Source organism: Marinomonas sp. SBI8L, assembly GCF_001624705.1.
In the GTDB taxonomy this organism is placed as follows: domain Bacteria; phylum Pseudomonadota; class Gammaproteobacteria; order Pseudomonadales; family Marinomonadaceae; genus Marinomonas.
This window is the reverse complement of the sequence record NZ_JSEO01000013.1, coordinates 1-57,671: the sequence shown is the minus strand read 5'-3', so window position 1 is coordinate 57,671 and position 57,671 is coordinate 1. Positions and strand designations below refer to the sequence as shown.

At 41.7% G+C, this 57,671-nt stretch carries 46 protein-coding genes and 1 pseudogene; 19 read left to right on the top strand and 28 right to left on the bottom strand.

The annotated features are described in order from the left end of the window. Positions 1 to 85: 85 nt before the first annotated feature. Positions 86 to 1,447: an aminotransferase-like domain-containing protein gene (locus OA91_RS18210; protein ID WP_063339391.1), complete on the bottom strand. Its 1,362-nt coding sequence runs from the start codon at positions 1,445 to 1,447 to the stop codon at positions 86 to 88. Positions 1,448 to 1,650: 203 nt separating this feature from the next. Between OA91_RS18210 and OA91_RS18205 the strand changes: the two genes are divergently transcribed. Next, positions 1,651 to 2,532: an NAD(P)-dependent oxidoreductase gene (locus OA91_RS18205; RefSeq protein ID WP_063339390.1), complete on the top strand. Its 882-nt coding sequence runs from the start codon at positions 1,651 to 1,653 to the stop codon at positions 2,530 to 2,532. 14 nt (positions 2,533 to 2,546) lie between these two features. Here the strand turns inward: OA91_RS18205 and OA91_RS18200 are convergent, their stop codons facing one another. Continuing rightward, on the bottom strand, positions 2,547 to 3,218 hold the full coding sequence (locus OA91_RS18200) for a zinc metallopeptidase (protein ID WP_046015977.1): 672 nt from the start codon (positions 3,216 to 3,218) through the stop codon (positions 2,547 to 2,549). Between the two features lie 225 nt (positions 3,219 to 3,443). Between OA91_RS18200 and OA91_RS18195 the strand changes: the two genes are divergently transcribed. The 4 genes from OA91_RS18195 (at position 3,444) to OA91_RS18175 (ending at position 9,822) form a co-directional block, all read left to right on the top strand. Continuing rightward, on the top strand, positions 3,444 to 4,031 hold the full coding sequence (locus OA91_RS18195; protein WP_046015976.1) for a DNA-J related domain-containing protein: 588 nt from the start codon (positions 3,444 to 3,446) through the stop codon (positions 4,029 to 4,031). 176 nt (positions 4,032 to 4,207) lie between these two features. Continuing rightward, a complete protein-coding gene (locus OA91_RS18190) occupies positions 4,208 to 6,748 on the top strand; it encodes an EAL domain-containing protein (RefSeq protein ID WP_063339389.1) in 2,541 nt (846 codons plus the stop codon). Positions 6,749 to 6,885: 137 nt separating this feature from the next. Then, a complete protein-coding gene (gene mltA, locus OA91_RS18185; protein WP_063339388.1) occupies positions 6,886 to 8,013 on the top strand; it encodes a murein transglycosylase A in 1,128 nt (375 codons plus the stop codon). Positions 8,014 to 8,229: 216 nt separating this feature from the next. Then, positions 8,230 to 9,822, top strand: a complete 1,593-nt coding sequence (locus OA91_RS18175; protein ID WP_046015973.1) for a cation:proton antiporter family protein — start codon at positions 8,230 to 8,232, stop codon at positions 9,820 to 9,822. An 87-nt stretch (positions 9,823 to 9,909) separates the two neighbouring features. Here OA91_RS18175 and purU read toward each other — a convergent pair whose 3' ends face one another. The 10 genes from purU to OA91_RS18125 form a co-directional block, all read right to left on the bottom strand. Then, positions 9,910 to 10,782 (bottom strand): formyltetrahydrofolate deformylase, encoded by an 873-nt coding sequence (gene purU, locus OA91_RS18170; protein WP_063339386.1) that lies wholly within the window; start codon positions 10,780 to 10,782, stop codon positions 9,910 to 9,912. A gap of 159 nt (positions 10,783 to 10,941) precedes the next feature. After that, the gene (locus tag OA91_RS18165) at positions 10,942 to 11,175 is read right to left on the bottom strand and encodes an oxidoreductase-like domain-containing protein (RefSeq protein ID WP_231870405.1); all 234 of its coding nucleotides are present in this window, start codon (positions 11,173 to 11,175) and stop codon (positions 10,942 to 10,944) included. 101 nt (positions 11,176 to 11,276) lie between these two features. After that, complete coding sequence (locus tag OA91_RS18160) at positions 11,277 to 12,698, bottom strand: glutamate synthase subunit beta (RefSeq protein WP_046015970.1); 1,422 nt, start codon at positions 12,696 to 12,698, stop codon at positions 11,277 to 11,279. Positions 12,699 to 12,813: 115 nt separating this feature from the next. Then, positions 12,814 to 17,265 carry a glutamate synthase large subunit gene (gene gltB / locus OA91_RS18155; RefSeq protein ID WP_063339385.1) on the bottom strand — a complete coding sequence of 1,484 codons (4,452 nt, stop codon included), beginning with the start codon at positions 17,263 to 17,265 and terminating at the stop codon, positions 12,814 to 12,816. Positions 17,266 to 17,734: 469 nt separating this feature from the next. Then, positions 17,735 to 19,360, bottom strand: coding sequence for an AAA family ATPase (locus tag OA91_RS18150; protein WP_046015968.1), 1,626 nt, complete (start codon positions 19,358 to 19,360; stop codon positions 17,735 to 17,737). 43 nt (positions 19,361 to 19,403) lie between these two features. After that, positions 19,404 to 20,504, bottom strand: coding sequence for a 3-dehydroquinate synthase (gene aroB, locus OA91_RS18145; RefSeq protein ID WP_063339384.1), 1,101 nt, complete (start codon positions 20,502 to 20,504; stop codon positions 19,404 to 19,406). Continuing rightward, positions 20,504 to 21,049 carry a shikimate kinase AroK gene (aroK, locus tag OA91_RS18140; RefSeq protein ID WP_082828010.1) on the bottom strand — a complete coding sequence of 182 codons (546 nt, stop codon included), beginning with the start codon at positions 21,047 to 21,049 and terminating at the stop codon, positions 20,504 to 20,506. Before aroK ends, aroB begins: the two co-directional genes overlap by 1 nt. Positions 21,050 to 21,091: 42 nt before the next feature. After that, the gene (locus OA91_RS18135) at positions 21,092 to 22,279 is read right to left on the bottom strand and encodes a type II and III secretion system protein (protein ID WP_063339383.1); all 1,188 of its coding nucleotides are present in this window, start codon (positions 22,277 to 22,279) and stop codon (positions 21,092 to 21,094) included. Beyond that, positions 22,269 to 23,192: a hypothetical protein gene (locus OA91_RS18130; protein ID WP_063339382.1), complete on the bottom strand. Its 924-nt coding sequence runs from the start codon at positions 23,190 to 23,192 to the stop codon at positions 22,269 to 22,271. The genes OA91_RS18135 and OA91_RS18130 overlap by 11 nt, the downstream gene beginning before the upstream one ends. Next, positions 23,164 to 24,198 carry a hypothetical protein gene (locus OA91_RS18125; RefSeq protein ID WP_063339381.1) on the bottom strand — a complete coding sequence of 345 codons (1,035 nt, stop codon included), beginning with the start codon at positions 24,196 to 24,198 and terminating at the stop codon, positions 23,164 to 23,166. Before OA91_RS18125 ends, OA91_RS18130 begins: the two co-directional genes overlap by 29 nt. A 413-nt stretch (positions 24,199 to 24,611) precedes the next feature. Between OA91_RS18125 and OA91_RS18120 the strand changes: the two genes are divergently transcribed. After that, a complete protein-coding gene (locus tag OA91_RS18120) occupies positions 24,612 to 27,071 on the top strand; it encodes a penicillin-binding protein 1A (RefSeq protein ID WP_063339380.1) in 2,460 nt (819 codons plus the stop codon). A gap of 627 nt (positions 27,072 to 27,698) precedes the next feature. Here the strand turns inward: OA91_RS18120 and OA91_RS18115 are convergent. From OA91_RS18115 to rpmE, 3 genes are all read right to left on the bottom strand, one after another. Beyond that, positions 27,699 to 28,961: a malic enzyme-like NAD(P)-binding protein gene (locus tag OA91_RS18115; RefSeq protein ID WP_046015961.1), complete on the bottom strand. Its 1,263-nt coding sequence runs from the start codon at positions 28,959 to 28,961 to the stop codon at positions 27,699 to 27,701. 197 nt (positions 28,962 to 29,158) lie between these two features. Further along, on the bottom strand, positions 29,159 to 29,971 hold the full coding sequence (locus tag OA91_RS18110) for a thermonuclease family protein (RefSeq protein WP_063339379.1): 813 nt from the start codon (positions 29,969 to 29,971) through the stop codon (positions 29,159 to 29,161). Between the two features lie 22 nt (positions 29,972 to 29,993). Continuing rightward, the gene (gene rpmE / locus OA91_RS18105; RefSeq protein ID WP_046016066.1) at positions 29,994 to 30,209 is read right to left on the bottom strand and encodes a 50S ribosomal protein L31; all 216 of its coding nucleotides are present in this window, start codon (positions 30,207 to 30,209) and stop codon (positions 29,994 to 29,996) included. Between the two features lie 259 nt (positions 30,210 to 30,468). Here rpmE and OA91_RS18100 point away from each other — a divergent pair, with 259 nt between their 5' ends. The 6 genes from OA91_RS18100 to OA91_RS18075 all read left to right on the top strand — a co-directional run bounded on the left by OA91_RS18100 (position 30,469) and on the right by OA91_RS18075 (position 36,654). Continuing rightward, positions 30,469 to 32,700, top strand: a complete 2,232-nt coding sequence (locus tag OA91_RS18100; protein WP_063339378.1) for a primosomal protein N' — start codon at positions 30,469 to 30,471, stop codon at positions 32,698 to 32,700. Between the two features lie 46 nt (positions 32,701 to 32,746). Continuing rightward, positions 32,747 to 33,373 (top strand): SPOR domain-containing protein, encoded by a 627-nt coding sequence (locus OA91_RS18095; RefSeq protein ID WP_063339377.1) that lies wholly within the window; start codon positions 32,747 to 32,749, stop codon positions 33,371 to 33,373. Between the two features lie 204 nt (positions 33,374 to 33,577). Further along, a complete protein-coding gene (hslV, locus tag OA91_RS18090; protein ID WP_046015957.1) occupies positions 33,578 to 34,135 on the top strand; it encodes an ATP-dependent protease subunit HslV in 558 nt (185 codons plus the stop codon). 92 nt (positions 34,136 to 34,227) lie between these two features. Continuing rightward, positions 34,228 to 35,547, top strand: coding sequence for an ATP-dependent protease ATPase subunit HslU (hslU, locus tag OA91_RS18085; protein ID WP_063339376.1), 1,320 nt, complete (start codon positions 34,228 to 34,230; stop codon positions 35,545 to 35,547). 74 nt (positions 35,548 to 35,621) lie between these two features. Next, positions 35,622 to 36,005 carry a gamma-butyrobetaine hydroxylase-like domain-containing protein gene (locus OA91_RS18080; RefSeq protein ID WP_063339375.1) on the top strand — a complete coding sequence of 128 codons (384 nt, stop codon included), beginning with the start codon at positions 35,622 to 35,624 and terminating at the stop codon, positions 36,003 to 36,005. Positions 36,006 to 36,033: 28 nt separating this feature from the next. Then, positions 36,034 to 36,654: a ubiquinone biosynthesis accessory factor UbiJ gene (locus tag OA91_RS18075; protein WP_063339374.1), complete on the top strand. Its 621-nt coding sequence runs from the start codon at positions 36,034 to 36,036 to the stop codon at positions 36,652 to 36,654. An 11-nt stretch (positions 36,655 to 36,665) separates the two neighbouring features. On the opposite strand, the gene OA91_RS18070 is transcribed toward OA91_RS18075, so the two are convergent. The 5 genes from OA91_RS18070 to OA91_RS18050 all read right to left on the bottom strand — a co-directional run bounded on the left by OA91_RS18070 (position 36,666) and on the right by OA91_RS18050 (position 43,970). After that, the gene (locus tag OA91_RS18070; protein WP_063339373.1) at positions 36,666 to 37,820 is read right to left on the bottom strand and encodes a hypothetical protein; all 1,155 of its coding nucleotides are present in this window, start codon (positions 37,818 to 37,820) and stop codon (positions 36,666 to 36,668) included. Between the two features lie 39 nt (positions 37,821 to 37,859). Further along, positions 37,860 to 38,864: an asparaginase domain-containing protein gene (locus tag OA91_RS18065; protein WP_063339372.1), complete on the bottom strand. Its 1,005-nt coding sequence runs from the start codon at positions 38,862 to 38,864 to the stop codon at positions 37,860 to 37,862. A gap of 106 nt (positions 38,865 to 38,970) precedes the next feature. Continuing rightward, a complete protein-coding gene (locus OA91_RS18060; RefSeq protein ID WP_063339371.1) occupies positions 38,971 to 40,860 on the bottom strand; it encodes a methyl-accepting chemotaxis protein in 1,890 nt (629 codons plus the stop codon). A gap of 268 nt (positions 40,861 to 41,128) precedes the next feature. Next, the gene (gene argS, locus OA91_RS18055; RefSeq protein ID WP_063339370.1) at positions 41,129 to 42,862 is read right to left on the bottom strand and encodes an arginine--tRNA ligase; all 1,734 of its coding nucleotides are present in this window, start codon (positions 42,860 to 42,862) and stop codon (positions 41,129 to 41,131) included. Positions 42,863 to 43,043: 181 nt separating this feature from the next. Continuing rightward, complete coding sequence (locus OA91_RS18050) at positions 43,044 to 43,970, bottom strand: LysR substrate-binding domain-containing protein (protein WP_063339369.1); 927 nt, start codon at positions 43,968 to 43,970, stop codon at positions 43,044 to 43,046. A gap of 149 nt (positions 43,971 to 44,119) precedes the next feature. Between OA91_RS18050 and betC the strand changes: the two genes are divergently transcribed. After that, positions 44,120 to 45,640, top strand: coding sequence for a choline-sulfatase (betC, locus tag OA91_RS18045; RefSeq protein WP_063339368.1), 1,521 nt, complete (start codon positions 44,120 to 44,122; stop codon positions 45,638 to 45,640). 64 nt (positions 45,641 to 45,704) lie between these two features. Further along, complete coding sequence (locus OA91_RS18040) at positions 45,705 to 46,658, top strand: choline ABC transporter substrate-binding protein (protein WP_063339367.1); 954 nt, start codon at positions 45,705 to 45,707, stop codon at positions 46,656 to 46,658. 164 nt (positions 46,659 to 46,822) lie between these two features. Here OA91_RS18040 and ilvA read toward each other — a convergent pair whose 3' ends face one another. Then, entirely contained in the window at positions 46,823 to 48,328 is a 1,506-nt protein-coding gene (gene ilvA / locus OA91_RS18035) for a threonine ammonia-lyase, biosynthetic (RefSeq protein ID WP_063339366.1), read from the bottom strand. Positions 48,329 to 48,593: 265 nt separating this feature from the next. On the opposite strand from ilvA, the gene rpiA reads away from it, so the two are divergent. Together rpiA and OA91_RS18025 are read left to right on the top strand one after the other, a co-directional pair. Continuing rightward, entirely contained in the window at positions 48,594 to 49,265 is a 672-nt protein-coding gene (rpiA, locus tag OA91_RS18030; RefSeq protein WP_063339365.1) for a ribose-5-phosphate isomerase RpiA, read from the top strand. Between the two features lie 167 nt (positions 49,266 to 49,432). Further along, entirely contained in the window at positions 49,433 to 50,395 is a 963-nt protein-coding gene (locus OA91_RS18025) for a class 1 fructose-bisphosphatase (protein WP_063339364.1), read from the top strand. A 107-nt stretch (positions 50,396 to 50,502) separates the two neighbouring features. On the opposite strand, the gene OA91_RS18020 is transcribed toward OA91_RS18025, so the two are convergent. From OA91_RS18020 to OA91_RS17995, 5 genes are all read right to left on the bottom strand, one after another. Further along, entirely contained in the window at positions 50,503 to 51,012 is a 510-nt protein-coding gene (locus OA91_RS18020) for a GNAT family N-acetyltransferase (RefSeq protein ID WP_063339461.1), read from the bottom strand. 10 nt (positions 51,013 to 51,022) lie between these two features. After that, positions 51,023 to 51,625: a GNAT family N-acetyltransferase gene (locus OA91_RS18015; RefSeq protein ID WP_082827998.1), complete on the bottom strand. Its 603-nt coding sequence runs from the start codon at positions 51,623 to 51,625 to the stop codon at positions 51,023 to 51,025. Further along, a complete protein-coding gene (locus OA91_RS18010; RefSeq protein WP_046015943.1) occupies positions 51,606 to 52,025 on the bottom strand; it encodes a ketosteroid isomerase-related protein in 420 nt (139 codons plus the stop codon). The genes OA91_RS18015 and OA91_RS18010 overlap by 20 nt, the downstream gene beginning before the upstream one ends. A gap of 147 nt (positions 52,026 to 52,172) precedes the next feature. Then, complete coding sequence (locus tag OA91_RS18005) at positions 52,173 to 52,526, bottom strand: TfoX/Sxy family protein (protein WP_046015942.1); 354 nt, start codon at positions 52,524 to 52,526, stop codon at positions 52,173 to 52,175. A 206-nt stretch (positions 52,527 to 52,732) separates the two neighbouring features. Continuing rightward, positions 52,733 to 52,963 carry a DUF1127 domain-containing protein gene (locus OA91_RS17995; RefSeq protein WP_046015940.1) on the bottom strand — a complete coding sequence of 77 codons (231 nt, stop codon included), beginning with the start codon at positions 52,961 to 52,963 and terminating at the stop codon, positions 52,733 to 52,735. Positions 52,964 to 53,082: 119 nt separating this feature from the next. Here OA91_RS17995 and OA91_RS17990 point away from each other — a divergent pair, with 119 nt between their 5' ends. Next, on the top strand, positions 53,083 to 54,048 hold the full coding sequence (locus OA91_RS17990) for a LysR family transcriptional regulator (RefSeq protein WP_063339363.1): 966 nt from the start codon (positions 53,083 to 53,085) through the stop codon (positions 54,046 to 54,048). Positions 54,049 to 54,069: 21 nt separating this feature from the next. On the opposite strand, the pseudogene OA91_RS24855 reads toward OA91_RS17990, so the two are convergent. Then, positions 54,070 to 55,065 (bottom strand): annotated as a pseudogene (locus OA91_RS24855) (methyl-accepting chemotaxis protein); the annotation flags it as partial. Between the two features lie 881 nt (positions 55,066 to 55,946). Between OA91_RS24855 and OA91_RS17980 the strand changes: the two are divergent. After that, complete coding sequence (locus OA91_RS17980; RefSeq protein ID WP_046015938.1) at positions 55,947 to 56,198, top strand: RNA recognition motif domain-containing protein; 252 nt, start codon at positions 55,947 to 55,949, stop codon at positions 56,196 to 56,198. Positions 56,199 to 56,228: 30 nt separating this feature from the next. Here the strand turns inward: OA91_RS17980 and OA91_RS17975 are convergent, their stop codons facing one another. Then, on the bottom strand, positions 56,229 to 56,675 hold the full coding sequence (locus tag OA91_RS17975) for a GNAT family N-acetyltransferase (RefSeq protein WP_063339459.1): 447 nt from the start codon (positions 56,673 to 56,675) through the stop codon (positions 56,229 to 56,231). Positions 56,676 to 56,880: 205 nt separating this feature from the next. Here OA91_RS17975 and OA91_RS17970 point away from each other — a divergent pair. Continuing rightward, a partial coding sequence (locus OA91_RS17970; protein WP_197477840.1) for a transposase occupies positions 56,881 to 57,671 on the top strand: 791 nt, incomplete at its 3' end.

The following is a 57,671-nucleotide window of genomic DNA, read 5'->3' as shown; positions in this document are numbered from 1 at the left end:
TAACAGTAGAATTATCTAATGTGAACTCTTGTCATTACAAAAATCTGACAGAAGCATGAATTTTTTATGCTCACACTCAAATCGACTAAATAGGCATGACACTGAGGTTTTCACGCTTAATCAAACTAACAAGTTGCTTCAAACCAGATTGGAAAACAGCGTCATCGGCAATGGCCATCAAGGATATTCGAATACTATGGTTTGGCTGATTTTGAGCTTCAAAGAAGTGGCCGCTACTGACTAATACGCCATGCTCTTTAGCCGTTTGCACTAAGCTATTCACCTGCCAGCTTGGAGGCAAAGTCAGCCAAATATGGTAGCTTGATGCTTGGCATTGAAAAGTTAGGTCAGGTAGGGCTTGGCTTAGCATTTGTTTCGCAATTTCCTGCCTTTGTTCGGCGATCATCTTTTGCTCAGCAGCCATTTCAAAGGCCATGCCTGAATCAATTAACCTTTGTGCGCACTCGAACATAAAAGCAGAAGCATGCCAAACCATAGTACGGATATACTCACTCACATGAGACACCTGACTTTGCGGCGCTTTAATAAAGCCACACCTTAACCCTGGGCTAATCGCTTTTGACAAACTACTGATATAAAAGCTTTTTTCCGGTACCAAGTTAGTAATTGCCGGCACGGTTTCTTGGTTCAAAAAAGCATAGATATCATCTTCTAATAACCAGACGGGATGTTGCTGAATCACTTGTGCGATCGCCTGTCTTCGCGTCTTAGGCATGGTGACTGTGGTGGGATTTTGGTGAGAAGGTACAACAACAACGAGGCTAGGCTTAAATTGCTGACATACTTCATCTAACGCCTCAGCTTGCATTCCATGCTCATCCATAAAAACAGCAACGGGTTTACGACCCAAGCTTTTTATTATGGCAATCACACCTGGGTAAGTTTGCGCTTCTAGGGCGATATAATCCCCTTCCTTGCTATAGCATTCGATCAAGCTAGATAAGGCATGTTGCGCGCCATTACAGAGTAATATTTGTTCAGCACGACTTACCTCTAAACCATAGGCTTCACACCATAAACGACCCGCTTCTTTATGGACCATAGCGCCGGTATCTTCACGATAAGAAAAGAGTTGAGCGCTCATCTGCTGGGTAAAAATCTGGCTAAAAGTCGTTTGCAATTGGCTTAATTGTTCTTTAAAGCAGGGCTGTAAAATAGAGAAGTTTTTATCTTTTTCTTCTCGTTCTGATTGAATCACTTGCTTCAATTGAGGAAGTTTTTTGACGTAACTTCCTCGTCCGACAAAGGATTCCACCAACCCCATTTCTGTTAACAAACTATACGCTTTTGCCACGGTCACTGCTGTGGTTGAAAAGCTATCTGCCAATGACCTATGAGTCGGTAGTTTGCTTCCTTCTGGATATTGACCTATCTCAATTCTTGACTCTATTTTTCTAGCGATTTCGACATACTTTGCGGCTGTCACGGAATCTAAGCCCTCACACCTGGCAATTTCAATAAGAATTAGCGTATTTTGCTTGCACTATATGCAATTAAAACCTTTTCAAAATGCTATCTAAATACAAATGACATAAAAAATCTATGGCAATATAACAATTGACATAGGTTAATTTGAAAATTAATCTTTAAACATCATCTAGCCAGTCACTTTTAGTATAAGGAACTCACATGAAGACAATTAAAACTGCATTTATCGGCTTAGGCGTTATGGGCTACCCAATGGCAGGCCACCTTAGCAAACACGACTACCCTGTTACTGTCTTCAACCGTAGCCAAGGCAAAGCGGAAAAGTGGGCTACCGAATTTACAGGCGCATTTGCTAGCACACCAAAGGAAGCCGCTGCAGGGGCTGATATGGTCTTTGTCTGTGTGGGTAATGATAATGATGTTCGCAGTGTTATTTATGGTGAAGATGGGGTACTAGCAGGTCTTAAAGCAGGCAGTATATTAATCGATCACACCACCACATCTGCAGATCTTGCGATTGAATTACAACAAGCCTGTGAAAAGCAAAACGTTAGCTTTATTGATGCACCGGTTTCTGGTGGGCAAGCAGGGGCTGAAAATGGGGCTTTAACCATTATGTGTGGCGGCGCTCAAGCAAGCTTTGATCAAGCCTTACCTGTTATGAATAGCTTTGCCAAGCAAGCTCAGCTATTAGGCCCGAACGGCCAAGGCCAACGCTGCAAAATGGTAAACCAAATTTGTATCACTGGGGTGCTACAAGGTTTGAGTGAAGCCTTAATGCTGGCACAAAAAGCCGATCTTGATATTGCCCAAGTAGTTGATACCTTAAAACATGGTGCAGCGGGCTCTTGGCAAATGGCTAACCGCCTAGAAACCATGGCGAAAGATGAGTTTGATTTTGGCTTTGCCATTGATTGGATGCGAAAAGATTTAGCCATATGCCTTGAAGAAGCAGAGCGTCATAACATCACGCTACCTTTAACTGAAAAAGTAGACGCTAGCTATAAGAGCCTACAAGACCAAGGCTTGAATCGTATGGATACATCGGTATTAGTTAAAGCGGTAAAAACTGAAAATAGCTAATCAGATACTGCCAGCTAACGTCTAAACCAACGCCAGAAAAAGAGAACATTCAAAAGGGCTTGTGCCACATAAGTTAAGGCACAAGCCGTCAGAATCCGCTTAATTTTAGGGTAGTCTTTTGGCTCTAAGTAACGTCCTTCCAACAAGATAGGCAAGGCCTTATTAAAACTGGCATCCCACTCTTCTGGTAACATTGCAAAATATACAAATACTAAGCAAAAACCACTAATAAAGACCACCATGGCATGTAACGGCACGGCATAAGGAATATGGATAACCACAGAGATAACTGGCCATAACATCAAGAGAAATAGCGCTAAGCTTCTGACAAACTTAGCTAAAGGAGCATAACGTTTACTCAGTAAAGTAACCTTATCATTATTATGATAAGCCAGAGCATGTCCGACTTCATGTGCCGCTACTGCAACCGCTGTTAAAGATTTTGCTTGATAGGATTGCGGCCCTAAACGAACCGCTTTCGAATTAGGATCATAATGGTGCTTGTTCTTCTCTAAGGATTCTACCTTCACATTGTTAGCGCCATATTTGTCTAACAAGTGACGTGCAAGTTCGTCTCCTGTTCCCGCTAAATCAGGCCTCACATTACTATGTCGCTTTAATACATATCTCACCCACAAGGAAGGTGCGATAACCAACACCAATAGGACTATTATTAACAGTGGCACACAATCTCTCCGAGGTTTCTTCTATCATAGTTTATCTTGTTGTGCTTGGCTCAGCCTAAACCCGAGCCAAGAAAAAATTTAACAAGCTAACCTGTAAGATAAGTATAAAAAATCAGTTAACCTCTTCATACCTTACTTAACAAAGGCTAAACAAAATTCACTTTTATTAATCCTTTCCTGTCTTACACTTATATTAACTGCTTTATATTTATTTTAGGTGAATATGTGAATAACCCATTAATTCAGCCCATTCTTAGTATTCTCGAAGCCAGCAGCCAAGGCATTAGTGAGTTTGAATTATTACGTCTATTAGAACGAGAGACACCGATATTTGATGAATTAGGTGATGACCCAGATTTAAAGCTTTTCCGTAAGCACTTTTTAATTATGAATGCGCTTTATCAACTGCAAAGGAAACTTTGGCAGGAGGATGAAGTACGGCTCTATATCTCTCCATTACAAATTCACCTAGAGGCCGTCGCTCAAATTGAAATCAGCCAATCTAGTGAAATTGAAGATGGGGCTGAAGCCAAGTTAGCAGCTTATTACCTAGATTGGGATGAGTATGACAATACAGATGCTGAAGATGTGGCTGCCTTACTAAAAGGTTTTTATAACAAGCTGTTTAATCATGAAGATACAGAACAAGCTCTCGAAACCCTTGGCATTAAGAAAAACTCAACAAAATCAGAGATTAAGCAGGCTTATCGATTACTAGTAAAAAAAGCACACCCTGACAGAGGTGGTGATGCGAAAAAATTTATTAAACTACGAAAAGCTTATGAACACCTTATAAGTCAATCATATGCGTAAAAATCAGCTGCATTCTTACGAGTATTTCACGGCTTCTCCTACTTTAGTCCCTGTTGCATAAAAGATTATTAACTACACTTGAAATATGGTCCTTACAATTCTTTGACCAAGCTTAAGGGACAGCTAGCCCTTGATGAGGGCAGGCTTTAAATAAAGTTACCATTGGATGGTGTTAAATGTATAAGCTTCTCTTTCTACTCTTATTCGTTTTTTATGGACAAATAAAGGCGCAGGTTCAAACCTATCCAGAATTTGATGGTAACTATGCTAATCAAGATCTGCTCACAGCAAAAGAAGTTGAATATCAAAAAAGTCTAAGAGAGCTCAATCAAAATACTCAATTAAGTGGCAGACAAGCATTACAGCAACTCAGCTTTTCGACTGATATTTATACTGAATCACAAGGCTATTCTGATATTGCCTTCTGGCACCTGATTCCCCTCCCTAAGGCAAGCCGTACCAATCAGACAATCCACTTGAAGTTTGCCAACATCATGATTGATGAACTGAATTTTTATCTCATTAGAGATGGGCGCCAAATTAAAGCTTGGCAAAGAGGTGCTCAACAAGAGTGGCTACCAGGCAATGATAAGAATGCCATTTGGCTAGCCATCCCCCTATCCGATCAGATCGAATCTAGCTTATTAATTCGAAAAAAATCCAACTCCAGCTTACTCTCTCCTATCGCCTTTTATCAGGACAAAGGAGTAGAGACAGCCAAGCTGGAGCAAAAAGTCACTTGGACTGTTCTTACGTCAGCGCTTATCTTACTGCTCTTTTATAATATTGCGGTTTATTCCTTCTTTCGCGCACCCGCCTTCATTTATTACATACTGTTAAATTGCAGTTTAATTCTAGGCATAAGTGTGACTAACGGTATGGGCATATGGCTCTTCCCTGATTCAGTTTTCAGCTTTTTACACCAATTCAAAGCAACCATAAATGCGATTAGCCTATGGAGCGTTTATCGCTTTAGTATCTTGTTTTTTAACACTAAAAATAGCTTCCCCCTATTATGGAAAAAACGCTTTATTGGCGACACCGTTCTAATAAGTTACATCTGCGCTAGCCTAGTTTTTAGTTATCAAGAACTGATCACCAGTTTTTTAAGCCTGCAGCTAATTGTCAGCTTCATGTGTATTTTCGGTTTAGTACATACAGGCTCTCAAAAGAGCTGGGCCATAAAAAGCTACCTTGTCGCTTGGTCTTGTGTCATCTTTGGTGCAAGTGTGGAGACACTCATCTTCTTAAACGTTATTCCTTATACTCAATTTAGTTCTAATGTTTACCCTGTATGTACCATTATTGAGTTAATTGGGTTCTCCCTAGCTTTTGCTGAGAAGGCCCACAGCAATGAAATCAATCGCAAACATCAGCTCATCACTGATTTACATACAGGCCTACCGAATCGTCGCTTTTACTTCACTCAGTTAGAAACCAAATTAAAGGAACTAACACTAACCCAAGATTGTTTCGCATTAGTTACCATTCAATTTACTAGCCAACACTCAATGAACCATGTTTTTGGACCAGAAAAGGCAGATATTGCCATACGCCAAACAGCACTTGTCTTAAACCTCACCCTGTTACAAGACGAGAAAGCCATCACCTTTACCATGCCGAACAAAGACATGGCCTGCTTAATTAAGACAAGTACAAACACTTTGGCGTTTCTTTGTAAGGATAAGCATAAACTCGACGAGATAGTGCAGCAATTACAAGCAATACTCGATGGTGTCGTCACCATAGAACATTTTGATATGCAGCATCAGTACAGTATCGGTGCTGCGCTTTATCCTGAACATACCAATAATATTGATACGCTATTTCGCTATTCTTTAATTGCCGCAGATATTAACAACTTATGTAGTGACCCTTGGAGTCTGTTTAATCAGAATTACCAAATTAACCATATTTATCAGCACAAGTTGTTGGCACGTTTAAAAGAGGATGTAAGAGAAGAAAGGCTCACCTTTGAAGTACAACCACAAGTAGAGCTCAACAGCGGCCGAATTATCGGTGGTGAAGTACTCATTCGTTGGCACAATGAAGAAATGGGAAAAATTGGCCCAGATGAATTTATTCCGTTAGCGGAAAGTGCGGGCATAATTTACATGCTTACCCAGATGATCATTAACAAGGTGTTTGCTTGGGTCGCGAATAATCGCCATATTATCGAAAACAAACACCTCTCTATTAATATCTCTGCAAAAGACATACTCCGTAGCGACTTCTCCCTACAACTTATCAATGCCAGTATTTGCCATGGAGTACCACCAGAAAGCTTTATTTTAGAAGTCACAGAAAGCAGCTTCTTTGAACACAATAGTACGGTTGAAAACAATATTAAAACCTTAAAAGACGCTGGGTTTAGGCTTTCAATCGATGACTTTGGTGCAGGTTATAGCTCTATGCACAGTGTGATGATGCTATCTCCCGCGGAAATCAAAATTGATCGTATGTTTATTCAAAACCTACATAAGGACGAAACCAGTTTTACCCTGTGCAAAACCTTGGTTACCTTGATTACTGAGCTAGGTGCACAGACGGTTGCAGAAGGTGTTGAGGGCCAACAAACCATTAATCAACTACTTGAGTGGGGGTGTCAGGTAGGCCAAGGGTTTGGTTTGTATAAGCCTATGGCACCCAGTCAATACAGTGAGCTGCTAAACAAAAACAATAACTTAAGTTTCATACACCTGAAGCAGGAGACTTAAATTCTCTCGAAAAAATTGAACCCTTAACTAAAACTTTTCGCATAGAGCATAGTCCTAATTAGAAGCAGTCGTATGGAAAGGGCTTGTTCCTCCGTTGCCATAGGTCTATTCTATTTTTCTTTTTAGTATTATTTAATATGTCTCTTTCTAATCGTACATTTAAGTATCTCAGTGTTTTCACCTTGGCGATGTTTACCTTCGCTTGTAGTAAGCAAGAAATACATGACAGTAATGATTTTGCCAATAATGGCCGAGATACCGAAGCCCAAACTCGTCAAAGCCTTTATTTAGAAGAACGCCTACCACCGGCTCTTGCCTTCCCTGAAGCCAGTTTTTTAGAAGGCCTTAAACAGCAAGCTAGGTTTTTATCCCGTAAGTCGGATTCAGATAGCTACTTATTAGAAGACTTTGAAGTCGATAATAAGTCACTTAACCAATCTATTTCGCTCATTGCTGACTGGCTGGCGAACCCAACTCAGGCTCACAATATCAAGGCGTATCAATTACGTGGACAAGACGGCCGAGGCAATGTTCAAGTAACAGGTTATTACGTACCCGTAATTGAAGTACGTAAAGAAGCTCAAGGTGAGTTTATCTATCCCCTTTACCGTAAACCTCAAAGAAACAAAGGCGAGCAGTTACCCGATAGAGATTCAATAGATTTCGAAAACGTACTGGAAGGTCAAGGTCTTGAAATTGCTTACAGTAACAGCTTGATCGATAACTTCTTTCTCCAGGTGCAAGGGTCAGGCGTCGTACAGTATGAAGATGGCAGCCAAGCACTTTTATCTTGGGGTGGTGTTAATGGTCACGAGTACCGCAGCCTAGGCAAGGTACTGATAGAAAAAAATGAGATAGCCAAAGAAGATATGTCAGCTCAGGCTATCAAAGATTGGTTGATTGCCCACCCAGAAAGGCAAAGAGAAATACTCACGACGAACCCAAGCTACCTCTTCTTTAAAGAAGGTTTAAGCAAGCCTGTTGGTGCTGCCAATGTACCACTCACACCAAAATACTCGATTGCGGTGGACCCTAAGGTCATTCCACTTGGCTCAGTATTACTAGGCGAGCTTCCCATTCTAAATGATCATGGTGAGTTAGTTAGCCATGAGTACCGTTTGCTATTAGCTCAAGACAAAGGTGGGGCTATCAAGGGAGCAGGACATATAGATTGGTACCAAGGTATAGGGGAAGAAGCACACCACTACGCCAGTCAATTAAAGCACTATGGCCGTCTCTGGTTGTTATTACCAGATCACCTCTAGGGAACCTGCGAATAAGCCATTTGGTCTCTTGTCATCAGATTGAAAAAAACCTCGTTTAAACTCCTTCTCACATACTAAATCAGGCTTTTGATAAGCCTGATTTATCTTCTTAGTAAAACAAAGCCAAAACTCACAAAGCAATACCATTTCCCTATACGCCTTAACGCTGCTTTGCTTTATCATTGATTTATCAACCTTTATTAGTCATGGAATGTTATGGAATTTATTTGGATATTATTTGCTTTCGTTTGCGGCTTGTTGGTCAAGCTGATTAATCTGCCTCCACTTATTGGCTTTCTAATCGCTGGCTTTGCGCTTAACGCTTATGGTATCCAACCCAGTGACTCACTAAACACCATAGCAGATCTAGGCATCACCCTGATGCTCTTTACCATAGGGTTAAAGCTTCATGTAAAAGACCTGCTCAAGCGGGAAATATGGGCAGGTACCCTGTCTAATATGGTGCTCTGGTCAGGCCTCTTTGTTGCCATGTGCCTGTTTGGCTTTGCCTTAAGCCTGCCTTATTTCACATCTCTAGACTGGCAAACCTCTGCTCTTGTGGGCTTCGCCCTGAGCTTTAGTAGTACGGTTTGCATCATTAAGTTACTTGAAGAAAGTGGCGAGCTTAAAACGCGACACGGCCAAATATCCCTAGCGATTTTGGTTATGCAGGACATAGTCGCCGTCATCTTCTTAGTGGTCGCGACAGGTACCATTCCAAGTATTGGCGCACTTGCCCTATTTGGTTTGATCTTCGCTAAACCCTTATTTGGAATCGTACTGAATAAAGCAGGACACGGGGAAATGCTCCCCCTTGCAGGCATTTTCTTAGCACTCGCAGGTTATGAGCTATTTTATTTATTCAATGTAAAAGGCGACCTCGGCGCGCTAATTTTCGGTATATTATTAAGTTCACACCCGAAAGCGAGTGAGCTTACTAAATCTCTTATGAGCTTTAAGGATCTTTTCCTAATCGCCTTCTTCTTGTCGATTGGCTTTACCGCATTACCCACATTCGACATGCTAGTGTCTGCCTTCCTAGTTTCATTCGCACTCATTTTAAAGTTTGTTCTCTTCTTTGGTATTTTTATCCTATTAAGATTAAGAGGCAGGACGGCTTTCCTTACCGCTTTAGCACTGAGTAATTACAGTGAATTTGGTTTAATCGTGGCACAATTGAGTGTTGACTCTGGCTGGTTAGATAAAGAATTTCTTGTCATTCTAGCCCTAGCTGTTTCCATCTCTTTTGTGGTGACCAGTCTGCTTTATCGACGTGCTCATGATATTTACCATACTTACCAGCGCCTTATCCGCCGTTTCGAGAAAGTCGAGCCTTTGGCAGAAGATACTTTCATTCAGCCAGCAAAAGCAGATGTTCTCGTAGTAGGTTTAGGCCGAGTAGGTTGTGGTAGTTTTCACTCTCTCAATCGCGTCATGCCAAACAGCGTAGTAGGAATGGACGCTAATAGACTTAGAATCAATCGTCTCAAGTCAGAAGGTCACAATGTCTTCTTTGGTGATGGTGAAGATGCAGATTTATGGGAGAAGTTTGACGTCTCTGACTACAAGTTAGTCCTACTTGCACTCCCCTCTATTGAAGACTGTAGCAATATCACTATCCAATTACGTAAAGCGGGCTTTGAAGGCAAGGTAGCGGCTATCGCTCGTTATCAGGATGAAAGAGAACCGCTTATGGCCTCTGGTATTGATAATGTCTTTAACTTCTACACTGAGGCGGGTAATGGTTTTGCTGAGGAGAGTATGCAGCTACTCAAGGACTATAACCCTGCTAAACAAGTAAACGCCTAGGCGAACTAAAAAAACAGAACACAAAAAAGGCTGAACAATCATGATTGTTCAGCCTTTTTTCTAACAAGTATCAAACCATCTTAAGGATTATTTGAATACGACTGTCTTGTTACCGTCCAAGAAAACTCTATGTTCGATATGCAGTTTTAATGCGCGAGCCAAGGCCACAGTTTCAGTATCACGACCAACAGAAACTAGCATTTCTGGACTATAAGTGTGATCAACAGGTTGAACTGATTGCTCAATGATTGGACCTTCATCTAGATCAGAGGTTACATAGTGAGCGGTAGCACCAATCAACTTCACACCACGATGGAAGGCTTGGTGATAAGGTTTCGCGCCTTTAAAGCCAGGTAAGAATGAATGGTGGATATTGATCGCACGACCACTTAATTCTTTACATAGACTGTCTGACAAAATCTGCATGTAACGAGCTAATACCACAAGATCTGTGTTTGTCTCATTAACGATATCCATCAAGGCTAACTCTTGCTCACGCTTGTTCTCTTTATTAACAGGCAAGTGAACAAAGCGAATACCTTCACGCTCAGCCATAGGACGCAGATCCTTATGGTTAGATACGATAGCTGTGATTTCCATCGGCAGCTCGCCTTTACGATGGCGGTATAACAAGTCATCTAAACAGTGGTCAAATTTACTCACCATTAGAAGAACACGTGTTAGGGTCGACTTAGCATGTAGTTCCCATTTGATATCAAAAGGTTCTGCTACTGGGATAAAACCTTCACGAATTTCATCGACGGTTTTTTCGCCAGTTTCAATACGGCATACAGCTCGCATAAAGAACTGTTCACTGTCTTCATCTACATACTGATTGAGCTCTGAAATATAACAACCTTGTGAGGCGATATAAGAGGTCACTGCGGCTACTATACCGCTTTTAGCAGTACAAGATGCTTTCAATACAAATTCGTTAGAATCAGAATTTTGAATTGCCATATTTGAATAACCTTTAACTAATGCTGTTCATTGGATGCCTCAATATATTGAGGCGAGAAAAGTTTGGCAAATAAGCGAGGATGATTTGTCTATTTTGGACAACTAGGCAGGGCAATCAGATAAAAACAGGTCGTTTAAGACGTTTTTAGAAAGCTGTTTCTACAGCTTGTTTTCTGACTTGTCGCTATCTGATACGGTTTTCTGGGCCGCGGCTTTTTGAGCTGCTTTCCACTCACGCATCTCTTCATAGTAAGCATCCCACACACAAGGAGTGCAAGATGATTCACAACATTCCCATTCTTCCGGTCTAGTGGGTTTTTCAGCCATGACATCCTCTCTTGAATTCGCCATTTCTTGCTCACACATAGTAAAACAGCCGTTATTGAAAAACAAAAAAACCGCCCCTTATTTTGCTAAGAAAACGGTTTTTTTGTAAATATAATTTAGCCCTGTAAGTCAGGCTATTTGGGCGTTTAGCTTAACTAAACAAACCTCTATATATCTAGGTAATCCATGATTCCTTCAGCCGCTTTACGGCCTTCATCAATGGCAGTTACCACAAGATCAGAACCTCGAACCATATCACCACCAGCGAAGATTTTTTCGTTAGTTGTTTGGTACATGAACTTATTACATTTAGGAGCAATAACACGTCCACGAGCATCTGTATCTATGCCAAATTTCTCAAACCATGGCGCTGGGCTTGGCTGGAAACCAAAGGCAACCAATACCGCATCAGCAGGTAGAATTTCTTCACTACCTTCGACCACTTCAGCTGAACGACGACCGTTTTCGTCAGGTTCACCCATTTGAGTTTGAACAACCTTAATCCCTTCTACCTTACCATCACCAACAATTTCAACAGGCTGGCGATTGAAAAGAAAGTTCACACCTTCTTCCTTGGCGTTTTGTACTTCTTTACGTGAACCAGGCATATTCTCTTCATCACGACGATAAGCACAGTGAACTGACTTAGCACCTTGACGGATAGAAGTACGGTTACAGTCCATGGCAGTATCACCACCACCAAGCACGATAACCTTTTTGCCTTTCAAGTTAACAAAGTCTTCTTCGTTTTCTTGGAAGCCAAGGTTCTTATTCACATTGGATACTAGGAAGTCTAGTGCATCATGTACACCTGGTAGATCTTCACCCGGGAAGCCACCTTTCATGTACTTATAAGTACCCATACCAAGGAATACAGCATCGTATTCTTCAAGTACGTGCTCAAACGGCACATCATCACCAACAGAAGTACCTAAAACGAACTCTACGCCCATTTCTTCAAATACTTCACGACGACGCGTCATTACCGTCTTCTCAAGTTTAAACTCAGGAATACCAAAGGTTAACAAACCACCGATTTCTGGGTTCTTATCAAAAACGACTGGCTTAACACCGTTACGTACTAGGATATCAGCACAAGCAAGACCTGCAGGCCCTGCACCGACAATCGCTACTGTTTTATCAACAGGCACAACTTTCGACATGTCAGGTCGCCAGCCTAAGGCAAACGCCGTATCAGTAATATATTTTTCAACTGAACCGATTGTTACCGCACCAAAACCACCTTCACCTAAGGTACAAGCACCTTCACAAAGACGGTCTTGAGGACACACTCGACCACAGACTTCAGGCAAAGAGTTAGTCTGATGACTCAGCTCTGCCGCTTCTAAAATATTGCCTTCACTGACTAGCTTTAACCAGTTAGGAATATAGTTGTGAACGGGACATTTCCATTCGCAATATGGGTTACCACACTCAAGGCAACGGTGAGACTGTTCTTTTGCCGCTGGTTCTTCGAACGGCTTATAAATCTCAACAAACTGACCTTTACGCGTGATTAAAGGTTTTTTACTTGGATCTTCGCGATCCACTTCAACGAATTGAAATACGTTGTTTAAGCGCCCAGTCATAAGCGGCATCTCCTATGGTCCTTCTCTCTTACATGAAGAAAAGAAGTAACACTAAAAATATGTAGTTAAGTTAAACAAGGGGTAACACAATTTACCCCTTAGACGCTGTCAGCAATTACTCTGGACGCTGACGTGTGTTGTCTAATAAAGCACCTAAACTTGCTGCTTTAGGTTTAACTAACCAGAATTTACCAATGTAGTCATAGAAATTATCTAAGATTTCATGGCCCCACTCACTGCCACTTTCGGCAACATACTCTTCAATTACAGAGCGTAAATGCGAACGATATTCTTCCGTTAACTCAGTACCGATACGATGAATTTCTACCAATTCATGGTTGTACTTATCTACAAAAGTACGATCCATATCGAGAACATAAGCAAAACCACCTGTCATACCAGCACCAAAGTTATGGCCAGTATTACCCAGGATTGTGACAGAGCCACCTGTCATATATTCACAACAGTGATCACCCGCACCTTCAACTACCGCATGGGCACCTGAGTTACGAACAGCGAAACGCTCACCGGCGGTTCCGGCTGCAAACAACTTACCACCTGTTGCACCGTATAGGCAGGTATTACCTATGATGGCACTCTCTTGAGATTTAAATTCAGACGCTTTTGGTGGGCGTACTACAAGCTTACCACCTGTCATACCTTTACCTACGTAGTCGTTCGCATCACCTTCTAGGTACATGTTAAGACCACCCGCATTCCAAACACCAAAACTTTGACCTGCAGTACCAGTCAATTTAAGGGTAAGTGGCGCATCATTCATGCCCTGATTACCATAACGCTTAGCAATCTCACCAGATAAACGGCCACCGATAGAACGGTCACAGTTAGTCACGTTAAAGGCAAACTCACCGCCTTCTTTCTCTTCAACCACATCTTTAACCGCTTCCCACATTTTAAGAGCATGCTCACCCTTATCGTGTGGTGGGTTTAATGGGATTTCACAGTATTGTGGTTTATCCGCAGGAATCGCATCATTATTTAGAATCGGAGTGAGATCCAAGCCAGCTTGCTTGTCGTTCTCACCTTCTAAAATGGTTAATAAGTCAGTACGACCAATCAAGTCTTGTAGTGACGCAACACCTAACTTAGCCAACCACTGGCGTGTATCTTCTGCCATGAACAGGAAGAAGTTTTTGATCATGTCGACTGTACCCAAGAAGTAGTCATCACGTAGATGCTGATCTTGAGTTGCAACACCTGTCGCACAGTTATTTAGGTGACAGATACGTAGGAACTTACAACCCATGGCAACCATAGGTGTTGTGCCAAAACCAAAGCTTTCAGCTCCTAGGATGGCAGCTTTGACAACATCTAAACCTGTTTTCAGGCCGCCGTCTGTTTGTAGACGAATCTTGCCACGAAGATCGTTAGCACGAAGCGCTTGTTGTGCTTCGGCTAGACCAAGTTCCCATGGAGAACCCGCATGACGAATAGAAGTAAGCGGAGACGCAGCGGTACCACCGTCGTAACCCGAGATAGTAATTAGATCAGCATAGGCTTTTGCAACACCTGCGGCGATTGTACCCACGCCAGGCTCAGACACTAGCTTCACAGAAACAAGGGCCTCTGGGTTCACCTGCTTCAAGTCAAAGATCAGCTGAGCCAAATCTTCGATTGAGTAAATGTCATGGTGCGGCGGTGGTGAAATAAGTGTCACACCAGGAACCGCATAACGCAGACGTGCAATCAAACCATTTACTTTACCACCAGGTAGCTGACCACCTTCACCCGGTTTAGCACCCTGCGCTACTTTAATTTGTAGCACTTCAGCATTAACCAAGTATTCAGGAGTCACACCAAAACGACCTGATGCAATCTGTTTAATCTTAGAGCGACGTTCTGTGCCGTGACGGGATGCATCTTCACCACCTTCACCAGAGTTAGAACGACAGCCTAGTTCGTTCATCGCTTGCGCCAATGCTTCGTGAGCTTCTGGAGACAAGGCACCTAAAGACATACCGGCAGAGTCAAAACGCTGTAAAATCGCAGCAGCAGATTCAACTGTATCTAATTCAATTGGTTTAGCGTCTTCAGAGATAGCAAACAAGTCACGTAACATAGATGCAGGACGATTATTCACTAGGTCCGCATATTTCTCGAAGTCTTTAAACTCACCACTTTTCACCGCAGCTTGTAAGTTACGAACTACATCTGGGTTAAAGGCATGGTATTCGGCATCGTGAACATACTTAAGGTAACCACCTTGCTCGATCGGCTTACGCTGTTTCCAAGCATTCACAGCAATACGTGCTTGCTCAGCTTGGAAGTCGGCAAATTTCGCACCTTGAATTCGGCTGGCAACACCTTTAAAGCAAAGATCAATCACTTCTTGAGCTAAACCAACCGCTTCAAATAATTGCGCACCACGGTAAGAAGCAACGGTTGAGATCCCCATCTTAGATAGGATCTTCATCAAACCTTTGTTAATACCTTTACGATAGTTTGAGTGACAGCTAATTGGGTTGCCTAGCACTTCACCGTTATCAATCATGTCGTTGATCAAACGGAAACTTAGGTATGGATAAACCGCAGTGGCACCAAAACCTAACAAGACAGCAAATTGATGCGGGTCACGAGCAAAACCAGTATCACAAATGATATTAGTATCACAGCGTAAACCAGCTTGAGTTAGATGGTGATGTACTGCACCTGTCGCCATAGGCGCAGGAATTGGCAGCATACCTTTTTCGATATCACGGTCTGTTAGTACAACAATCACAGCACCATTCAATACCGCTTCTTCGGCACCTGCTTGCAAGTTTTTAATAGCTTGCTCTAGGCTAACTTCATCTGGATTATAGTTAGTATTTAAACGTACCAAACGGAATCTGTAATCATCCATCGCCAATAAACGGCTGAACTTGCGCGGTGACAATACCGGCGAAGACATGATGATACGGTTTGCGTGTTTTGGTGTTTCTTCAAACAGGTTACGCTCACGACCAATACAAGTTTCTAACGACATAACAATAGATTCACGTAGTGGATCGATTGGCGGGTTAGTTACCTGAGCAAACTTTTGTCTGAAGTAATCTGTAACAGGACGAGTACGGCTAGACATAACTGCCATAGGCGTATCATCACCCATAGAGCCTGTCGCTTCGTGCCCACTTTCTGCTAACGGACGGAAAATTTGTTCACGTTCTTCAAAGCTTACTTGGAACATTTTTTGATATTCCAGCATTTCTTCTGATGTGAAGTGTTCAAATTCTTGCTTAGATTCAACCAATAGAGATTCGATACGAATCGACTCTTGCTTCAACCATTTTTTGTAAGGATGAGCGACTTTCAAACGGCTATCTATATCAGCAGTATGCAGTACTTTACCTGTTTGAGTATCAACCACTAGCATTTGACCAGGGCCAACGCGTCCTTTAGCGACAACATCTTCAGGCTTGTAGTTATAAGTACCTATCTCAGAAGCCACTGTCATATAGCCATTTTTGGTCATAACCCAACGCGCTGGACGCAAGCCATTACGGTCAAGCATACATACAGCATGACGCCCATCAGACATTACCAAACCAGCTGGGCCATCCCAAGGTTCCATGTGCATTGAGTTGTACTCATAGAAAGCACGTAGGTCAGGGTCCATGTTTTCCACGTTCTGCCATGCAGGTGGAATAATCATGCGTGCTGCACGGAAGATATCCATGCCGCCAGTTACCAATAGCTCTAACATATTATCCATAGAAGAAGAGTCAGAACCCGTAGTGTTTACCAAAGGTTTTAGCTCTTCCATTTCAGGGATAAGCGGTGAAAGTAACTTGCTAGAACGTGCCAAGGCCCAGTTACGGTTACCATCAATCGTATTGATCTCACCATTATGGGCAACCATACGGAAAGGTTGCGCCAATGGCCATTTTGGCAAGGTGTTAGTGGAGAATCTTTGGTGGAATACACAGATAGCTGTCTGCATACGTGCATCACCTAGATCCTTATAGAAAGAAGGTAGGTCAACCGGCATCATCAGACCCTTATAAGACAAAACCTTGTCAGATAAAGAACAGATGTAAAAGTTTTCATATTGAGTTAATGCAATTTCAGCGCGGCGACGAGCAACAAACAAACGAGTTGCGAAGGTACGCGCGTCCATACGGTTACTATCAATAATAACCTGTTCAATTCGAGGTAAACAATCAATCGCAATCTCACCAAGGCAAGCAGGATCAGTTGGCACTTCACGCCAGCCCACTAGTTTCAAACCTTGATCTTGTAAGCTTTTACTTAAAACATCACGCTGCTCATTTGCCAGGGCTTCTTCCTGATCCAAGAACACCATACCCACACCATACAAATCAGATAAGGTGTGATTAAACAGCTTGTATGCTTCTTCACGTAAAAAACCATCAGGTTTTTGGATTAACAATCCGCAACCATCACCTGTTTTTCCATCTGCCGCGATACCACCACGGTGTGTCATACAAGTTAATGACTCAATGGCTGTTTTCAACAAATCGTGACTAGCATCGCCTTCCATATGAGCGATCAAACCAAAGCCACAGTTGTCTTTGAACTCACCAGGACGGTAAAGACCTGTATTCATACGCCAACTCCCACAAAATATAAACGTAAAAAACTAGATTAGAATTCTTTGAAGATATCGCTGACTGTATCGCAATATCTTTGTGTTGGCTGACTGACTCATTTTTAGGATGAGAATGACGGTCGATAAAAATTGCCAACTATAATTTGATGGCCATAGTACCCTGCAAATCTAGCTTGCTCAAATTAGCAAAATCAAAGTTTCTGTTATTTTATAGGGATTTAGGGGTGTTTTAATGACAGAAAGCAGCAAAAGAAAGCATTTTATCTGGTGAGCTTTTTACTCAGCAGAAAATTATTCTGTTCGAACAGAAATTTCAGTGGAAAATGGTTTTTTCTGCCTTTTAAAGCAGATTATTGCTTGTTTTTGGTAAATTAAGGACGTTTTTGATTAAAAATCATACAGTTTCGAAGAGATTATCAGTTGATAAGCCTGTTTAGAGCCAAGATTTAGAGATTTTAAGACAAGATTACTGAGCTTTACGTATATCCTGCTGAATTCCACGTAATCCTCTAGCCCATGGGGTTAAAGCACGTAAATCTCTTGGTAAAGCTTCAATTCCGGCAATAGCTTGGCTTCGATTACGGTATAAACCGTATACAACAACAAACCATTCTCGGCCATTATGCACAGTTTCAAAGTAGGAAAGACCATCTAAACTACCCTGATCCCGAATAAAATCCTTCACGGTCGATAGGGTATGTGTACCTAATAGCTGTAAAGTATAGCGGTTTGGGTTTTGCCCTAGTAACCAAGTCGTTTTATCAAACCTGTCGGCTTGTGCACTGGCAACAGCACTCTCTTGTTTTACCGGATTGTTAGCAACTCTTGGCTGAGTATTGCTAACAATCGGGGCAGCAACAACACTGGTGCTTCGTCCTTGGGTCGTCAACACACTAGGCTGGGTCACCTTAGGCTCAGCACTCTTAGGAGTAGTCACATTAGTATTTGCCAACGCTTGGGTTGCTAGCGTTTTCGCCGTAGAGGCAATACTTGTATCTGTTGTCTTTTCAGGCTCTGACTTAGGAGGCACTCTGGCATCCATAGGAATCGGCGGTAACGAGATAGCCTTATTGTTTTCTAGCCCTCTTTGTACCTGTTCAATTTTCGCTATAGTGGAGGAAGTACGATTCTGATTACTACTTAGCTGGGAGTTACTCGTTAAAGGAATAACCTTACCCGTGGTTTTTGTGCTGCTTTTAGATTCTGAATCATTAAAAATAACTGTAATTAAGATCGCCAGCATAACAACAGATAAAAGCGCCATATGCACAAGCGGGAAACCTAAACCAAGGCCAAGACTCAAGTTAAATTTACTTTTTTCAGCACCTTTGCCCATTAGGCGTCGAGCAACCTGATTGATCGCACCAGGGTAACCTGCGGACTCTTGGAAAATAGTTTTTAGCTGGCGCTCATTAAAAGGCAGATTAATTTCACCGCCTATACTGCGCACTCTATGTAATAGATAAGCTTGTGTCTGCTCAAAACTATAAGGAGAAAGTGTCTGGGAATGACTAAGTTGATCAAAGCGAGACTTTTGATAAGAGTCTAAATTTCTCTGTATCGGTTGCTCACTAAATAGAACCACATGAGGAACCGCTTGGTTCTCGTTAGCTAATGCAATCATGTCCAATAGCATGGTGACGGCATCTGTATTTAACTCATGGGCATTATCTATTAGCAGTAAGACGCTTTGGCCAACTTGCTCTCTGTCTTTAGCGAACTTTAATAAAGGACCAAAACTTGAGTCTATGGTTAAGCCATTAACCCCTTCTGGGAAGCCCTTGTATATATTCTCCAACAGCTGCCCTGCTGTCATTAACATGCCGCCTTTAACACGGCTGATAATCGCAATGTCTGATTGTTGGCGAGCAAACTCTTCCATAAAGGCAGTTTTACCACTGCCTTTAACACCCTCAACAACAAACAGCATAGAACTGTAACGGCTTAGATGCTCTAGTAAGGCAAGTTGTTGGTTTCGCTCTTCAGTGGCGAAGTAGGGAGCAGATATTGAGGCGAAAGGATCCCTCAGCATAACCTTAGGCTGCTGATCTAATGCTTCGTCTAAATCAAACTGAAAACTTGATTCAGCCATTCGTCCCCTTGCTAATCCTCTGCAATACCTATCCCAATACCTTTTATGCGATTGATTGGCTAAATTCTAACGCATCATTTACACCACTTTCAAACATAGTCATTGGAAAGTCTGATGTTACTATGGCATCACCTAATGCTTTAACAAGCACAAGGCGCAAACTACCATCAAGCACCTTTTTATCAACCAACATACAACGCACAAAAGACTCCAGCGTCATATCCGTTGGCGGTAAAGTAGGCAAACCTGCTGCTTTTAAAATAGCCTGACTACGGACCAAGTCTTCGCCTGTTAAATTGCCCATACGCCAAGATAGATCCAATGCCATCATGGTTCCTGCCGCAACAGCTTCGCCGTGCAGCCAAACACCATAACCCATTTCTGTTTCTATCGCATGACCATAGGTATGACCTAGATTTAAAATAGCGCGAATACCATTTTCTTTTTCATCTTGAGCAACAACATGAGCTTTAGCTGCACAAGAACGATAAATAGCATCGCTAATATGTTCTTGAGATAAAGCCATTAATGCTTCCATATTAGCTTCAAGCCAATCAAAGAATTCTAGGTCGCAAATCATACCGTATTTGATCACCTCAGCCATGCCGGCTGACAGTTCTCTTTTGGGTAGTGTGGAGAGTGAATCCGTGTCTATGATCACGGCTTGAGGCTGATGAAAAGCCCCTATCATATTTTTACCTAGGGCATGATTAACACCCGTTTTTCCACCAACAGACGAATCAACCTGAGATAATAAAGTGGTAGGCACCTGAATAAAGTTAACACCCCTTTGATAGGTAGCAGCGGCATAACCTGCCATATCACCAATTACACCACCACCTAAAGCAACAATTGTAGTAGTACGATTATGACGTGCTTCTAGCAGACGCGTCATGATCATTTCATAAGTAGTTAAGGTTTTATAACTTTCACCATCAGGCAAAATACAGGTATCAACTTGGTAATCATCTGCTAACAGGTTAACCAAAGCATCTAAATACAATGGTGCTACTGTTTCATTGGTCACTATCATCACTTGCTTGCCTTTTATGGCATCTGCAAACAATTCTTTTTTGTGACGTACACCAGCGCCGATATAAATAGGGTAACTACGATCACCAAGATCGACATTCAAGGTTTGCATTAACAAGCACTCTCTTTATTTAAGTGACGCTTTATTGCATCTAAAACTTTATTAGCAACCACTTTTGGATTACGGGAATCAGTTTCAACAATCAAACCAGCGACATCACGGTATAAGGGATCACGTAATTTAAACAAATCTGTTAAGACTTGTTTTGGATTACCGTTTTGCAATAGCGGCCTGTGATTGCTCTTTGAAGTACGAGATAGTTGCTGAGCAACAGAAGCATATAGGTAAACCACTAGGCCACCTTTGCGAAGAATGTCGCGATTTTCATCTCGCATTACCGCACCACCACCTGTCGCCATAACAATAGTAGAGCCGTATTCTTGGGTCAGATCATGTAAGGCTTGAGTTTCACGTCGACGGAAACCATCTTCACCTTCTTTATCGAAAATCCATGGGATATCAGCCCCTGCATTTTCTTCGATGACTCGGTCGGAATCGAAAAACTCACGACCAAGTGATTGTGACAATAAACGACCTATAGTCGTTTTTCCAGCGCCCATTGGGCCAACTAGAATGATATTGGGGGCATTATTCATTATGTTCAAATACATCAGAATTAAACAGAGATAGGCCATAGCCTAGTAATAAGACATTTGTAGCAGTTTTGGAGTAATAAATACAAGTAATTCGACTTTTTCTTGCCTTTGGGTCTGCTGTCTAAACAAGGCTCCGACCAAAGGTAAGTCTCCCAAAAATGGAACTTTACTCATACTTTCCCATACTTCATCCCTATATATGCCACCTAGAATTAATGTCTCTTCGTTTCCGACAACTACCTGAGTATTAATTCGGTTGGTTTCAATACTGGGCACACCATTATACATCTCTCCCACTGCATCCTGATGTATTTTTAAACTAAGCTGAACCTTGTCGCCCTTTTTCACAAAAGGGATAACTTCCAAGGTTAAACCTGCCTGCTTAAACTCCACTCTAGTTCCATCGTCATCTTTCGTTTGATAAGGCACCTCTGTACCAGATTCAATACGGGCCATTTGCCCTTCTGCCGTCACAATTTTAGGTTCAGAGACGATATTCGCCAGACCATTAGACTCTAAGAAACTTAAGTTTAACGCCAACAGGTCATCACTTTTCGTAACCGCAAAAGATAAGCCTGAAGTCGCTCCCGTCGTTGCAAGATCAACAAGCCCTTCAGCCGTAGACAAGGTGTCACCTAACATTTGCCCCTGCCACTCAACTCCTATCTGTTTTTCAGTCGCATTTTGAACCTGCGCAATACGCGCACTAATTTCTATCTGCCTAACCGGTGAATCAAGCCAAGTAACGGTCTCTTCCAAAGCATGAAGCTCTCTACAGCTACGACTAACTATGGAATTAGTTCTTTTATCGAAGGAGGTCACTAAATCTGGATATAGACGTTTCAAGTGCTGGCTAACTTTTTCGGCGAGTGCATGCTCAAGGTGCCAAAAGCGAGTGACACATGGTGTACTTTCTTCACCCTGACCTTCAATCTCAGATTTTGGCTCATCAGATATGAGTGCTTTCGGCATCAGGATCGCCGTATTTTCTGACCAAGCTAAATCTAACTTATGCTGAGTCGCAATCGACTCTATGAGTTCTGGCCAACTAACCCCAGTTAAAGACAAGCTCAAGTTTGCTTTAATCGCAGGACTTAACATAAGACTATTACCTGTTTCTGTCGCTAGCCAAGGCAAGAAGTCTTGAATATTTTTATCCTTTACCTGCACATCCATTGCATAAGCAGGCACACAGAAAGAGATAATGAAAAACCACAGCTTAAATATCATCCTCCAGCCCCTCATATCGAAGCGCTACTTGAGGAAGTCCCTCTACTTGACCCTGTTTGCCCCTCTCCAAATCAAGTTGTAAATTTACATCGGACAAGTCTGCTGTGTTCAAATAATTTAAAACCAGATTAGGCTGTGCTTGGTCAACAAAAGTTGAACTCATATATTGCTGTTGAAAAACAGCCTGTTTATCACTAAGTGACACCAAATTAGCCGCTAAAGCAGGCACCCAATCTCCAAGCTCCAAAGAAAGGTCTCTCTCCTCTACTCGCATTTTAAGAATACGTTTATCTTGCCACTTCAAAGCAGCAAGTACTTCAATATCTTTTGGCCAGGTTTGGTAAAACCGGTTAGGTAAAGGTTGGTACTTTTTCACAGCAAACTTCTTTGGTACGAACTGCAACTGTAAGTTCATATCTAACAAACCATTTTCTAACCAATAAATCTGCTCATAACTCGGCCGTAATGAATACTGATCAAATAGCTTATTTAATATCGTCATCCATTCTTGGTAACTAAAAGCACCTTGCAAAGAAATATAAAACAATAAGGGAGTCGCTCCTTTATCCTTATGACTAAGAATACTGTTGCGAAACAGATCCGCTCTTTCTGTCTCCGCCTGCCAGGTTAACCAAGAATAATTATCCAGCCAGATAGGATGGTTCGATTTATCTAAAAGGCTTTGTAATATTTTACTTTGCCTAAGTAGCTTTTTTTGATCTTGTTCAAGCGCTAAGGTTTCCTCTTTAAGACTGATAAAACTTGGGTACCAAGCTAAGCTTGCTAAGATAAAGGCGAGAACCACAGTCGCTAAGCTAATTGGAGGCCACCCTAAAGACCTCATCTGAACTCGGCTATTTTCAGTCCCCGTGATAAGAGACCTATCATTTTTGCTGGATTTGAATAACAACATTTAGAACACTCCTTGTTCTTGTCGTCGGATATGCTTGCTTAATATCCTCAAGGTTAATAGGTTGCTGCCACTCATCCATAAGTGTCAGCTGCACATTTTTCCATTTATTTTGCCAAACTGAAAAGCTAGTTAGTAACTGTTCACTATCAACACTAATGCCCAGCCATGAAACATCATTCTCATTAGATATAGAATTTATGCGTATATCTAAAGGCAGTAGCTGCATCATTTTTTTAGCAACTAGGCTGGTCTGATTAGGACGAACCTGTGCCAAGGACACACTATTGAGTTGGGCTTGTTCAAGACGAAAAGCAGCGGCCTCTAAATCCTGCTTTTCAGACTCATAGCTAAATAATAAAACTAGCTGTGAAATAAAAACCATGCAGAGCAAAGCCACCCAACGTTGAGCATACTGCGCAGCAGTAATACTGGCTTGCTTAATACTTGGCGTGATACTTAAAGCAGCCAGTGCTTTATGAGGTTGTTTTACGCTTTGACCTGTAAATAGCTGAAAGCAGTCTTGCTGAGAGACAATTCCTTTAAAGCGGGAAGCTTTTGGCAACTTGTCGCAAATAACATCATAAATACCTTTTGACGCTGTTGTGACATTAAGCAACCATTCATCATCCTTCTCATTAGCACTATAGCGATAACAAACTCGTTCTGGCGCTAAATGACTGACTTCAGATGCTAAAGCTAAGGCGGCAAGACTCTTAACCTGACGGGAATTAGTTAAGGGGAGTTGAGTTTCAATTGATCTGATCCAAGCATCTGGCACAAGCAGAAACACTTGGCATAAAGGTGATGTAAGCAACTTTCTTTCTTGTTTGCTTAATTCAAGACACATACCTTGAGATAGATAGTCATCCATCGATAAATGCAAACTTTGCTGTAATAACAGCAAATCAGCTAAAGATTTATAACCCTGTTTGTTATTAAGGTTTAAATCATAAAAATGAATACCTTCGGGTAAGCACACCAATAGGTAGTACTTTGTTAACAACATAAATCCATCCTTGAATTTTGTGTTAATTCATAATCATATCTATTTACTGGTCACTCCTAGCAATAAACTTCCCTACTATAGCTACCAGCATCAGGCTAAGTTATTGCTGACCTTATCTTTTTATAAATGAATTAAATGATTCCTCTACTCAAATAAAATAGTTTATTTTCTCCTATAAAACAAAAACACATATCATGTTTTAGCCCTTTACCTCTAAAGTCACTTAAGAATAGGCTCCTTGACGGTATTTTACTTTGTAAAAATGAAACCTTTTACAGCTAACAGACTCAAATCAATGACAAAATTGATACAGAGATAAGCCAACTTAATACACGCAAGCTAGGCACAATTAGGTATAATCTGGTCAATTGTTAATACTGTTCTTTTTACAATTTCTCCAACCTAGGTGAGACATGGCCCGTTTTTTTAAAATATTCTTATTACTCTCTTTGTTTGGCGCAATCTCAGCTGTTGGTATCTCTTATGCTTTTTACAAAAGCGTTGAAGATAAAATCCCTACCGTTGAAGAGATGCGAGCAACCGAATTACAGGTGCCTCTGCGAATTTACACCTTAGATGGTAAGTTGATCGAAGAATTTGGAGAAAAGCGTCGCACCCCAATTTCTTATGAAGAAATTCCGGCGATGTTAGAAGGTGCCGTACTTGCCGCCGAGGACAGTAACTTCTATGGTCACCCAGGTGTCGACATTATGGGTTTGGCACGTTCAGCGCTGCAAATTCTTACCACAGGGCACATTGTTGGTGGTGGTAGTACCATCACAATGCAGGTTGCGAGGAACTACTTTCTTACCTTTGAGCAAACCTTCGTCCGTAAATTTACCGAAATTATTATCGCGTTAAAAATGGAGCAAGAGCTTTCCAAGCAAGAAATCCTTGAGCTCTACATGAATAAAATTTACTTGGGCAAAAGCTCCTATGGTTTCCAAGCCGCAGCGCAAGTCTATTACAACACCACACTGGATAAGCTAAATCTGGCACAAATCGCCATGATTGCTGGTTTACCCAAAGCGCCTTCAAGCTTTAACCCTATCAACCGCCCTTCCCGTGCTCTGATTCGCCGTAACTGGATTTTGCAGCGCATGCTTTTCCTCGGCATGATTAATAAAGACAGCTACGAAGAAGCGGTAGCTGCTCCGATTACCGCTAAAAACTATGGTATACAATCTGAAGTTAGCGCGGATTATGTGGCTGAGATGGTGCGTGCAGAGTTATTCCAAACCTTTGGTAAAGCCCTTTATGAAGAAGGCATGAGCGTTTACACCACGATAGACTCTCGTTTACAAGAATCCGCTAATGATGCGATTCTCTTCGGCCTTTCAAGTTATGACGAACGCCATGGTTATCGTGGCTCAGATGAGACCCGTCCTGACCTTGTTGAAGCGCCGCTAGAAGAGCAAGTTAAAGAGCTGAAGAAGTTCTCTAAAGTTGGCAAATGGCAATCTGCTTTAGTGTTATCGACTGAAGAGAAAACCGCAGAAATTCGTCTTGATAACGGTGAAAGAGCAGAACTTAGCTGGAATGCAATGAAATGGGCAAAACCCTTTATTGATAATGACCAACAAGGAGCTAAACCAAAGTCAGTTCAAGACATCTTGGTAAAAGGCGATATTGTTCGTGTCAAACCTGATAGCAAACTTGGCTGGAAGCTCTCTCAAATTCCATTAGCACAGAGCGCGCTTATTTCATTAAACAGCAAAAATGGCGCCATTCAGTCCTTAGTGGGCGGCCTTAACTTTAGCCATAACAAGTTTAACCGTGTGACTCAGTCTAAACGCCAACCTGGCTCTAGTTTTAAACCTTTTATCTACTCTAGCGCGATTTCATCTGGCTATAGCGCGGCGAGCATTATTAATGATGCGCCAGTAGTCTTTAACGACCCAAACCTTGCCAGTGCTTGGCGTCCGACGAACGATGGCGGCAAATTTTATGGGCCCACTCGAATTCGCCAAGCCTTGTATCGCTCACAAAATATTGTATCTGTAAGATTGCTGGACGAAATGGGAGTGAGGCCAACGCTTGAGTTCCTACGTCGTTTTGGCTTTGATCCACAAGAGTTACCCAACAACCTGTCCTTATCACTTGGTAGTGCTAACTTATCTCCCTTACAAATTGCCACAGGTTACGCTGTCTTATCTAACGGTGGTTTCCAAGTTAAGCCTTATATTATCGACAAGGTATTAGGCCGTGATGGTGAAGAATTATATCGTTCCAGACCTATTACTGTGTGCGAGCGTTGTACACCACTTGAGCTTGAAGAAGAAACAGAAGAATCGCTAGCAAGTGCCCTATTCGACACAGATGAAGGGGTTCAAACCCTACCCGTTGCTCCCCAGGTACTAGACCCAGAAGTAGATTACATCGTCTATGACATGATGCGTGATGTAATTAAATACGGTACAGGTCGACGTGCCCGTGTACTTAAGCGCGATGATATTGCAGGTAAAACAGGTACCACTAACGATGGCCGTGATGCTTGGTTCTCAGGCTTTAATGGGGATGTGGTGACCACTGTATGGAGCGGCTTTGACAACTCACAACCCCTTGGCCGTGGCGAATGGGGCGGGTCAGTTTCATTGCCAACTTGGATCGAATATATGCGTGATGCCTTGGCCAATACCGAGCCCTCTTACATCGACAAACCCTCAAGTCTGGTCACAGTGAGAATCGACCCTAAAACGGGAGATCGCGCACAGCCTGGCCAAAAAGATGCCATCTTTGAAGTGTTTCGCGAAGAGAATGTGCCAGAGATGAAATTAGCCAGTACCCAAACTGGCACCATTAGTTCTGATAATGCCGGCATTAATGAAATCATTGAAGCCAAAGAAGAGCCTATTTTAGAAGAGCTTTTCTAATTCAACTTAGATTCCCTCACTCCTAAAGCCCCTTACCCATACCTTGTTGAAACCTTCAACAAGGTGTTCACTTGCTAGCAAACTTTAAAGAAAAGGATGGCAGCGAAGGCAAAAAGGCTTTTCACAACAGCGCTCCAGTTTTAAATGCCCAAGAGCCCGCTGTTAAAATCCAGATTTAGGCCCCTAAAATTAGACCTCAAAATGAATAGACCACACTAACATTAGTGATCTAATCGCTTTAACTTCTCCTATCCCTAGCCCTAGCCCAATCCCTACCCTTAGTCCGTTTATCAAATTGCAACTTTTTAGAGGGTTTATTTTTCACTCCCCCCCAATCTTTTCGGCTAAAAAAGTTCTTGAAGGCAAGGCCTAAGCCTTTTAAGAAGATGGGGAGGTTTTTAATATACTTATTCATCTTATCTTAGGCCTCCATGCCCGTTTGCATTAATAATATAGCTGTAATCACTCGCTCAACCCCTTTATCAAAGGTCTTTATTTAAATACCTGAGGTAAATCGTAAAACGGCTAAGTATGCCTCATTTGCTATATCTATAGGATAAAGATCTTTTTCTATGATACAAAAAAGCCGGATCTAAAATCCGGCTTTTTCAATACCTAATAACAGTCCTAGAAACGTTCTAGATCTGTTAGTGGGTAGAAGTCAGGGTAAGGTAGAGACGCTACACCTGAATCAACAGCAGCTTGTGCAACAGCACCAGATACAACAGTCAATAGACGGCTATCTAATGGCTTAGGCAAAATGTAAGCCTTACCAAATTCCATTACTTCACCGTTGTAGGCTTCGATAACGTCAGCTGGAGCTGGCTCTTTCGCTAGATCTTTAAGCGCATGTACAGCAGCAACTTTCATTTCTTCATTGATCTTAGTCGCACGAACATCTAGTGCGCCACGGAAGATGAATGGGAAGCCAAGTACGTTGTTTACCTGGTTAGGGTAGTCAGAACGACCTGTTGCCATGATTAGGTCATCACGTGTTGCGTGAGCCAATTCTGGGCTAATTTCTGGATCTGGGTTAGAACAAGCAAAGACAACTGGGTTAGCAGCCATTTTTGTTAATTGCTCTGCAGACAATAGATTAGGACCAGATACACCGATAAATACATCAGCACCATCAATTGCATCGTCCAGAGTACGCTTATCAGTATCGATAGCGAACATTGCCTTGTATTGGTTTAGGTCATCACGACCAGAGTGGATCACACCCTTACGGTCCAATACATAAATGTTTTCACGTTGTGCACCACAGCTGATGATAAGTTTCATACATGCAGTCGCAGCAGCACCCGCACCTAGGCAAACGATTTTTGCAGTCGCAATATCTTTACCTTGAAGCTCAAGTGCGTTTAATAGACCCGCAGCCGTTACAATCGCTGTACCGTGTTGGTCATCATGGAACACAGGAATGCTACATTTTTCGATCAGCTGACGCTCAATCTCAAAACATTCAGGTGCTTTAATATCTTCTAGATTGATACCGCCATATGTGTTCGCGATGCGAGCAACAGTATCGATAAAAGCTTGTGGGCTTTCAGATTCAACTTCAACATCAACCGAGTTAACACCAGCAAAGCGTTTGAAAAGTACGCCTTTACCTTCCATAACTGGTTTTGAAGCTAATGGGCCAAGATTACCTAGACCTAGAATAGCAGAACCATCAGAAATTACGGCAACTAGGTTACCTTTACCTGTGTAGCGATACGCTGTTTCAGGATCTTTTGCAATTTCACGGCAAGGTTCAGCAACACCAGGGCTATACGCTAAAGACAGGTCACGAGCTGTCTCTGTAGACTTAGTGATAGTCACACTTAGCTTTCCTGGAACTGGGTGTTCATGATATTCAAGCGCGGCTTGTTTCAAATCTTCGGCCATTGTATTGATTTCCGTTTAGGTGTTTTTAGACAATTATTAGATTATTTTTTTAGTGCAGCTTTACTCTAACTTTATTGGTTTAAAACCAATAATAACTTATCTGTATATAGTTTCTCTTTTAGAGAATAAATACCAGAATAAAATTTTCATATCGTGAAAAAACACTAATATTTTGCAATATTATTCTGGAACCCGTCCTATTCTAGTACTAACTGCAAATCATTGGGGTGTTTTATCAACAAAACCCATGACTTATGTTCGGCTTTTTTAGATGTTCTAAAATATTGCCATCCTCTCACTTGAAGGCGCTGCTCCTCTAAATGGAAGACGCTAGATTCGGACCACTGATCAGCATAAGCTTTGGGTAAATTGATAACTAAACCCTGTTTGGTTTTTAGCCACCATCCACCACGGTTGCGGGTAACAGAAGTTATGGTTACATTTGCGACAACAAAACCCGCTTGTGGCTGCCATTGTTGTTTCTTGCGCCAAACGCCGAGCTGCTGCTCTTGCGCCAGTGCTTCTGCCTTAATTAAACAAGATTGGTATTTAATATTTGGCGGTATCGCAATTCGATAACCTAATCCTTGAGATATTAACCGACTTCCTATTGAAATTCGATCAATATCAAATAAGTAGTATAAATAGCGTCCATATCTGTCTCTTTTATCAGGACCTTCTTGATAATAGATGTGCTTATTCTCAAAAGACTTTAAAAACTGAAAAGCTTGCCAAGCGAATGCCTGATGTTGCCCTGTTTTATGGTCGAGTTCAGGTGTATTCACGCCAACCAGCCTAATACTTTTATCTTTTTCACCATTTTCTGCTTTTAAAATAAGCGTATCCCCATCAACAACACGGGTAACAAACGCTTTGGTTACTTGGCCTTTAGCTAAACATAAAGAAGGGGCAGCTGATGCGAATGAGGGAGAACTAAAAATAACACCAGTTATGAGCAGGCATAAAAAAAGCGCCAACCAAGGTTGACGCTTTTTTTGAGAGTTAATCATTCGATTAAATAATATAAAAATATTACTTAGAAGAACGACGCGCTCCGAAACGCTTGTTGAAACGATCAACACGACCACCAGTATCAAGCATTTTTTGCTGACCTGTGTAGAAAGGGTGGCATTGGCTGCACACATCAATGTGAAGATCTTTACCTAAAGTAGTGTTTAGGCTTAGTGTATTACCGCAAGTACAAGTTGCTGTAATCGCTGTATAAGTAGGATGGATATCTTTTTTCATAACGATCGCCTTTAAGTTTTGGTGTGCCGCCACATGATCTTGTCTAATAACATCTAAGGTTAAAAGAGAGTCAAGCACCGCACAATTTGTTGTACAGACATTGTACACTGGTTCCAAGAGCCGCGTATTTTAGGCGTCATTAGCACTTTCGGCAAGTTATTTTGCATTGATTCTTGCGCTTATCAGGCGTTCAACCTAAAAAAAGTTTAAAATCCAATAAGATAACAAACTCAATCTCGATTAAGGCTAGGTCCTGTCCATGCATGAAGCGCTATTAACTCCTCATCCTTTTGTCAAAGTTGCTTTGGCTGTGCCCATGCGCACTTTGTTTGACTACAAGGTTCCTAAGGCAATTGCCTTAAGGCATGAGTTGAAAGTAGGCATGCGTATTAAAGTTCCCTTTGGCAATAGCACACGCTTTGCCATCATAGCCGCCTTAAGTTATGAGACTGAATGGGATGAAAACCAAGTTAAGCCCATCACCTCATTACATGATGATCAGCCAGTACTGGATGCTGAAATTCTTAAACTCGCCAACTGGGCCCAGAGGTATTATCACCATCCGATAGGTGAAGTGCTTTTTCATGCTTTACCTGTACTCTTACGTAAAGGTGAAAAAGCGGATTTTAGGACAGAAAATTGGTGGTGTATTACAGAACTAGGTAAGTCATTTAACCCTGCTGAATTAAAACGCGCCCCAAGACAACAAGATTTTCTAGCCGCTGTGCAAAGTCATGCGAATGGTATTAGCCCACAACTGATGGCATTACATTCTCTCTCAGCCAGTGCCGCCAAAGCGTTGGAAGAAAAGCAGCTTATTCAGCGGGTGCAAAAACACTTCAGTAAAAATGTCGAGCATCATGGACATCAAAAAGAAGTTCCCCACACGCTAAATACAGAACAAGCCCATGCCCTAGATACCATTATGCCTAAACTCAATGAGTTTAATGTGTCTCTATTAGATGGCATCACAGGCAGTGGCAAGACAGAAATCTATCTGCGCTTAATCGAAGAGATGATCAAACAGGACAAGCAAACGCTTGTATTAGTCCCTGAGATTGGATTAACACCACAAACACTGAAGCGCTTTGAGAATAGATTTAATACAGATATCGTCTTGCTACACTCAAATATGAATGACAGAGAGAGGCTAGATGCTTGGCTCATGGCGCGACAAAGCCGAGCCAAGGTCATCATAGGCACCCGCTCTGGTATCTTTGTCCCTTGTCCTGATTTAGGTCTCATCATCATAGATGAAGAGCACGACGCTTCGTATAAACAACAAGAAGGTTTTCGTTATCATGCTAGAGACCTTGCCATAGTCAGAGCTCAGGCAGCGAAAGTCCCTGTTATTCTGGGTAGTGCCACCCCATGCTTTGAAAGCCTCTTAAACGCATGGCAAAACAAATATCAATGGCTCAAACTGCGCCAAAGAGCCGGCAATGCAAAACTACCTGAAATGGCTCGAGTGGATTTACGAGGAGAAACCCTCTTTTATGGTTTTAGTGAAACCACACTTACCGCTATGAAGGCGACGCTAGCCAAAAAAGAGCAAGTCTTAGTTTTTTTGAATCGTCGAGGCTATGCACCAACTTTAATGTGCCATTCTTGTGGCTGGATTGCTGAATGCGAACATTGCGATGTTAATTTAACGGTTCACAAGAAAGCGAACAAACTTCACTGCCATCACTGTGATCGCCACCAAACATTGGTTTATTCATGCCCAGAGTGCGGCAGTGAAAAGCTTTCTACTGTAGGTGAAGGAACTGAGCAAATAGAGATTCAACTTAGCCAAGCCTTTAAAGAGACTCCTATCCTAAGAGTCGATAGAGACAGTACACAAAGAAAGTCGGCACTGACACAAATTACCAATAAAATTCATGAACATGATCAAGCCATTTTGATCGGTACCCAAATGCTAGCTAAAGGACACCATTTTCCTAATGTCACCTTGGTTGTGGTTATGGATGCGGATGTTGGTTTATTCTCAGCAGATTATCGAGGTATGGAAAGAACCGCTCAGCTCATCATGCAAGTATCAGGTCGAGCAGGCCGTTCAAGTAAACCCGGTAAAGTACTGCTACAAACCTATCATCCTGATCACGAGTCGATACTGACCTTGTGTGATCAAGGCTACCAAGCATTTGCGGCCCAAGAGTTACAAGAAAGGAAGCGTTTAGATTGGCCGCCTTTTTGTCATCAAGTTTTAATTCGAACAGAATCCCATGATGAAGACGAAGCCTTTAACCTGCTACAACAAGTACGTTTGATGTTAGACCAACAGCAATTAGACGAAATAAATTATTTAGGCCCCTATGCTGCCATCATAGTAAAAAAAGCGGGACAACATAGATATTTACTTTCACTCAAGTCAAAGCAAAGAGCGCCTTTGCATCAGTTAGTTGAGCATTTAAGTCTATGGTTAGAAAAAAACACTCAATCACGCAAAGTTCGCTTCGCAATTGATGTAGACCCCCTAGAAACTTACTAAGCAAGTGCGCATAATGTGGCAAGTTTTTTAAACCTTAATGAGAAGCATGTTCGATTTTATTCAAATGGCCCGTAAAAGGACCCAATCTAAAAAGGGAGCCACTCGACATCAGGCTCCTGTGGCAAAAGCAAAACCCGTAAAGTGGTGGATGTGGTTGTTAATCCCTGCCGTGGTTTTAGCCTTTATTTTTGCCCTGTTTAAATTGAGCCAAGTGTCTTCTGAAAGTAGCACTGCGCCTGTAGTTACCAAAGAGAAAGTTGCGCCGAAAAAAACCAGCGAGCCGAAAAAACAGGCACCACAAACGGTTAAAAAAGAAGCGAAGAAAACTGACGAAAAAGAAAACTTTGAGTTTTACCAAATTCTGCAAGACAGCGAAGTAGACACCAGCCACGTAGACGCTTACAAGTCCACCCCAAGAGGTGAGCAGGACTTCCTCTACATGATTCAGGCAGCTTCATTTCGTAATGATAAAGATGCAGACCGTATGCGTGCAGATCTAATTTTATCAGGTATGGATACTAAGATACGCAAAACCATAGGTGAAAATGGCCAACCTTGGTACCGTGTTGTGGTTGGCCCTTTTGTGTCACGTTCTAAAATGAACCGAGCCAAAGATAAATTAGCAAATAAAGACATCCAAGCTTACTCCTATAAGATCCCTAAGGAAGACTAGGGAAACTGCGATTAAGCTGCGGCTCTCGTCTTAAGTCTCAGGCGTTTTATCCAAACGCTGAGACGGGAGGAGTGATTCGTAGCTTCCCTAGTCAGGCTTTCTTAGTAATAAAAGCGCAAGACTTTTTCGCTATGTGTTACCTCTATCCTTGAAAAGTCCTTGCTTGCCCCCATTTTCTATTTTAATTGAATTTGGAGTAGATCAATGACAACCATTCTAACAGTACGTAAAGGCAATCAAGTCGTTGTTGGCGGAGATGGCCAAGTATCCCTAGGCAATACCGTCATGAAAGGGAACGCGCGCAAAGTTCGCCGCCTTTACCATAATGAAGTTGTAGCAGGCTTTGCCGGCGGTACAGCAGACGCTTTTACCCTATTCGAACGCTTCGAAGGTCAATTAGAGAAATACCAAGGCGACCTCGTACGTGCGGCCGTTGAGCTAGCCAAAGATTGGCGTTCCGACAAAGCCCTACGTAAGCTAGAAGCCATGCTAATTGTTGCTAACAAACACAGCACCCTGATCATCACAGGTAACGGTGATGTAGTTGAACCAGAACATGGTGCCCTAGCAATAGGTTCAGGAGGTAATTATGCAGAAGCATCAGCACGTGCACTGATTGATAACACAGACTTAAAAGCCCAAGACATAGTGGAAAAGAGTTTAAAAATTGCCGCTGATATTTGTGTATTCACTAACCATTCTTTAACAGTGGAATGCATCACAATTGACCCTCAGCTTGAAGATAATACCCAAGCAGTTTAACGGTTATTTACCCCCTAACACCTAGCGGGAAATTTGAATTTATACCCTCATGATGCAGACAAGATCATGATGAATAGCGAAGAGATAAGATTATGAGCAAGATGACGCCAAGAGAAACAGTAAACGCGTTAGACGAACATATCATTGGACAACAATCTGCCAAGAGAGCCGTAGCCATTGCCCTACGTAATCGCTGGCGTCGCATGCAACTTCCAGAAGCTATGCGAGCAGAAGTAACGCCAAAAAACATTCTGATGATAGGGCCAACAGGTGTCGGTAAAACCGAAATTGCCCGCCGTCTTGCGAAACTGGCTAACGCGCCTTTCATCAAGATAGAAGCAACTAAGTTTACTGAAGTCGGTTATGTTGGCCGTGATGTTGAGTCCATCATTCGTGACCTTGTGGAAATGGCAATCAAGATGTTGCGTGAACAAGCAAGCGAGCGTCTACAACACAAAGCAGCAGATGCCGCGGAAGATCGCATTCTAGACGCCCTACTACCACCAGCACGCGGTGTGGAACCAACAGAAGATAGCAACACTCGCCAAGTTTTCCGTAAAAAGCTACGTGAAGGTCAACTAGACGATAAAGAAATCGATATTGATGTGGCAGCACAAGCCGCTAACGTTGAGATCATGACACCACCTGGTATGGAAGAAATGACTAGCCAGTTGCAAAACATGTTCTCTAACTTTGGTGGTGAAAAAACCACTAAACGTAAGATGAAAGTGAAAGACGCTCTACGTCAAGTTCGCGACGAAGAAGCGGCGAAACTTATCAACGAAGATGAGTTAAAAGCTAAAGCCGTTGAAGCCGTTGAGCAAAATGGCATAGTCTTCCTAGATGAAATCGATAAGGTGGCTAAAAGCTCTGAGCGCTCAAGTGGTGAAGTATCACGCGAAGGTGTTCAACGTGACCTACTTCCATTAGTTGAAGGATGCACAGTCACCACTAAATACGGCATGATTAAAACGGACCACATCCTATTCATTGCTTCTGGTGCTTTCCATTTATCTAAACCTTCTGACTTAATTCCTGAGTTACAAGGCCGACTACCCATTCGTGTTGAGCTAGATGCACTAACCGTTGAAGACTTTAAACGCATCCTAGTTGAACCAAATGCCTCTCTAACTAAACAGTATGTCGCCCTTGCTGCTACGGAAGGTGTTGCACTTAACTTCACAGAAGAAGGCATCCATCGTCTTGCTGAGATGGCCTTTAAAGTAAATGAAACCACCGAGAACATTGGTGCTCGTCGTTTACATACTGTTTTAGAGCGTTTATTGGAAGAAATTTCATATTCAGCAAGTGATATGCCAGAAGGCCAAGTGGTTGAAATTACTGCTCAGTATGTTGATGATCAACTAGGTGAAGTATCTCAGGATGAAGACTTAAGTCGCTATATCCTATAATTATCGGCACTTCGACTCACAAAAGAGGTTCAATTGAACCTCTTTTGTTTTTCTAGCTAAAAATAGGATGCAATATGAGCAAGCCTTTACCCAGCAAAATCCATTACCATAAGCAAAGCCGAGAGCTTGAACTCATTTTTAATGATGGTTTTACCTTTCGTTATAGTGCCGAATATTTACGTGTGCACTCACCATCAGCAGAAGTTAGGGGCCACGGTATGCAGGTGCCTATTCTTCAATATGGCAAAAAAGACGTGGCAATAATGAATCTAGAAGCGGCCGGAAATTATGCCTTAAAAATAAGTTTTGATGATGGCCATGATTCTGGACTTTATAGCTGGGATTACCTTTATAATATAGGCAAAAATCATGCTGAACTTTGGTCTCTTTATTTACAACGCCTAGAACAAGAAGGCCAACAGAGACAATCAAATAGCATTCAATTTAAGCAGCTATAAACACTAAATCTTATTTAGGTCCCATGATATGAGTCTCATTACGCTAGCTGGGTTAAAAGCCGTCGAACATGCAATCAATCTTGCTCTTGTGCAGGATGAACCTTCTCAGCAAAAACTAAGTAAGCTGGCTGGCCAGCAGATCTTAATTGAAGTCGAAGACTTTAATCTTTTAATCTTGATTCAAATCTTAGAGCAAGGCCTTGCTCTGGGTTTACCTGCCAATGTTAGTGAAGCTGGGTTAGATGAGAGCCAAGACACCCATGTGAAAGGCGCTTCTTCTGCTTATCGTAAATTATTAGACGGTGATGGTTTTTTTGATGGGGATTTACGCATTCAAGGTAATGCGCAGACACTCATGACCTTACATAAAGTATCCGCCAATTTTGAGCTAGATTGGGAAGGTATTTTAGCGGATAAGATAGGTGATATGCCCACCTCTTTTATTGCCCCTTTACTTCGCAGCAAATGGCAATGGACCAAGGAAACAGGTAAAAGCTTTAAACTTAATCTGGTTGAGTACCTACAAGAAGAAGCAGACCTACTACCCAGTAAAATAGAGTTTACCAACTTTATCGAAGATCTCGAGCGATTAGAAACCTCTCTTGATCGTTTAGAAGCACGTATGCGCTTTGTTAAAAACAAGCTTTAAAAGAGAAGGTGTTACAACCTTTTAGAAAAGTCGGTATTGACCATGTCGATTACCGACTGCCACTGACCTTGTTCTTGTTGCTGATAAATAGTCATGCTGTCATACCAAGATCTATCAAGCTTCCAGCGCCAATCACATAATAGGTCTATCATCATAATCACAGGACACCCCATAGCTCCTGCCAAGTGAGCACCGGCACTATCAATGCTTATCACTAAATCCATTTGAGAAATAGCCAAAGCCAAGTCTGCAAAATCATTAATTTGCTCGGCTAAATCAATAATATTTAAGCCACTGGCGTCAATTTCTCTTTGTTTAGAGTCATTAGAAAGAGAGTAGAAATTCACCTTCTTCCCTGTGGCAGATTGAACTAAAGGTCTTAAAGCGTCTAGATTAATCGACCTCTGCTTGTCTCTTTGGTTACTTTTGCTTCCAGACCAAAAAAGACCCACTTGTCGTAATCCATTTAATTCTATTTTATTTACTACAGACTGAGCCGTATTATTAGGAGCGATAAGATAAGCTGCCTCCTTAGAGGGCAAATAGGATTCCAACAACTGGATATAAGGTAAAAGATCTAGATAGTAAGCATGATAATGTACGCCAACTTTTTCATCTTTATCTAGTACTCGACCAAGACCTTGCTGGTGTCGCATCAGTTCTCGTAAGGGGTCATGAACCCAGTGTAAGACATTAGCTCCCATTTTCACTAACGCGCTTGCATAGCGGCAAAACTGGATGAGATCACCACACCCTTGCTCTTTAACTAACATGATGGTTTTGCCTTTAAGCTCAGTCTGACCACGCCATAAAGGCACACCTGGAACTTGTACTCTGACTAAGTCTGGTATCATTTTACGTTTTTGATAATAGGGGTCAGCCAAGCTTAATTCCCCTAAACGCAAAAGTACGAGGCCTAAAGCAAAAGCATCGCCATCATCTTGGGTTCGATCAAGTAACAGCCTTTGATACTTTACCGCTTGCTCGAAATCACCAGTTCGATAATAAGACACCGACAGACGTCTTAGAATCAAGTCACTAACTTCTAACCTGACTATCAAAAACTCATACAAAAAGATCGCAGTTTCAAATTGATTTGATTTGAATGCGTTATCCGCCTTTTTTAAACTGGCTTCTAATTGATCTTTTCGTAAATCTGTCGTCATGACCTTCCCATATTGCCTATAAATACATTAGTCAAATGCTTACTTACTAACCTCATAGGCTAAAGGCTGTGTGAAAGTCTCTCTGATGGCCTCTGGTTTTACATTCGTTGCAATCAAGAAATGCAGCTTGGCAAATGCGGCTTCATAGGTCATATCTAAGCCTGATATCACACCAGCTTGAACCAAGGCAGAGCCCGCGGCATAAGTACCAGCAGAAACCGCACCAGCACCACATTGACTTACATTCACAATGACACAACCTGAGTCACTGGCTTTTTTCAACAAAGCTAAGAATTCTGGATTAGCATCTGGGCCATTACCCGCCCCATAAGTTAATAGCACGGCGCCTTTTACTACGCCTTCTTTACCTTGAGGAAAAAGCAAAGACTCTATTTGCGCAGCTTGTAATCCAGGAAAAATAGGCACTAGGGTAACAGCATCATTTTGCATGTGAGGGATTTGAATCTGCTCGCCTTTTTTGGTGTGTATTTTGCGCCAGTTCCATTCAATGCCCAACTCGCCTCTTAACAAGGCATTAGGTGATGAGAAAGCCTGCAATACACTAGTATTCGCTTTATGAGCACGAGCCCCTTCAATTAACTTACCAGCAAAGAAAAGAAATACACCATTAGGCCCTTCTAACAAGGCATCTAAGGCTCCGTAAACATTATCTAGCGCATCGTTACGGCTTTTAAACATGGGTATTTGAGAACCTGTTACAACTACAGGCTTAGACGGGTTCTGCAACATAAAGGCTAAGGCCGATGAGGTATAAGCCATGGTATCTGTACCATGTAATACCATGAAGCCATCGTATTCTTGCCATTTAGATTGTAGATCATTCGCTATTGCGACCCAATCAGAAGGGGCGGCATTTGAACTATCGATAAGCTCAGGGTAACAGTGAACAGAAAACTCATGCTCTGTGCTGTATTGAGTTAACTTTTGCAAAACCACATCAGCAAAAGCGGCATCTGGCACATATCCATGGTCCGATGGCACCATACCAATAGTGCCACCAGTGTAAGCCACATAAATTTTCATACTCTTCCCCTAGCAAATAAAATCAGATTAACGCGCTAGAAGCTTACTGATATCACGCCAAGGTGCAAGTTTTTGTCATCCCATTGAAAAGCAAACACCCTCTAGCTCAAGTACGATAACCGCTGACCATTTGGTTGAGTTCGCTGGCTAGATGATAGACGTTTTCACTGGCTTGATCAGTCTCAACTATGCCGGCAGTTGTTTGCACAGTAAGCTCTGAAATATTAATCACACTGCGGCTAATTTCTTCTGAGGTTTGCGCTTGTTGCTCAGAAGCTGCAGCTATCTGGGTGTTCATGTCAAAAATGTTATCCACACTTTTCACAATTTGCTCTATTGCAGCCATATTCTGTTTGGTGCGTTCTTCACTCAAGTTCATATCATGCTGGCTTTCTGTCATCACAGCGACAGATTGGCTTGTACCTGATTGCAAACTTAAAATCAGGTTTTGAATCTCTTCCGTTGATTCACTGGTACGCTGAGCCAAAGATCTCACTTCATCAGCAACCACTGCGAATCCACGCCCACTTTCCCCGGCTCTCGCCGCTTCAATCGCGGCATTCAAGGCGAGCAAATTAGTTTGTTCGGCAATGCCTCGAATTACGTCTAGCACCATGCCAATATTGCCTGAGTCTAGCTCCAGTTGATGAATTACCTTAGAGGCTTGAGCAATACTGCCCGATAAAGTGGTGATAGAGGTCCCTGCTTGATCCGATAAATCACGCCCTTCAAACGCTGCATTCTTCGTCTGCTTGGCTTCATCTGCCGCACTATGAATATGTTGAGATATCTCTTTTGAGGTCGCTAACATTTGCTCTACCGCGGACGCCACCATAGTGGTTTGCATTTCTTGTTCCTTAGTATGTTCTCGACTCTGCTTAGCCGCTACAGAAGACTGCTCAGCGGCACAAACGAGCTGATGAGAGATATCCTTAGTATTAATAAAAATATGCTGTAGCTGGCGCACAAAGCGGTTAAATGACTCACTTAGCAAGGCAAACTCATCATTCCCTTTAGCATTAAGCTCTACCGTTAAGTCAGCATCCCCATCAGCAATATGCTTAAGGTGTTCATTTAACGAATTTAATCGCTTAGTGATAAGGCGAGTCGTCATTAACAAGAGACAGACACTAATACAACTCACTCCAAGAAAGACCATCAGATTAAGCCAGCTGGCTTGCTTTTCTACTTGCTGAATTTCTGCTTTTAAGGTCACATCCAAATTATTAACCAGATCCACAGTGGCAGTTGCTGAGCCTTGCATCAACCCCTGCAACCCTTGGCTTTGTGTCAAACCTAAGGCTTCATAAGCCTGTACTAGCTGAGTAAAGGCAGATTGATAACCACGAATACTTAAGATGAGTTGCTTTTTTGCCTGACTGGGTAGCTTGCTTGTCGTGATATGCACATAAAACAGCTTACTTTGGCGTTTATGCTGGGCAAGATAAAGCGCATCTTTACGCAACATAAAGTTCTTTTCCAAGCGACGCAACGTCAGCATATCTAACATCAGCTTTGAGTCTGCGTTCGCCATCAGTAAAAGCTCTTCCGCCTGTAAAATACTACCTCTTAGCTTTGCTTGCAGACCTTGATCTTGGTTTAAACCTATTTCAGTGTGTCTTTGATAAATGCCAATAAAGTCTTGCTGGTACTCTTCAAGACTGCTTTTTAGCTCATTAAACGCCTGTGATTTATCAACACCAAATTGATTAAACCCCAACTCCACTTTGGCAATTTTATTTACCAAAGCTTGATACTCTTGCTCGAAACCTTGATAACTATCGAGATTAAACTCAGTTAGAAAGTCCTTTTCATATTGGCGCAACATGAGCATTTGGCTATTAACTTGGCTTAAATCTACCGCTAAATCCTGTAAATCAGACATTTGGTTAGCGCGGTAGGTGGCCATACTAGACAAAAGTAAAAAAGAGCAGACCACTAAGCCTGTGATAAACATTAATTTGGCGCGCACTGAAAAATTCAAACGTATCTTCATGACTATCCTTATCTTCAATAACCTAACTCACGAATACCTTTACACTAGCTAGCTTGGTGTGTGTGAAATAGGCAAAAAGCAGCCAATATCCATGCCAATAAATGCAAAGTCTAAAGCCCAAGATTAACGGAAATATTAGCTCTGCTTATTGATTTAGAAGGAGGTTCATATCATCAGAATAGAAGTTGCGTCTGAACTTGATTCAAAACAAAAAAAGCCAACCCTAAGGTTGGCTTTTTATCTTCAAATACTGCGTTAGGGCAATACTTTACATACGCTCTAAGGTTTCTATTCCTAATAGCGATAAACCTTGTTTCAAAGTAGAAGCGGTATTTAATGCTAGTTGTAAACGGCTATTCTTAAGCTCATCTTCCGCATTAAGAATTGGACAAGCTTCGTAGAAAGTCATAAAGATGCCAGCTAATTCATATAGATACGCACATAAATTATGAGGCATACCATCGTTAGCAACCTGTTGCACAGCTTCTTCAAATTGCATTAACTTAACGGCTAAAGCACGCTCTTGAGACTCAGCCAGAGAAATATCACCGGTCAAATTTGCGACATCAATTTCAGAACGGCGCACTATGCTGGCAACACGAGAATAAGCGTAAAGCAAGTAAGGTGCTGTATTTCCCTCAAAGCTCAACATTGTATCCCAGTTAAACACATAATCACTGGTACGGTTTTTCGATAAGTCAGCATACTTAACTGAGGCGATACCCACTACTCGACCGATATTAGCTAGCTCGTCTTCTTCCATTTCTGGATTCTTTTCAGCCACCAGCTTATACGCTCTGTCTTGTGCTTCAGCTAGCAAGTCAGATAGCTTAGCCACTGTACCAGAACGAGTTTTAAATGGCTTACCATCGGTTCCCATTACGGTACCAAAAGGCATGTGTTCTAAGCTGGTTTCAGGTTTAACGAAACCAGCTTTACGGCCAAGAGTATAGATTTGCTGGAAGTGCAAAGATTGACGCGCATCGACAAAGTACAATCCACGATCAAAGTTCAATACATCTTGACGATATCTTAAAGCTGCCAAGTCAGTCGTAGCATACAAGAAGCCACCACCGGTTTTCTGTACGATAACAGGAGTGATTTCACCTTCTTTATTAGCAAACTCTTCCATGAAGACACATTGCGCTCCATTAGATTCTTGTAATAAGTTTTGCTCTTCAAGTGCTGCTATCACATTAGGTAAGTCATCGTTATAAGCACTTTCTGGCATAACATTTTCACGTGTTAGAGACACACCCAATGTGTTGTAGGTTGCTTCACAATGCTCTAGAGAGATATTGATAAACTCTTGCCATAGGGCAAGGCATTGCTTATCACCTGATTGCAGTTCGACAACAAGTTCACGGGCACGAGCAGCAAAGGCTTCGTCTTCATCAAAACAGGTTTTAGCCGCACGGTAGAAGGTTTCTAAATCAGATAGGGCCATGCTGATTTCAGTATTTTCTTGACGCAGTCTTTCCATATACGCCAACAACATGCCAAATTGTGTCCCCCAATCACCCACGTGATTTTGACGCACAACATTGTGGCCTAAGAACTCAAGCGTACGAACAACCGCATCACCAATAACTGTCGACCTTAGATGACCTACGTGCATTTCTTTGGCTAGGTTAGGTGAAGAGTAATCCACTACTATAGTTTGCGCTTTTTCTACTTGCGCGATATCTAAACGAGCACTCTTACGTAGGCTAGCTAAGGCACCTGACATCCAATCATTTTTCAAGAAGATGTTAATAAAGCCAGGACCTGCAATCTCAACCTTGTCAGCAACATCAGACAGATCTACTAGATCTAAAACTTTCTGAGCAAATTCACGAGGGTTGGTTTTTAGCTTTTTTGCTACGCCCATCATGCCATTAGCTTGATAATCACCAAATTGAACCTTGGCAGATTGACGAACAAGTGCAGGGGCATCATCAGCCGCGCCTGCCGCAACCATAGCCTGTTGGATACGGTTATTAAGAAGGGTTTGAATATTCACTGAAAGTCTTTCCTATTGACGTTGTACTAGCTGACTTAAAGGTGTTTTAAGCCTGACTCTATGACGACGTTTTCACGATAAATTTATTGCACATATGATAACCGATTTTACCTTAATAGCTAAAGTGGCGATTCACATTTACAGCTGAGTTAAAGTAAATGTGTTGCAATAAAATACAGCCTTACTTGGGCTGATCGTACTGCAAACTATTAGATAACCATTGCGCAAAAACCTGCATTAAAGGCGTTCGCCCCTCAGGCCTTGTAAAAATAAGATGATAGCCATTATTCGAGCTATGACTGTATTCGGGGAAAGCGACTAAGATACCCGCCTGCACCAAGTCATCGACCAAGGGTGACCAAGCAAGACTCACCCCTTGCCCAGCTAAAGCAGCCTGTACTAGAAGGGTAAAATTATCTGATTCTAACTGAGCACTAACACCGTTCAGCGTTAAGCCATGTTCATGGGCCACATCATCCCAGTTAAGCCAAGGTTTTCCATTCAGGGCATTTAGCTTTAATAAGGGTAAGTTTAAAAGATCAGCCAAAGAGTTAATCTGCTTACCTGCGATCAAGGCTTTACTGCAAACAGGAAAGACTTTTTCACTAAGCAACTGATAACTATCATGACTATGGGAATGATCAGCGCCAAACAGGATAACTATGTCAGCTTCACCCTTATTTTCTACTTCAGGCGCTTGAGATGTTTGCAGCCGAATATCCATATCAGGGAACTCATTTTGATACAAATTTCGGAACTCACTAAGCTTTGGCATCAGACCATAAGTTGCAAAAGCAAAGTCTGTCGCCACTGTTATGCGATTATTTTGCGGTTGTTGGCGAATATCATCGCAAACAGACGTGAGCGATTGCAGGCTTTTTTGTGTCGCTAATAGCAACTTGTTTCCCGCTTCGGTGAGCTCTACGCCGCGATAAATACGTACAAACAATAAACAGTTTAAATTGGCTTCAAGGCCTCTAACCTGCTGACTGATAGCCGGTTGCGTTGTTCCCAGCTCTCTTGCTGCACGGGTAAAACTTAGATGTCTCGCCGCTGATTCAAAAACGACCAAACTTTGCAGTGGTGGTAACGTTTCATTTGTTGGCATAATTTCATCTTATCCGAGTCATAATATTTTAGTCAGTTTACAGGAGGTTTCCTAAGGTTCAACCTAATACACAAGGCTAGAAGATGCATTAAGCATTAGTTGTATTTATTTAACTTTGTCACTTTTTAACTTTAAAGCAGGTTGAGCTCATGAAAAATAAACAACCCAATATATTATTCTTAATGGCAGACCAATTGGCTGCATCAGCATTACCCATTTACGGTCATAAATTAGTCAAAACACCTAACCTTGAAGCGCTTGCTAACGAAGGTGTTGTTTTTGATTCGGCCTACTGTAATAGCCCTCTTTGCGCACCATCTCGTTATGTTTTAATGACAGGGCAGTTACCCGCTAAAATTGGCGCATTCGATAATGCTGCGGATTTACCTGCCGATATTCCCACCTTCGCCCATTACCTACGCCAGCAAAACTATCAAACCGCTTTATCTGGCAAGATGCACTTTTGTGGGCCAGAGCAGCTTCATGGCTTTGAAGACAGGCTAACCACAGATATTTACCCAGCAGACTATGGTTGGTTCCCTAATTGGGATGACCCAAGCACACGCCCAACTTGGTATCACAATATGAGTTCGGTCACTCAAGCTGGCCCTTGTGTTCGCACCAACCAATTAGACTTTGATGATGAAGTGACCTTTCAGGCAAAACGCTATCTGCATGATTATGCTCGCGGTAAACAAGAAAGACCTTTCTGCCTCACTGTTTCTCTTACACACCCTCATGACCCTTATGCTATTCCAGAAGAGTATTGGAACATGTATCAGGATGAAGACATTGAACTACCTAAAATAGACATTCCAAAATCAGAGCAAGACCCTCATTCGTTAAGGCTGCAAGATGTATTTGCCTATGATGAGCAGCCCATCACAGAGCAGCAGATTAAAAATGCCAGACGCGCTTATTATGGCGCCATTAGTTATGTCGATGACAAGATTGGTGAGGTGCTCAAATCCCTAAAAGATTGTGGCTTAGATGAGGATACCATCATCGTCTTTTCTGGTGATCATGGCGATATGCTGGGCGAGCGTAACCTTTGGTACAAGATGTCCTTCTTCGAGGATTCAGTGCGCGTACCTATGATAGTTCACTCGCCTAAACGCTTTACGCCTAAACGTGTTTCTGAGTCAGTGTCGACCATGGACTTATTGCCTACGTTTGTCGATATCGCCTCCAACAAGGCAAAGCAAGATTATGCGATGCCAATTCAAGGTCGCAGTATCATGCCTCACCTTGAAGGCACAGGTGGTCATGATGAAGTGATTGCAGAATACTTTGGCGAAGGCACTATCGCCCCTTTGTTTATGATTCGTCGCGGGGATTACAAGTACATTTGCTGTAATCAAGACCCAGACCAACTCTTCAACCTTAAGCTTGACCCTAAAGAACTAAACAATCTCGCCACCGACTCAGAACATCAAGCATTGGTTAAACAATTTAGAGCAGAAGCAGCTGAACGCTGGGATCACGAAGCCTTAACACAAGATGTGCTTATCAGCCAACGTCGCCGCCGATTAGTGGTTGGCGCGCTAAATAAAGGCAAAAAGAAAACCTGGGACCACCAACCTTTCTTTGATAGTGGCGAGCTTTACATGCGAAACCACATTGATCTTGATGATCTTGAAGCAAGGTCACGCTTTCCAAAAGTCGATTGATTTACTTAAAACAATAACAACACAAACCGTTAAACGGCTATTTAAACGACAAAGGAGTTTCCTCATGTTGCAGATTTTACCTTATCGTCCACTCGCGAAAAGCGTTGCCCTTGCGACCTTAGCGCTATCCGCTAGCTTAAGCTATGCCCAAGAACCGAGCCAATGCCAGAAAGTGACTTTCTCTGACCCTGGCTGGACGGATATTGGTGCGACCAATGGTATTACCAGTACCATTTTAGAAGGTCTGGGTTATCAAACCGAAGTATTCCTACTAGGTGTACCTGTTGGCTTTGAAAGCTTAAAGAGCGGTGAGATTGATCTCTTCATGGGGAACTGGATGCCAGCTCAATCAGGCTTTATTGATCAATATAAAGGGGATATCGACCAGATTCGCACCAACCTTGAAGGCGTAAAGTTCACCTTAGCTGTCCCTGAATTTGTATATGACGCAGGGGTACAAAGCTTTGCCGATTTACACAAGTTTGAAAGTAAGTTTAGAAGTAAAATTTACGGTATCGAAGCCGGTGCACCAGCCAATCAAAACCTGCAAAAAATGATAGATAGCAATGATTTTGGCCTAGGTGATTGGAAGGTTGTAGAGTCAGGCGAGCAGGCCATGTTGACTCAGGTAAATCGCTCAGTGCGTCGTGACAAGTTCATTGTTTTTCTCGGTTGGGAGCCTCACCCGATGAATGTTAATTTTGATCTTAAATACCTTTCTGGCGGTGATAAGTATTTTGGCCCTAATTATGGTGGTGCCACAATTCACACTCTAAGCCGTAAAGGCTATAGCCAAGAATGCTCAAATGTAGGGACCTTGGTACAAAACCTGAAATTCTCTTTAACCATGGAGAATGAAATCATAGGTGAGGTTTTAAATAATGCGAAAAAGCCAAAAGACGCAGCCAAAGAATGGCTTACAGCAAACCCAGATGTTTTGAACACTTGGCTTGAAGGTGTAACAACCTATCAAGGCGACAATGGGCTAGCAGCGGTGAAACAGCATCTCGCACTTTGATTTTAAAAGCTTAAGTTTGTTGGTAAGGGCGAGCTAGTTCCTATACTTCCCCTCTTTTTGTGTAGCGCTAATACCTTTCCAACAAAAAAGCCCGAAAGTTTTCACTTTCGGGCTTTCCTATTCTTAACATTCAAAAAGCATTAAACCAAATGCGTTTTAAGCTGTTATTTAAAGAACAACTGGCACGCCTGATTATTGGTTTCATCTTGATAAGGATAACCTAAAGCATCAAGATATTGCGTCACATCCGTCTCTTCTCCAACGGCTTGTAAGCCAACCAACACACGACCATAAGCGTCACCATGGTTGCGATAGTGGAACATAGAGATATTCCATTCACCACCTAAGCTGTTTAAGAATTTCAACAAAGCACCAGGGCGCTCAGGGAATTCAAAACTATAAAGCAGCTCGCCTTTTTCACTCCTTAAGTGACCACCTATCATATGACGAATATGGACCTTAGCGGTTTCATCGTCGGTAAGATCAACGATTTCATAGTCTTTTAAATCGTCTAATAAATTCTCACGACTATGAGGGTGACCACCTAACTGAACACCAACAAAAATAGCGGCTTGTTCTGGATCGCTATAACGATAGTTAAATTCAGTGATATTACGTGTTTCTAGCGCTTGGCAGAAAGAGCGGAAACTACCTGGGCTTTCTGGAATTTTCACAGCAATAATAGCTTCGCGCTTTTCACCTAACTCAGCTCGCTCAGACACATGGCGTAAACGGTCAAAGTTAACATTAGCGCCCGAGTTAATCGCAATAAGGGTTTGACCCTTAGCACCTGTTGTTTCTATGTACTTTTTAAGACCAGCTAAAGCACAAGCACCTGCTGGTTCTGTGATGGCACGAGTATCATCGTAAATGTCTTTGATCGCAGCACACATTTCGTCAGTTGTGACTGTGATGACATCATCAACATTATCTTTAGCGATAGCAAAAGTATTACTACCAATAATGCCAACGGCTACGCCTTCTGCAAAAATGCCGACCTGATCAAGACGCACTGGTTCGCCCGCTTCTCTTGCAGCTTTAAAACAAGCCGCATCTTCAGGCTCTACTGCAATCACCTTAATCTCAGGGCGTAGGTATTTAATGTAAGAAGCCACACCTGCAAGTAAGCCTCCGCCACCAACAGGAATAAAGACGGCATCTATTTCACCAACATGCTGGCGTAAGATTTCCATCCCTATGGTGCCTTGACCAGCAATGGTATCAAGATCGTCAAATGGGTGAACAAACACTTGACCGGATTGCGCCATAATCTCTTGTGACTTAGCAAACGCTTCATCATAAGCATCACCATGTAAAACAACCTCTGCTCCCCAACCTCTGACGGCATTTACTTTCACGTCAGGTGTTGTAGCAGGCATAACGATTGTTGCTTTTACTCCTAGCTTTTGTGCTGCTAAGGCTAAACCTTGTGCATGGTTTCCGGCTGACGCTGCTATCACCCCATTTGCTAATTGAGCAGGTGATAGCTGACTAATTTTGTTATATGCCCCACGAATCTTAAAGCTGAAAACTGGCTGTAGATCTTCACGCTTCAAAATAATCTCATTACCAAAACGATTGCTAAGTTGTTTGGCACGAGCGAGTGGTGTTTCTACAGCTACGTCATAGACGTTCGCTTGTAGAATTTTCTTGATGATTGAATGAGGCATAGTCTTTCCTAAAGAACATATATCTAGTATTAGCTTGGCATTATCGCCGTCCATCGCGAACAAAAGTTCAAAACAGAGCAAGAAATATACCGATTAACGGCGCTGCTATCAAAGGCGAAAGTCGTCTAACCTAATATTTTCTAGTGATATGAGTAACATTAGCGAATTTATCCCTTTATAATGGCCAGAATCTCGTATCAGGCTTATTTTAAGAGTCACTAAATCATACGAACCACCAGCCCTCTAAACAAAGGTTATGCAGAAAATGACGCAAGACGAATTGAAACTCGCCGTTGCCAAAGCCGCGGTTGAATACATACTTCCCCTTCTTGAAGACGACACCATTGTCGGTGTAGGAACAGGCTCAACAGCGAACCTATTCATTGATGAACTAGCTCAGCACAAACTTAAGTTTGAAGCGACTGTTGCCAGCTCTGAAGCGTCTGCAGAACGCCTTAAGTCTCACGGCATTCCTGTATATGATTTAAATAGCGTTGCAGATATCGCAGTTTATGTAGATGGTGCTGACGAATCTAACAACCACCTGCATTTGATTAAAGGTGGCGGTGCGGCACTGACTCGCGAGAAAATAGTGGCAGCCGTCAGTAAACAATTTGTTTGTATTGCAGACCAATCTAAATTGGTAAATGTATTAGGTGATTTCCCACTACCTGTTGAAGTGATTCCTATGTCACGTAGCTATGTTGCTCGTGAATTAGTAAAACTTGGCGGTGACCCTGTGTATCGCGAAGGCGTTGTGACTGATAACGGCAACCAAATTTTAGATGTGTATAACCTAAAAATTGAAGATGCTGTTAGCCTAGAAAATAAGATCAATAGCATAGTGGGTGTGGTAACTAACGGCTTATTTGCTAGTCGCCCAGCTGATGTCCTACTACTAGGTACAGAAGAAGGTGTTAAAACTTTAAAAGCCTAGCTTTTAGATAATTAGCAACCTGAGAAAGCCGACTATTTTTAGTCGGCTTTTTTATATCTCACCTTTTGCCACTCGCTTTGAGTAAAAGCTGCTGACACCCAAGTCTACCAGTGGCATAATTTCGACAACTTTGACTCTCATCCCCACTATTAAGGTAGATTTCTGTCATGCAAAGCTTAAACAGCGTTTTAGCATCAAGTTCTGTTCCCGCGTCTTTACAAGAGGTTCTGCAACTTTTAAGCAAAACCTGCATTGATATTTCAGGCAAACTTCAACAGGGCTCACTTGCCGGTATTCTCGGTATGGCAGGTAATGAGAATGTACAAGGTGAAGAGCAGAAAAAATTAGATGTCATCTCTAATGATATGCTTAAACTTGCGCTATCCGCCTCGCCTTTTGTTCGTGCAATTGCCTCTGAAGAAGAAGATGACATAGTGCCAGCAAATACAGACGGCGAATACCTTGTGGCTTTTGACCCTCTTGATGGTTCTTCAAACATTGATATTAATTCAATGGTAGGCACCATTTTCTCTATCTATCGTCAAACAGGTGATCAAGCAGCGACTGAAGCTGACTTTTTGATTCCAGGTCGTGAACAAGTTGCTGCCGGCTATGTACTTTACGGCCCTTCAAGCATGTTGGTTTTCTCCACAGGTGATGGCGTATCTATGTATACCTACGACCCAAGCCAAGGCGAGTTTATTCAAACGATTGAAAAAGTCAGTGTTGCACAAAGCACTCAAGAGTTTGCTATCAATATGTCAAACCAACGTTTTTGGGCACAAGGCATGCAGAATTATGTAAATGATTTAGTCGCTGGTACAGAAGGCCCGAGAGAAAAGAACTTCAATATGCGCTGGGTAGCAGCAATGGTAGGAGATGTTCACCGCATTCTTTGCCGCGGTGGTATCTTTATCTACCCTTGGGATAACAAAGACCCAAGTAAAGCGGGCAAACTACGCCTTATGTATGAAGCTAACCCTATGGCAATGCTAATCGAGCAAGCTGGCGGTAAAGCACACACTCATACAGACCGTATTCTAGACATCCAACCTGACGCTATTCACCAAAGAGTGGCAGTCGTATTAGGTGCGGCGCAAGAAGTAGAAACTTGCTTAAGCTATAAGTAAGTCTACGAATAACAAAAAGCCGATAGTCAGTCTCTGATTATCGGCTTCTTTAATTGTTAAAAACTGTCCTTAAAAATTCTCTCACAAGAGATTAATTCTCAGGTTAATCACTCTTTTACTAGAGGGTCCTCAGGCAAACTCATTTGCCAATAACCAACATCTACCCATTGCCCAAACTTATAACCCACTTTCTCAAAGTGAGCGACTTTCTTCATGCCAATTTTCTCATGCAATGCGATACTGGCATCATTAGGTAGCGCAATGATTGCTAAAAGATTTTTTATCGGTCTTCTACTGATGGCATCTAACAAAGCTTGATAGAGACGTGTCCCCACCCCTTTACCCTGCGCTTCTGGCGCCAGATAAATTGTGACTTCGTGACTAAATCGGTAAGCACTACGAGCTTTCCATGGAGTGCAATAGGCGTAACCTAATATAATAGCCTTGTCTTCCAGTACTAACCAAATACCTGCACTTTTATCCGTTTCTTGAATACGCAATAGCATAGCCTCTTGGCTTATCTCCTCTTCTTCAAAAGAGATAAGTGTATTAGCCACATAATGGTTATATATTTCAGCTAATTGCGCTGCATCATTGATGGAAACGGGTCGAATCAAGGCTAACACCCTAAGCAGTAATTGATTTAATCCAAAATGGCATATTCTTCATACTGGCTCTTGGTTCACCTCTATCTCGCCATGCAAACCTAGCAGTTAACTCGGTTGCTTTAAAACCTTGTAAATGCCAAAAGTTATCCAATGTATGGTAATTCTCAGGTTTTAGCTCAGTGTAGTTTTGTCGATCTACCGTACAAAATGCCAAATACTTATATTGCTCTTGCTGAAGCGCAATCTCTTCTCTTAAACGGAAGAAAATAGAGCCGGCACCTTGTCCTCGATATTCAGGCAAAAGAACAGATTCAGCAAAATAAAAACCTTTACTTAAATCCCAGCCCGCTTTTAAAAAAGGTTGTTGGAATTCTGTTTTTGCATGGCTTAGAGGCAAGCAACTCGCAGCACCTACAACAACGCCTTTATCGAGTGCCAGCACAAAAAAGCAGTCTGGCTTAGCTAAGTAAGCCTGTAAATAGTCAGCTTCGTACTCTATCTCACCTTCATATAAATAAGGGTAGTCATAGAACACCTTAAGTCTCAGTCTTGCCATATCTGGTAAATAAGCTTGCATAGCAGGCCCAGTTACACACAAATAATCAGTAATCTGTTTGCTCAACTTGTTTTACCCACTCAGCTAGATTGTAATAACTCGTTACCCTGACAATCAGGTTGTCACGTAACTCAAAGAAAGTGCCGCCCTTGATCTTATAATACTGACCGTTTGCTTCTGGTAGAGAGAACTCACTTTCTAAATAACGACCTTCTACCATAAACTCTGCCGCCGCTTTATTACAGGATTCATCAAACATAATCGCAAGTTCTGAAATTTGTTCATCATAGTTGCGATTGACGCGATTCATAAAAAAGCGAAAGGCCGTCTTTCCTTGTTCCTGCACGCCTTCATTCACATCATGTATGACATCATCTGCCAGTAAATCAAAAAACGAAATCATATCCTTTTCATTCAATGCTTGATAATAAGCACGAATAATCGATTCAGCTGTCTTGCTACTCATATTAAAAACTCTGACTAACGGTCTTTTGAGTAAAACATATTGCTCAATACTTAGGTCATGACATGCCGCAACCAGACAGCTTTTCTTCGTTAATGAATAAACTAACACGCTTTCGTAAGCTGTTCAGCTATTATGCAAATAATCTAGTTAAGCCACTTTTTCAGATTGGCTGACTTTAGCAGGTAAGCTTTTTACAAAAGCAAAACTCATGTCTAGCCATTGCTTCAACTCTTCATCTGATTCGATTAACTCTGCTTCAACACAAACAACATCGGCCATAGGACGGCCAACAAAATCGAATTGTTTGACATAATTTTTAGCAAGTGATTTTGCATAATGCTCAGGCCCAATTCGAGCCAATAAGCTATTTCCAATTACACCAATACACATATGACGATTGAATAAGAAGCAATAACCGCCAAACATTTCCTTTTCTTGAAATTCTAGAGAGGGGTCAAATATCGCCTTAATTCTTTGAACTAATCCTGTTTCATACTTCATGTGCACCTACCTTTACTAAATAAACAAATGTTTCAGTAAAACTGCGTTCCTTGGGTATAACTTCCTGTCCTACCTTTAAAATATGCGCAAATTTTAAACAGATAGCCAATAGTTTTAGGTAAAAAAAAGCAATGACGACCCCTAGATCGTCATTGTTATTCAAAAGATGAACCAAGATGGGAGACGGGACTTACACTAAATTTAACTTACTTCCACAAAGGTTTTTCTAGTTCATGAGCAACATCAGCTTGAGATAAGCCTATGTCTTTTAAAGCCGCTTGATTAAGCCTGCCTAGCTGCTTTCTAGTACGCCAGTTGTGGTTAATTTTGTTCATTAATTTAGAAAAACGACTCACAAGATTTTCTAAACCATTAGCCCTCAGGCAATCTACTTGCGTTAAATCGAGCTTTTTCTGTGTTGATGTTAGTAAAGCCATAACTTTTTACCTCACTGTTGTGTTTTTCTATAGCGTCATAATCGGTCAAAACATAAACACTGACAAACGAGAAAATTCAGGCCATAATTAAGAAAAACTTAATTATCAAGTGAAGGAAAATGAAAAAATTACGCTTACCGCCTCTTAAATCTTTACATGCATTTCGTCATGCAGCTCAATGCTTAAGCTTTAAGGCAGCGGCAGAGCAATTGAATGTTACTCAAGCCGCTATTAGCCAGCAGATAAAAACACTAGAACAGTCTTTAGAGATAGAGTTATTTGAAAGGCATACTCGTCAGGTGATACTGACCAGTGAAGGAGAATACCTGTTCACTTATGTAGAACAGGCTTTCAACCTATTAGAACAAGGAGTAAGGGAGATCATAGAGGATCCCCATCCAAACAAGCTGGTTATTAGCACACTTCCTTCTTTCGCAAGTCGCTGGCTAGTTGCCCGTTTAGGCAAATTCCAAGCCGAAGAGGATATCAATATTCAACTGAGCCCTAGCTTGGCCGTAGCCAGTTTTCAAGATCAAGATTTGGATTTATCCATTCGTTTTGGTCAAGGTAAATACGAGGGACTTAAGTCTGAACTATTGTTTGAAGAATGCTTAATCCCTGTTTGCCACCCTTCCTTGATTGATCCAAAACAAGCGATAAAACCTCAACTCGCTAAACTGCCTATCATTGCTGACAATGGCCCTGATATGGAAGCCATTTGGCCTCTATTCCAAGAACACATTGGCTGTAAGGATGAAAAGATGCCATCTCGACTTCAGGTGTCTGATTCAACCGTATTAATTGAGGCACTGCTTTCTTGCCAAGGCATAAGCATGATTCGATATAGCCTGGTATATGAGCTTATCAAAAAAGGTCAACTCATTAGCCCTCTCCCCTTATTCATGAAGTCCCGATATAACTTCTTTTTAGTCGCTCCAGCACCGCACTTTAAATACGACAAAATAAGCAACTTTAGGCGCTGGCTTAAAAATGAAGTAAAAGAGATTCAACACAGCTGGAAGCAGTATTGTGATCAAACAGAGGGGCAGTACGAAGTATTATTCAAAGAAGACCACAACCCATAATGGGTTGTGGTCTTTTTATGTTCACACGTTAAAGCGAGATACCATGCTGGTTAAATCATCACTTTGGTGTTCTAGGTTAGAAATGGCATTACGGTTATCTGCCACAGCTTTAGAGGTTTCATCAGACAATACAAAGATACGTTGAATATTCGCACTTATTTCATCTGTAACTTGTGATTGCTCCTCAGATGCAGCAGCAATTTGCATATTAAGATCTGCAATAGTCTGCATTTCACGCGAAATTTCGATCAAGGCATTTTCTGCATTTTCAACCAGTTTAACTGCCCCTTTACTCATATCTTCACTTGAGCCCATAACTTTAACCGCTGACTCTGTACCAGTTTGAAGGTTCTCAATCATAGAACGAATTTCTTCCGTACTATGCTGAGTCCTCCCAGCTAAAGTTCTCACCTCATCTGCAACAACAGCAAAGCCACGACCTTGTTCGCCTGCTCGTGCCGCTTCTATTGCCGCATTCAACGCTAATAGATTAGTCTGATCAGCGATCTCACCAATCACGCCTACTATTTCACCAATACGGTCAGATTGAGTCTTAAGGTCAGTAATAACAGACATGCCATTTCTCACTTCAACAGCCAGATTCCCCATACCATTAGACGCTTCTGCTAGAGAGTTAGAACCTAGATCAAATTCTCTCTTAGCATGATCAACAGCTGTTACAGCATCCGCAGTATTAGACACGACCTCATGGGCAGTACTCGACATTTCTTCAACTGCTGCCGCTAGCATCTCAGTTTCATCCTTTTGTTGTTGAGTACGAGCAGCATTGCCTTGAGCATTACAAGTAATTTGCTCTAAGCCAGATTCAAGGTTTAGAGACAGCTTACGTATGTCTGCAATCAATTGAGACATGTTATCCATAAACTTGTTAATCTCGCATGCCAAACCACCAAACTCATCATCTTTATTAATTTCAATTCGTTTAGTTAGATCAGCATCCCCTTCAGAAAGGTTATGAATAGCAGAGAAAAGAGTCTTTAGCCTATCATTTACAAAACGGTTCAACCAAAACACTAGGCCTAAAATCACGATTAAAGCGATTACGAGTATTGTTAAGTTGTAAAAGGAGCTGTTCTGAGTACTCTCCTCGAACTCTGTTATTAAAGTATCTACCCTTTGCTGATACTCAGTCTCTAAAGTTGCAAAACCCTTAATCGCAGGCCCATCAGATATCTTCACGGCTTTATCAAGCTCATGTATATCTAAACCTTGTTGCTTCAAGTTCTGTACTTGATAAGTAGCATCTAGATACTTTTTTAAAGTGGATTCAATATCATTCAAGGCATTTTTCTCTGCCTGATTAATACCGTTTAATTCACGATAACTTTTTGCCGTTTCAAGCACTTTTGCATAAGCAGTTTCAACTTGAGTGACATATTTTGGTGTGCCTCGTAATACATAGTTTTTAAAGCTATGTATCAATGAGCCATAACCTGCATCCCGAGACATTTTCAACAATAAAGACTGCCTAGCGAGAGCTGAATCTTGTAGCTCTTGCCAGCTTTTTTGGTGAGTATTCGAAAGACTATTCTCTATGATTAATAGTGTTGAGAAAGTAACAACAATCAATCCGATAAAAACGTAAAACCTTTGCCTAAGCGTCATTTTTTGTTACCTCGCAGTCCGTATATTAGCCAAAGCAATAATAGAACATTGGGTAAACATAAATTTGAGATAGATCAAGCTTTTCCATTATCTCTGCTTATAGTTTATTACAGCAGTAGTGATCTAATCTTTCATATAACAAGTGCGCATAAAAAATTTCAGTGTATCTATACAGAGGATTTCAAGCTGCAAATTTAAGAAGTTAATACTGATTCAAAGCCTTAACTGCTAGAATAAAGGCAAATTTATCCCACCTACAAAAATGGTTATTTATGAAACTACTAGTCCGTAATATTGCTCGTAATACTAATGAAGAAGAACTACGTGCTTTATTTGAAGAATTCGGCACTCTACAATCTTGCACACTTGTACTTGATAAAGACACAGGGGAGTCAAAAGGTTTTGGCTTTGTTGAGATGCCAAAGATTGGAGATGCAAAACTTGCAATCAAGAAGCTCAATGGCAAAGAAATTGATGGCAGCAAGTTAAGAGTTAAAAAAGCTGAAGATAAAGCAGCAAACTAAAATCATTAGGAGGTTAGATAAAAGCCTTATCTAACCTCTTAGTAGCTGCATAGGCACAAAACGAATTCCGTTAAATTCAGACTCCACACCTTCAACATTAAACCCATAAGCCAAATAAAACGCTTTAGCATTCACTGAGGAGCGTAAGCTAATTTCTTTTTCTAATGTTTGAGCTAACACATGATCCAATAAAAGCCGACCTGCACCTTGCCCTTGCATCCCTTTCGCGACAAATAAATGAGTTAGATAGTTACCATCTCGTAAAGCAGAAAAGCCCACGAGTTTTCCATCTGATACTAGCTTGACGCTGTAAAAATTAACTCTATCTAAAGCTTTCTCTATATCAGGTAGAACTCGGCTAAGAAACTCAGATTTACCTTCTTCATTAAAATACGGTAATACATCTTGCTCTGAAACAGAGAGAACCAAACCCTCCACTTCTTCAAGATCTTCTCGTGTCACTCTACTAATTTTCACATCAAACCTTCCTATCAAAACATTCATTTATATTGAAACCTTAGAAAGCGAAAGTCTAGATAGAACTAAATTAGGTAAAGATTAGACTAGTGCGTTTACAAGAATGTATGACTCAACTTGAGGACTCGTTGCTATGCTCTCAGGCTGTGAAAGTATTCTTGTTATAGTATGTCGATAGTCCTGAGTTAGGTTGATTATCATCATTATGAACAAAAGCTATCGAAAAACTGAGAGTCGAGCACAATTTTCCTTGTTTATTGATCACCTCGATCAGCACATCTCTGATACGAATCCAGTGCGAGCAATTGATGCTTATATTGATACATTGAATTTCGATCAATTGGCTGTTGGTGTGTATAAGCCTTCATCCTCCTTAAGAGGGCAGCCCGCTTACAACCCAGCTGACCTGTTACGCTTGTATTTATATGGTTACCTAAACGGTATTCGAAGTTCACGCAAACTTGAAAAAGAGTGTCGCAGAAATATTGAGCTTATGTGGCTAATCAAGCATCAACGTCCTAGTTACAAAACGATAGCTAACTTTAGAAAAGATCATCATAAGCTTCTCATTCGAGTAAACCGTGATTTTATTTTACTCTGTAAACAGCTTGATTTAGTTGGTGGTGAGCTGATAGCAATTGATGGGAGTTTCTTCCATGGCAATGCAAGTAAACAAAGCATTCTGACGAAAAATCGCTTAACGCAGCAAATAAAAGCAGTTGAACAAAAAATCCAAGACTACCACGCTATGTTGGATGCATTAGATAATGAAGAGTCAGAAGCTGATAATTTAGACAGCATCAAGTTACAAGAATTAATGAATAAGCAAGCAAACCTTAATCAAGTACTAAATGAGTTAACCCAATCAGATACTGGTCAATTATCGCGAACAGATCCAGACGCTAGACTACTGTTTAAACGAGGAGCAAAAATAGCGGGTTATAATATCCAAACTGCCGTGGATGATCGCCATCACTTAATTATTGCAAGTGATGT

Coding starts and splice junctions, on each gene's coding strand:
- OA91_RS18130 (WP_063339382.1), bottom strand. CDS start 23,192: ATGTTGTTATTCAAATCCAGCAAAAATGATAGGTCTCTTATCACGGGG.
- aroB (WP_063339384.1), bottom strand. CDS start 20,504: ATGCAAACCTTGAATGTCGATCTTGGTGATCGTAGTTACCCTATTTAT.
- OA91_RS18075 (WP_063339374.1), top strand. CDS start 36,034: ATGAGTCTCATTACGCTAGCTGGGTTAAAAGCCGTCGAACATGCAATC.
- OA91_RS18100 (WP_063339378.1), top strand. CDS start 30,469: ATGCATGAAGCGCTATTAACTCCTCATCCTTTTGTCAAAGTTGCTTTG.
- hslV (WP_046015957.1), top strand. CDS start 33,578: ATGACAACCATTCTAACAGTACGTAAAGGCAATCAAGTCGTTGTTGGC.
- OA91_RS18005 (WP_046015942.1), bottom strand. CDS start 52,526: ATGAAGTATGAAACAGGATTAGTTCAAAGAATTAAGGCGATATTTGAC.
- mltA (WP_063339388.1), top strand. CDS start 6,886: ATGTCTCTTTCTAATCGTACATTTAAGTATCTCAGTGTTTTCACCTTG.
- OA91_RS18125 (WP_063339381.1), bottom strand. CDS start 24,198: ATGTTGTTAACAAAGTACTACCTATTGGTGTGCTTACCCGAAGGTATT.
- OA91_RS18010 (WP_046015943.1), bottom strand. CDS start 52,025: ATGAGTAGCAAGACAGCTGAATCGATTATTCGTGCTTATTATCAAGCA.
- OA91_RS17990 (WP_063339363.1), top strand. CDS start 53,083: ATGAAAAAATTACGCTTACCGCCTCTTAAATCTTTACATGCATTTCGT.
- OA91_RS18205 (WP_063339390.1), top strand. CDS start 1,651: ATGAAGACAATTAAAACTGCATTTATCGGCTTAGGCGTTATGGGCTAC.
- OA91_RS18160 (WP_046015970.1), bottom strand. CDS start 12,698: ATGACTGGGCGCTTAAACAACGTATTTCAATTCGTTGAAGTGGATCGC.
- betC (WP_063339368.1), top strand. CDS start 44,120: ATGAAAAATAAACAACCCAATATATTATTCTTAATGGCAGACCAATTG.
- OA91_RS18175 (WP_046015973.1), top strand. CDS start 8,230: ATGGAATTTATTTGGATATTATTTGCTTTCGTTTGCGGCTTGTTGGTC.
- OA91_RS18065 (WP_063339372.1), bottom strand. CDS start 38,864: ATGAAAATTTATGTGGCTTACACTGGTGGCACTATTGGTATGGTGCCA.
- OA91_RS18070 (WP_063339373.1), bottom strand. CDS start 37,820: ATGACGACAGATTTACGAAAAGATCAATTAGAAGCCAGTTTAAAAAAG.
- gltB (WP_063339385.1), bottom strand. CDS start 17,265: ATGAATACAGGTCTTTACCGTCCTGGTGAGTTCAAAGACAACTGTGGC.
- OA91_RS18095 (WP_063339377.1), top strand. CDS start 32,747: ATGTTCGATTTTATTCAAATGGCCCGTAAAAGGACCCAATCTAAAAAG.
- OA91_RS17995 (WP_046015940.1), bottom strand. CDS start 52,963: ATGGCTTTACTAACATCAACACAGAAAAAGCTCGATTTAACGCAAGTA.
- hslU (WP_063339376.1), top strand. CDS start 34,228: ATGAGCAAGATGACGCCAAGAGAAACAGTAAACGCGTTAGACGAACAT.
- purU (WP_063339386.1), bottom strand. CDS start 10,782: ATGGCAATTCAAAATTCTGATTCTAACGAATTTGTATTGAAAGCATCT.
- ilvA (WP_063339366.1), bottom strand. CDS start 48,328: ATGCCTCATTCAATCATCAAGAAAATTCTACAAGCGAACGTCTATGAC.
- OA91_RS18115 (WP_046015961.1), bottom strand. CDS start 28,961: ATGGCCGAAGATTTGAAACAAGCCGCGCTTGAATATCATGAACACCCA.
- OA91_RS18150 (WP_046015968.1), bottom strand. CDS start 19,360: ATGGCTGAATCAAGTTTTCAGTTTGATTTAGACGAAGCATTAGATCAG.
- OA91_RS18110 (WP_063339379.1), bottom strand. CDS start 29,971: ATGATTAACTCTCAAAAAAAGCGTCAACCTTGGTTGGCGCTTTTTTTA.
- aroK (WP_082828010.1), bottom strand. CDS start 21,049: ATGAATAATGCCCCCAATATCATTCTAGTTGGCCCAATGGGCGCTGGA.
- OA91_RS18080 (WP_063339375.1), top strand. CDS start 35,622: ATGAGCAAGCCTTTACCCAGCAAAATCCATTACCATAAGCAAAGCCGA.
- OA91_RS18135 (WP_063339383.1), bottom strand. CDS start 22,279: ATGATATTTAAGCTGTGGTTTTTCATTATCTCTTTCTGTGTGCCTGCT.
- OA91_RS18025 (WP_063339364.1), top strand. CDS start 49,433: ATGCAAAGCTTAAACAGCGTTTTAGCATCAAGTTCTGTTCCCGCGTCT.
- OA91_RS17980 (WP_046015938.1), top strand. CDS start 55,947: ATGAAACTACTAGTCCGTAATATTGCTCGTAATACTAATGAAGAAGAA.
- OA91_RS18190 (WP_063339389.1), top strand. CDS start 4,208: ATGTATAAGCTTCTCTTTCTACTCTTATTCGTTTTTTATGGACAAATA.
- OA91_RS18050 (WP_063339369.1), bottom strand. CDS start 43,970: ATGCCAACAAATGAAACGTTACCACCACTGCAAAGTTTGGTCGTTTTT.
- OA91_RS18040 (WP_063339367.1), top strand. CDS start 45,705: ATGTTGCAGATTTTACCTTATCGTCCACTCGCGAAAAGCGTTGCCCTT.
- rpmE (WP_046016066.1), bottom strand. CDS start 30,209: ATGAAAAAAGATATCCATCCTACTTATACAGCGATTACAGCAACTTGT.
- rpiA (WP_063339365.1), top strand. CDS start 48,594: ATGACGCAAGACGAATTGAAACTCGCCGTTGCCAAAGCCGCGGTTGAA.
- OA91_RS18120 (WP_063339380.1), top strand. CDS start 24,612: ATGGCCCGTTTTTTTAAAATATTCTTATTACTCTCTTTGTTTGGCGCA.
- OA91_RS18060 (WP_063339371.1), bottom strand. CDS start 40,860: ATGAAGATACGTTTGAATTTTTCAGTGCGCGCCAAATTAATGTTTATC.